General features: G+C 36.7%; 58 protein-coding genes (2 of these 58 only partly in view). 31 read left to right on the top strand and 27 right to left on the bottom strand.

Annotated features, from left to right (window positions below; translation table 11 throughout):
• Nucleotides 1-21: the 5' portion of a ribulose-phosphate 3-epimerase gene (gene rpe, locus GQS55_RS17600; protein WP_159821716.1), read on the bottom strand. It extends 648 nt beyond the left edge of the window; the window shows 21 of its 669 coding nt (coding positions 1-21); its start codon is at nucleotides 19-21; its stop codon lies off the left edge, out of view.
• A gap of 309 nt (nucleotides 22-330) precedes the next feature.
• Here rpe and GQS55_RS17605 point away from each other — a divergent pair, with 309 nt between their 5' ends.
• Together GQS55_RS17605 and GQS55_RS17610 are read left to right on the top strand one after the other, a co-directional pair.
• Nucleotides 331-1,002, top strand: a complete 672-nt coding sequence (locus tag GQS55_RS17605) for a TorF family putative porin (protein WP_159821717.1) — start codon at nucleotides 331-333, stop codon at nucleotides 1,000-1,002.
• A 170-nt stretch (nucleotides 1,003-1,172) separates the two neighbouring features.
• The gene (locus GQS55_RS17610) at nucleotides 1,173-1,373 is read left to right on the top strand and encodes a DUF2970 domain-containing protein (protein WP_236559689.1); all 201 of its coding nucleotides are present in this window, start codon (nucleotides 1,173-1,175) and stop codon (nucleotides 1,371-1,373) included.
• Between the two features lie 60 nt (nucleotides 1,374-1,433).
• On the opposite strand, the gene GQS55_RS17615 is transcribed toward GQS55_RS17610, so the two are convergent.
• The 9 genes from GQS55_RS17615 to GQS55_RS17655 all read right to left on the bottom strand — a co-directional run bounded on the left by GQS55_RS17615 (nucleotide 1,434) and on the right by GQS55_RS17655 (nucleotide 10,744).
• On the bottom strand, nucleotides 1,434-2,243 hold the full coding sequence (locus tag GQS55_RS17615) for a Dam family site-specific DNA-(adenine-N6)-methyltransferase (RefSeq protein WP_159822981.1): 810 nt from the start codon (nucleotides 2,241-2,243) through the stop codon (nucleotides 1,434-1,436).
• Nucleotides 2,244-2,525: 282 nt separating this feature from the next.
• Nucleotides 2,526-3,926 carry an SPOR domain-containing protein gene (locus tag GQS55_RS17620; RefSeq protein WP_159821718.1) on the bottom strand — a complete coding sequence of 467 codons (1,401 nt, stop codon included), beginning with the start codon at nucleotides 3,924-3,926 and terminating at the stop codon, nucleotides 2,526-2,528.
• A 61-nt stretch (nucleotides 3,927-3,987) separates the two neighbouring features.
• Nucleotides 3,988-5,052, bottom strand: coding sequence for a 3-dehydroquinate synthase (gene aroB / locus GQS55_RS17625; RefSeq protein WP_159821719.1), 1,065 nt, complete (start codon nucleotides 5,050-5,052; stop codon nucleotides 3,988-3,990).
• A gap of 84 nt (nucleotides 5,053-5,136) precedes the next feature.
• A complete protein-coding gene (gene aroK, locus GQS55_RS17630) occupies nucleotides 5,137-5,655 on the bottom strand; it encodes a shikimate kinase AroK (RefSeq protein ID WP_159821720.1) in 519 nt (172 codons plus the stop codon).
• Nucleotides 5,656-5,848: 193 nt separating this feature from the next.
• On the bottom strand, nucleotides 5,849-7,957 hold the full coding sequence (locus GQS55_RS17635) for a type IV pilus secretin PilQ (protein ID WP_159821721.1): 2,109 nt from the start codon (nucleotides 7,955-7,957) through the stop codon (nucleotides 5,849-5,851).
• 12 nt (nucleotides 7,958-7,969) lie between these two features.
• Nucleotides 7,970-8,491, bottom strand: coding sequence for a pilus assembly protein PilP (locus tag GQS55_RS17640; protein ID WP_159821722.1), 522 nt, complete (start codon nucleotides 8,489-8,491; stop codon nucleotides 7,970-7,972).
• Between the two features lie 2 nt (nucleotides 8,492-8,493).
• On the bottom strand, nucleotides 8,494-9,096 hold the full coding sequence (locus GQS55_RS17645) for a type 4a pilus biogenesis protein PilO (protein WP_159821723.1): 603 nt from the start codon (nucleotides 9,094-9,096) through the stop codon (nucleotides 8,494-8,496).
• Complete coding sequence (locus GQS55_RS17650; RefSeq protein WP_159821724.1) at nucleotides 9,093-9,677, bottom strand: PilN domain-containing protein; 585 nt, start codon at nucleotides 9,675-9,677, stop codon at nucleotides 9,093-9,095. Before GQS55_RS17650 ends, GQS55_RS17645 begins: the two co-directional genes overlap by 4 nt.
• Complete coding sequence (locus GQS55_RS17655; protein ID WP_159821725.1) at nucleotides 9,665-10,744, bottom strand: pilus assembly protein PilM; 1,080 nt, start codon at nucleotides 10,742-10,744, stop codon at nucleotides 9,665-9,667. Before GQS55_RS17655 ends, GQS55_RS17650 begins: the two co-directional genes overlap by 13 nt.
• Before the next feature lie 126 nt (nucleotides 10,745-10,870).
• On the opposite strand from GQS55_RS17655, the gene GQS55_RS17660 reads away from it, so the two are divergent.
• Nucleotides 10,871-13,507 carry a penicillin-binding protein 1A gene (locus GQS55_RS17660; RefSeq protein WP_236559690.1) on the top strand — a complete coding sequence of 879 codons (2,637 nt, stop codon included), beginning with the start codon at nucleotides 10,871-10,873 and terminating at the stop codon, nucleotides 13,505-13,507.
• A 98-nt stretch (nucleotides 13,508-13,605) separates the two neighbouring features.
• On the opposite strand, the gene GQS55_RS17665 is transcribed toward GQS55_RS17660, so the two are convergent.
• The 7 genes from GQS55_RS17665 to argC all read right to left on the bottom strand — a co-directional run bounded on the left by GQS55_RS17665 (nucleotide 13,606) and on the right by argC (nucleotide 21,608).
• On the bottom strand, nucleotides 13,606-13,929 hold the full coding sequence (locus GQS55_RS17665) for a hypothetical protein (protein ID WP_159821726.1): 324 nt from the start codon (nucleotides 13,927-13,929) through the stop codon (nucleotides 13,606-13,608).
• A gap of 103 nt (nucleotides 13,930-14,032) precedes the next feature.
• Nucleotides 14,033-15,343, bottom strand: a complete 1,311-nt coding sequence (gene argA / locus GQS55_RS17670) for an amino-acid N-acetyltransferase (RefSeq protein WP_159821727.1) — start codon at nucleotides 15,341-15,343, stop codon at nucleotides 14,033-14,035.
• A 77-nt stretch (nucleotides 15,344-15,420) separates the two neighbouring features.
• Nucleotides 15,421-17,349, bottom strand: a complete 1,929-nt coding sequence (gene argH, locus GQS55_RS17675) for an argininosuccinate lyase (protein WP_159821728.1) — start codon at nucleotides 17,347-17,349, stop codon at nucleotides 15,421-15,423.
• A 2-nt stretch (nucleotides 17,350-17,351) separates the two neighbouring features.
• Nucleotides 17,352-18,596: an argininosuccinate synthase gene (locus GQS55_RS17680; RefSeq protein WP_159821729.1), complete on the bottom strand. Its 1,245-nt coding sequence runs from the start codon at nucleotides 18,594-18,596 to the stop codon at nucleotides 17,352-17,354.
• Between the two features lie 54 nt (nucleotides 18,597-18,650).
• Complete coding sequence (locus GQS55_RS17685) at nucleotides 18,651-19,580, bottom strand: ornithine carbamoyltransferase (protein ID WP_201294704.1); 930 nt, start codon at nucleotides 19,578-19,580, stop codon at nucleotides 18,651-18,653.
• Between the two features lie 90 nt (nucleotides 19,581-19,670).
• Entirely contained in the window at nucleotides 19,671-20,450 is a 780-nt protein-coding gene (gene argB, locus GQS55_RS17690; RefSeq protein ID WP_159821731.1) for an acetylglutamate kinase, read from the bottom strand.
• Nucleotides 20,451-20,561: 111 nt separating this feature from the next.
• Entirely contained in the window at nucleotides 20,562-21,608 is a 1,047-nt protein-coding gene (gene argC, locus GQS55_RS17695; RefSeq protein ID WP_159821732.1) for an N-acetyl-gamma-glutamyl-phosphate reductase, read from the bottom strand.
• A 271-nt stretch (nucleotides 21,609-21,879) separates the two neighbouring features.
• Here argC and argE point away from each other — a divergent pair, with 271 nt between their 5' ends.
• From argE to sodX, 5 genes are all read left to right on the top strand, one after another.
• The gene (gene argE / locus GQS55_RS17700; protein ID WP_159821733.1) at nucleotides 21,880-23,043 is read left to right on the top strand and encodes an acetylornithine deacetylase; all 1,164 of its coding nucleotides are present in this window, start codon (nucleotides 21,880-21,882) and stop codon (nucleotides 23,041-23,043) included.
• 328 nt (nucleotides 23,044-23,371) lie between these two features.
• On the top strand, nucleotides 23,372-23,800 hold the full coding sequence (locus GQS55_RS17705) for a hypothetical protein (protein ID WP_159821734.1): 429 nt from the start codon (nucleotides 23,372-23,374) through the stop codon (nucleotides 23,798-23,800).
• 46 nt (nucleotides 23,801-23,846) lie between these two features.
• On the top strand, nucleotides 23,847-24,062 hold the full coding sequence (locus GQS55_RS17710; RefSeq protein WP_159821735.1) for a hypothetical protein: 216 nt from the start codon (nucleotides 23,847-23,849) through the stop codon (nucleotides 24,060-24,062).
• 4 nt (nucleotides 24,063-24,066) lie between these two features.
• Entirely contained in the window at nucleotides 24,067-24,246 is a 180-nt protein-coding gene (locus GQS55_RS17715; protein ID WP_159821736.1) for a hypothetical protein, read from the top strand.
• Complete coding sequence (sodX, locus tag GQS55_RS17720) at nucleotides 24,247-24,564, top strand: nickel-type superoxide dismutase maturation protease (protein WP_268892412.1); 318 nt, start codon at nucleotides 24,247-24,249, stop codon at nucleotides 24,562-24,564. It abuts the gene before it with no gap.
• A gap of 61 nt (nucleotides 24,565-24,625) precedes the next feature.
• Here the strand turns inward: sodX and GQS55_RS17725 are convergent, their stop codons facing one another.
• From GQS55_RS17725 to metB, 3 genes are all read right to left on the bottom strand, one after another.
• The gene (locus GQS55_RS17725; RefSeq protein WP_236559691.1) at nucleotides 24,626-25,936 is read right to left on the bottom strand and encodes a hypothetical protein; all 1,311 of its coding nucleotides are present in this window, start codon (nucleotides 25,934-25,936) and stop codon (nucleotides 24,626-24,628) included.
• A 302-nt stretch (nucleotides 25,937-26,238) separates the two neighbouring features.
• Nucleotides 26,239-28,713, bottom strand: a complete 2,475-nt coding sequence (gene metL / locus GQS55_RS17730; protein WP_159821739.1) for a bifunctional aspartate kinase/homoserine dehydrogenase II — start codon at nucleotides 28,711-28,713, stop codon at nucleotides 26,239-26,241.
• 26 nt (nucleotides 28,714-28,739) lie between these two features.
• Nucleotides 28,740-29,909 carry a cystathionine gamma-synthase gene (gene metB, locus GQS55_RS17735; protein WP_159821740.1) on the bottom strand — a complete coding sequence of 390 codons (1,170 nt, stop codon included), beginning with the start codon at nucleotides 29,907-29,909 and terminating at the stop codon, nucleotides 28,740-28,742.
• A 314-nt stretch (nucleotides 29,910-30,223) separates the two neighbouring features.
• On the opposite strand from metB, the gene metJ reads away from it, so the two are divergent.
• Nucleotides 30,224-30,562 (top strand): met regulon transcriptional regulator MetJ, encoded by a 339-nt coding sequence (metJ, locus tag GQS55_RS17740; RefSeq protein ID WP_159821741.1) that lies wholly within the window; start codon nucleotides 30,224-30,226, stop codon nucleotides 30,560-30,562.
• A gap of 136 nt (nucleotides 30,563-30,698) precedes the next feature.
• On the opposite strand, the gene hemE is transcribed toward metJ, so the two are convergent.
• Nucleotides 30,699-31,766, bottom strand: coding sequence for a uroporphyrinogen decarboxylase (gene hemE / locus GQS55_RS17745; RefSeq protein WP_159822985.1), 1,068 nt, complete (start codon nucleotides 31,764-31,766; stop codon nucleotides 30,699-30,701).
• A 557-nt stretch (nucleotides 31,767-32,323) separates the two neighbouring features.
• On the opposite strand from hemE, the gene GQS55_RS17750 reads away from it, so the two are divergent.
• Together GQS55_RS17750 and GQS55_RS17755 are read left to right on the top strand one after the other, a co-directional pair.
• Nucleotides 32,324-32,800, top strand: a complete 477-nt coding sequence (locus GQS55_RS17750) for an acyl-CoA thioesterase (protein WP_159821742.1) — start codon at nucleotides 32,324-32,326, stop codon at nucleotides 32,798-32,800.
• Between the two features lie 11 nt (nucleotides 32,801-32,811).
• The gene (locus tag GQS55_RS17755) at nucleotides 32,812-33,693 is read left to right on the top strand and encodes a S1/P1 nuclease (protein ID WP_159821743.1); all 882 of its coding nucleotides are present in this window, start codon (nucleotides 32,812-32,814) and stop codon (nucleotides 33,691-33,693) included.
• A 47-nt stretch (nucleotides 33,694-33,740) separates the two neighbouring features.
• Here GQS55_RS17755 and GQS55_RS17760 read toward each other — a convergent pair whose 3' ends face one another.
• Together GQS55_RS17760 and GQS55_RS17765 are read right to left on the bottom strand one after the other, a co-directional pair.
• Nucleotides 33,741-34,973, bottom strand: a complete 1,233-nt coding sequence (locus GQS55_RS17760; RefSeq protein ID WP_159821744.1) for a glycosyltransferase — start codon at nucleotides 34,971-34,973, stop codon at nucleotides 33,741-33,743.
• A gap of 232 nt (nucleotides 34,974-35,205) precedes the next feature.
• Nucleotides 35,206-35,976 (bottom strand): FKBP-type peptidyl-prolyl cis-trans isomerase, encoded by a 771-nt coding sequence (locus GQS55_RS17765; protein WP_159821745.1) that lies wholly within the window; start codon nucleotides 35,974-35,976, stop codon nucleotides 35,206-35,208.
• 158 nt (nucleotides 35,977-36,134) lie between these two features.
• Here GQS55_RS17765 and GQS55_RS17770 point away from each other — a divergent pair, with 158 nt between their 5' ends.
• Together GQS55_RS17770 and GQS55_RS17775 are read left to right on the top strand one after the other, a co-directional pair.
• A complete protein-coding gene (locus GQS55_RS17770) occupies nucleotides 36,135-37,166 on the top strand; it encodes a WD40 repeat domain-containing protein (protein WP_159821746.1) in 1,032 nt (343 codons plus the stop codon).
• Nucleotides 37,167-37,409, top strand: a complete 243-nt coding sequence (locus GQS55_RS17775; protein ID WP_159821747.1) for a SlyX family protein — start codon at nucleotides 37,167-37,169, stop codon at nucleotides 37,407-37,409.
• A gap of 21 nt (nucleotides 37,410-37,430) precedes the next feature.
• On the opposite strand, the gene GQS55_RS17780 is transcribed toward GQS55_RS17775, so the two are convergent.
• Nucleotides 37,431-38,396, bottom strand: a complete 966-nt coding sequence (locus GQS55_RS17780) for an integron integrase (RefSeq protein ID WP_159821748.1) — start codon at nucleotides 38,394-38,396, stop codon at nucleotides 37,431-37,433.
• A gap of 708 nt (nucleotides 38,397-39,104) precedes the next feature.
• On the opposite strand from GQS55_RS17780, the gene GQS55_RS17785 reads away from it, so the two are divergent.
• From GQS55_RS17785 to GQS55_RS17825, 10 genes are all read left to right on the top strand, one after another.
• Nucleotides 39,105-40,127 (top strand): hypothetical protein, encoded by a 1,023-nt coding sequence (locus GQS55_RS17785; RefSeq protein ID WP_201294535.1) that lies wholly within the window; start codon nucleotides 39,105-39,107, stop codon nucleotides 40,125-40,127.
• Nucleotides 40,127-41,056, top strand: coding sequence for a hypothetical protein (locus GQS55_RS17790; protein WP_159821749.1), 930 nt, complete (start codon nucleotides 40,127-40,129; stop codon nucleotides 41,054-41,056). The genes GQS55_RS17785 and GQS55_RS17790 overlap by 1 nt, the downstream gene beginning before the upstream one ends.
• Nucleotides 41,057-41,540: 484 nt before the next feature.
• Nucleotides 41,541-41,885 (top strand): hypothetical protein, encoded by a 345-nt coding sequence (locus GQS55_RS17795; RefSeq protein ID WP_159821750.1) that lies wholly within the window; start codon nucleotides 41,541-41,543, stop codon nucleotides 41,883-41,885.
• Between the two features lie 453 nt (nucleotides 41,886-42,338).
• The gene (locus tag GQS55_RS17800; protein ID WP_159817298.1) at nucleotides 42,339-43,364 is read left to right on the top strand and encodes an IS110 family transposase; all 1,026 of its coding nucleotides are present in this window, start codon (nucleotides 42,339-42,341) and stop codon (nucleotides 43,362-43,364) included.
• Nucleotides 43,365-43,697: 333 nt separating this feature from the next.
• The gene (locus GQS55_RS19915; RefSeq protein WP_201294536.1) at nucleotides 43,698-44,129 is read left to right on the top strand and encodes a hypothetical protein; all 432 of its coding nucleotides are present in this window, start codon (nucleotides 43,698-43,700) and stop codon (nucleotides 44,127-44,129) included.
• A 106-nt stretch (nucleotides 44,130-44,235) separates the two neighbouring features.
• Nucleotides 44,236-44,469: a hypothetical protein gene (locus GQS55_RS17805; RefSeq protein ID WP_159821751.1), complete on the top strand. Its 234-nt coding sequence runs from the start codon at nucleotides 44,236-44,238 to the stop codon at nucleotides 44,467-44,469.
• A 469-nt stretch (nucleotides 44,470-44,938) separates the two neighbouring features.
• Nucleotides 44,939-45,742 (top strand): restriction endonuclease, encoded by an 804-nt coding sequence (locus GQS55_RS17810; RefSeq protein WP_159821752.1) that lies wholly within the window; start codon nucleotides 44,939-44,941, stop codon nucleotides 45,740-45,742.
• A gap of 501 nt (nucleotides 45,743-46,243) precedes the next feature.
• The gene (locus GQS55_RS17815) at nucleotides 46,244-46,882 is read left to right on the top strand and encodes a hypothetical protein (RefSeq protein ID WP_159821753.1); all 639 of its coding nucleotides are present in this window, start codon (nucleotides 46,244-46,246) and stop codon (nucleotides 46,880-46,882) included.
• 109 nt (nucleotides 46,883-46,991) lie between these two features.
• Complete coding sequence (locus GQS55_RS17820) at nucleotides 46,992-47,294, top strand: hypothetical protein (protein WP_159821754.1); 303 nt, start codon at nucleotides 46,992-46,994, stop codon at nucleotides 47,292-47,294.
• A 122-nt stretch (nucleotides 47,295-47,416) separates the two neighbouring features.
• Nucleotides 47,417-48,442, top strand: a complete 1,026-nt coding sequence (locus tag GQS55_RS17825; protein ID WP_159817298.1) for an IS110 family transposase — start codon at nucleotides 47,417-47,419, stop codon at nucleotides 48,440-48,442.
• 680 nt (nucleotides 48,443-49,122) lie between these two features.
• On the opposite strand, the gene GQS55_RS17830 is transcribed toward GQS55_RS17825, so the two are convergent.
• A complete protein-coding gene (locus tag GQS55_RS17830) occupies nucleotides 49,123-50,277 on the bottom strand; it encodes an IS110 family transposase (RefSeq protein WP_159817300.1) in 1,155 nt (384 codons plus the stop codon).
• Between the two features lie 185 nt (nucleotides 50,278-50,462).
• Between GQS55_RS17830 and GQS55_RS17835 the strand changes: the two genes are divergently transcribed.
• From GQS55_RS17835 to GQS55_RS17860, 6 genes are all read left to right on the top strand, one after another.
• Nucleotides 50,463-50,744: a type II toxin-antitoxin system Phd/YefM family antitoxin gene (locus GQS55_RS17835; RefSeq protein WP_159821756.1), complete on the top strand. Its 282-nt coding sequence runs from the start codon at nucleotides 50,463-50,465 to the stop codon at nucleotides 50,742-50,744.
• Nucleotides 50,741-51,034, top strand: a complete 294-nt coding sequence (locus tag GQS55_RS17840; RefSeq protein ID WP_159821758.1) for a type II toxin-antitoxin system RelE/ParE family toxin — start codon at nucleotides 50,741-50,743, stop codon at nucleotides 51,032-51,034. The genes GQS55_RS17835 and GQS55_RS17840 overlap by 4 nt, the downstream gene beginning before the upstream one ends.
• A 112-nt stretch (nucleotides 51,035-51,146) precedes the next feature.
• The gene (locus GQS55_RS17845) at nucleotides 51,147-52,172 is read left to right on the top strand and encodes an IS110 family transposase (RefSeq protein WP_159817298.1); all 1,026 of its coding nucleotides are present in this window, start codon (nucleotides 51,147-51,149) and stop codon (nucleotides 52,170-52,172) included.
• A 395-nt stretch (nucleotides 52,173-52,567) separates the two neighbouring features.
• Entirely contained in the window at nucleotides 52,568-52,885 is a 318-nt protein-coding gene (locus GQS55_RS17850) for a type II toxin-antitoxin system MqsR family toxin (RefSeq protein ID WP_159821760.1), read from the top strand.
• Nucleotides 52,886-52,901: 16 nt separating this feature from the next.
• A complete protein-coding gene (locus GQS55_RS17855) occupies nucleotides 52,902-53,435 on the top strand; it encodes a type II toxin-antitoxin system MqsA family antitoxin (protein WP_159821762.1) in 534 nt (177 codons plus the stop codon).
• The gene (locus GQS55_RS17860) at nucleotides 53,428-53,907 is read left to right on the top strand and encodes a hypothetical protein (protein ID WP_159821764.1); all 480 of its coding nucleotides are present in this window, start codon (nucleotides 53,428-53,430) and stop codon (nucleotides 53,905-53,907) included. The genes GQS55_RS17855 and GQS55_RS17860 overlap by 8 nt, the downstream gene beginning before the upstream one ends.
• 436 nt (nucleotides 53,908-54,343) lie before the next feature.
• On the opposite strand, the gene GQS55_RS17865 is transcribed toward GQS55_RS17860, so the two are convergent.
• Nucleotides 54,344-55,498, bottom strand: a complete 1,155-nt coding sequence (locus GQS55_RS17865) for an IS110 family transposase (protein WP_159817300.1) — start codon at nucleotides 55,496-55,498, stop codon at nucleotides 54,344-54,346.
• Between the two features lie 97 nt (nucleotides 55,499-55,595).
• On the opposite strand from GQS55_RS17865, the gene GQS55_RS17870 reads away from it, so the two are divergent.
• The gene (locus GQS55_RS17870) at nucleotides 55,596-56,144 is read left to right on the top strand and encodes a hypothetical protein (RefSeq protein WP_159821766.1); all 549 of its coding nucleotides are present in this window, start codon (nucleotides 55,596-55,598) and stop codon (nucleotides 56,142-56,144) included.
• A 28-nt stretch (nucleotides 56,145-56,172) separates the two neighbouring features.
• Here the strand turns inward: GQS55_RS17870 and GQS55_RS17875 are convergent, their stop codons facing one another.
• The gene (locus tag GQS55_RS17875) at nucleotides 56,173-57,129 is read right to left on the bottom strand and encodes an IS110 family transposase (RefSeq protein ID WP_159821768.1); all 957 of its coding nucleotides are present in this window, start codon (nucleotides 57,127-57,129) and stop codon (nucleotides 56,173-56,175) included.
• A 334-nt stretch (nucleotides 57,130-57,463) separates the two neighbouring features.
• Here GQS55_RS17875 and GQS55_RS17880 point away from each other — a divergent pair, with 334 nt between their 5' ends.
• Nucleotides 57,464-57,671: the 5' portion of a hypothetical protein gene (locus GQS55_RS17880; RefSeq protein WP_159821770.1), read on the top strand. Its footprint extends 20 nt past the window's final position; the window shows 208 of its 228 coding nt (coding positions 1-208); its start codon is at nucleotides 57,464-57,466; its stop codon lies off the right edge, out of view.

Below are 57,671 nucleotides of genomic sequence, written 5' to 3' on the forward strand. Positions count from 1 at the left end.
TGCAATTAGAAAAGAAGACATAATATATGCTCAATCAGAAAAATTATCAGTATTATACCCAAGCCATTTAAAAATACGAGTATCAACCCTAACGTGAGCTAAATGAAATGATGCACATCATTAGTACAAACAAGCCTGCCGCGCACCAATTTAGTGCACTTATTAAAAGTTAACATATTTAGTAAAACAAAAGAGTAAAATGTAACCAACGGATAAATAAGAATTTTAATAATAAAAACTCACTATTTTTCATACGGGCATCATCTTTGCAAAATAATTAGCAGTTTAAACTTAATAATAATATAAAATATAAAATATAAAGGGATAAATATGAAAAAATCAATTTTAAATATCGCACTCACAACAATTTTAGCTACATCAGCTATGGTTTCTACTTCAGCCTCAGCGGTTGAAGGTTTAAGCGCTAATGTTGCTGCAACCTCGAATTATTTATGGCGTGGTTTAGAGCAAACAAATGGTGATTCAGCTATTTCAGGTGGTATTGATTATGCCGCTGATTCAGGTTTCTATGTTGGTACATGGGCCTCGAATGCTAGCTGGGCTGACGGCATGACTTATGAGCTAGATTTCTATGCTGGTTTTGGCGGCGCGATTTCTGAAGATGTTTCATATGATGTTGGCTTTATTTATTACGCATACCCTGATGAAACTACTGGTGATGCTGACTTTTCTGAAGTATACGGTAGCATTTCATTCCAAGCACTAACCCTTGGTGTTTCAGTATTAACATCTGGCGAAGGCGCTGATGCTGGTGATACTATTTATGCTAGTGCAGATTATGCAATTGCGTTACAAAATGACGCTGAAGTTAATTTACACATTGGTTCATATAGTGGTGATTGGTTAGCTGAAGATTCAATTGACTACGGTGTAAGTATCTCAAAATCAGGCTTCACTTTCGGTGCTTCTGCAACTGATTTAGATGGCGCTGCAGGCGATGTAAAAGTATACGTTGCTTACGCGATTGATATTGATTTATAAGCTTAAAGTTTAAAAAACACTAAGAAACTAAAAAGCGCTAATTGCCTACATAAGCAATTAGCGCTTTTTAGTTATAAAGCTGAGCATTTTCTCATTTATGGAATTTGCTAGATATTGTTGCTTTATTGCACTATAGTTTTATTACTCATTCATTTAACTTCGAGTAATCGATGTCAGATAAAACATCATCAATGAAAAACACCTTTAAAAGTGTAGCTGCGGCATTCTTTGGGGTGCAAAGTAATAAAAATCGAGAAAATGATTTTTCTCAAGGAAAGCTAAGCCACTTTATCATTGTAGGGGTTATTAGCGTTGTGATTTTCATTGCCGCTTTACTGGTGATTGTTAACTTAGTTATGCCAACCAACTAACCAGCATTCTAGCTTGATGATAATGCTATATACCTGCATAAAAGTAGGAAAAATATCAGGTTATTTATATAACGCTAAGATCTCTTGTACCTTAATTCTACCTTGTCCCTTCTGGCTTATTGAACGCTGCACTTGAAACAACTTCTTTTTCGTTGCCCCTTTGTAGAGTTCACGAGTAAAGTCGACATAATGATTTGATATCAATGTGGGAATATTTCTCTTCTGCGCTATTTTAGCGTAATCAACTAACCGTCTTTGATCTTCATCTGTAAATGAATTTCCGGCATAGGCAGTGAAATTTGACGTTGGGTTAATTGGTGAATAAGGAGGATCGCAATAAACTACATCACTCACATTTAGCTGTGTGAATGCTGTTTCGAAGTCACCTTGAATAAATGTTGCTCTTTGGGCTTTTTCAGAAAAGTATTCTAGCTCGGCATTTGGAAAGTATGGATGCTTATATCTGCCAAAAGGAACATTATAACCGCCACTTTTATTGTAACGACATAACCCATTATACCCATGTCTATTTAAGTATAAGAATAATAGTGAACGTTCGTATGGATCAGTAGATTGATTAAATTGGGTTCTTAATTGGTAGTATTTCTCTGAATCATTGTTATCGCCAGTAAAAAAACGCTGCGCATCAGCAATAAATGCCGCTGGTTGATTTTTAATGATATTAAACAAGTTAATCAGATCTTTATTCATATCTATTAGAAGATATTCATCAAAATCTAAGTTCAAGAATACTGACCCGCCGCCCACGAAAGGTTCAACTAGGCGTGTTTTACCTCTTTTAGGTAATAGGCTAGCAATTTCATGTACAACTTTTTTTTTCCCACCAGCCCATTTTAAGGCAGATCGCATTCCAGCTAGTGATTGAGCTTTAGTCACAAAAGAGACCTATGAGTTAATAGTAGCTAGAGCTAACATAGATATTTACCGAGAAGTAGATTGTATATCAGTTTTCAACGTTTTTTAAAATAGAAGTATCGAGTCTACTTTAAAAATGCACAATGTTTGTTGCTCATGCTCGCCTGAATCATATACGTTTGAATAGGCAACCAATAAAAATGAAAGGCAATTGTATCTTGATTTAACCTTTAACGATATTCATTTTTATTTATAATACTGTGATTAAAGTAAAGCTTAACGATTATTAATTTCAGCTTTCACAAGCGCGAGATCTTTAATCCATACCCCTCTATCAATAATCGCTTGTGGTAAAGTACTAATCGCATCACTAGCCTGTACTTTATTTTCAAATATCTTTGTTGTTAACACAATAAATGTCTGACCATTTAGCTTTTTTTGATAGCTAAAGTATTGCAAACTAGTGTGTGCCTTCATAAACCTTTTTAACAATGTTAAGTCAGTAAACCCTACAATTTGCACTACATAACCTGCTGGAGAATTTAAATAATAATTCGGCGTTAACGCCAAAGGTAAAGTAACCTCTGTAGATTTACTCTCAATTTTTTTTGTCACTAACTTAGGTTTTGTTTTAGCTACTGTTGTTTTATCCGAAGCATTTTTTACATTTAAAGGTGCTAGTTTTTCTCCGGTTACGACTTCACCTTTATTGGTAGCTTCAGCTAGATCGAGTGCTTGTAATATATCCCCTGTTTGAGCTGAGCTATTTTCACTTTCAATTGGTGTTAACTGCTGTCCCAACAAAGCGGCCTGTATATCTACAGATGTCGCAAGCGCATCAACTTGTGCAGATACTATAATATTACTATCTATCAGTGCTAGTTGGTTACTCAGTTGCTCTGACGTTGGTATGGTTACTTTATTGTTAGCATTCGTCTTTGGTAATTGAGATAAACTGAAATTATCGTAATTAATGAGTACAAACCAAGATAATCCGATAAGTGCACTAATAACCAGCGTGATTGTTGCTACTTTCAACCAAAACTTATTAGTGAACATTGCATTTTTACTGTTGAACTTAGCATGATCTAGCGGAAATAACTGTCCTGATTTTGCATCAATTATCGCCAATTTATTTTTGAAAATACTTCTATTCGTTGCTACGTTTTGCGCAGCTTGCTCATTGCCAAATAATGCTACATTAATTTTACTTTTGGTTTTATTAGCTATGTCAACTAGTTGGCAAAGTTCGTACTTCATTTGTAAAGATAAAGCGTGCGCATGCTCAACAACAATGGTGATATTTTCTTTACTTTGTTTACTTAACGTTAAAAGGCTAACGGCAAGTGATTTTTCAGGATCAAATAAGATATTAGAAAAAAGCTGCTCAATAAAACGGCAACGCATTTGAATGTCATTTAATTTAGATGAAGCAGAAACAAAAGCAACATTGGTTTCTTGTGGTGATTTATCTTTAGATAGGTTACTTAAAAATTGACGCGCAGCTTGTGAGTATGCCACGGCATCATTATCAACAATCAAAACAGCTTGTTTTGAAAAACGTTGAATATATTCAATACGTGCACTAACACTTATTGACGTTACTGCTGGCTCAGTATTTAATTTCATTGATACTATACTAGCTTCATCTATATTGGTGTGTGCTGCTGCCGACATACTCAACCCTTGCTACAATTACTATACCTAAAACGATGTGGTTTTAGGTACAACTAAAAAATTATAGAATTTGTTGAAGTATCTCTTGCGTAATGTCATCACGAATTTCTGATTTACCTATCGCAGTAGGCACAATAAAACGTAATTTTCCGCCAATATTTTTCTTATCTCGGCGCATATGACGAACAAAATCATTACAAGTCATGGTCTCTGGCGCTTGTAACGGTAAATCAAACGCTTTAATAAGTGATTCTATTCGACAAAGTTCTGACACTTCAAGCAAATTCATTGCTACTGCTAACTTAGCAGCAAGTACCATGCCAGTAGCAACGGCTTCACCATGAAGCCAGTTACCATAACCTTGCTCGGCTTCAATAGCATGACCAAAAGTATGACCTAAGTTGAGTAAAGCACGAATACCCGCTTCAGTTTCATCATTAGCAACAATGTCTGCTTTACACTGACAGCATCTTTCGATCATTTCAGCTAACAATGTTTTATCACCGGCTTTTATTAACGAGATATTGTTTTCTAGCCAAACAAAGAAGTCATAATCACCTAATATACCGTATTTAATTACTTCGGCCATACCTGCATTAAACTCGCGAACAGGTAAGGTAGCTAAACTGTTAATATCAATAATAACGGCTTTTGGTTGATAAAAAGCACCAATCATATTTTTACCCAACGGGTGATTAACCGCTGTTTTGCCACCAACAGATGAATCTACTTGAGATAATACTGTTGTTGGTACTTGGATAAAGTCGACACCACGTTGATAAGATGCTGCGGCAAAGCCGGTAATATCACCGATAACACCACCACCTAAAGCAATTAGGGTAGTATCTCGACCATGTTCATTTTTTAATAGGTGAGACATGATGTGTTCGAAATTTGCTAAACTTTTTTCAGCTTCACCATCAGGTAAAATAATTTCGTCAACATCAAAGTTAGTCAGTTTACTTTTGATTTTTTCAAGATATAAAGGTGCGACAATCGTATTGGTAACAATACAAACTCGTTTCCCTCTAATATGATCTGAAAATAACTTTTCATTTTCAAATAAACCAGAGTCGATATAGATAGGATAGCTTCGAGCACCTAAATCAAGATTAAGAGTGGGCATAGTAGGGTTACCTGATCGTTTTGCTGGGATAAAGCCACCTATCAGTGGCTTTGGCTTTAAAACAGAAAAGAAAAGCTATGTTAACTAAAAGTCTAAACGCTCTATAATTTTATGAGCTACAACTTTAGCACTTTGGTCATCTGTTTTAATGACAACATCGGCTATTTCTTCATATAAAGGATTACGCTCAACAGCCAAGTTTTCTAAGACTGTACGCGGTTCTTCTGATGTTTGCAGTAAAGGACGACGACGATCTCTTTGTGTACGAGCAACTTGTTTATCAATAGTAGTCTCTAGATATACAACAATACCGCGAGCCGATAGACGGTTTCTCACTTGCATGCTGATAACAGATCCACCACCTGTTGCTAAAACAATACCTTGTTTTTCGCTTAAGTCCTCAATAACACCTTCTTCTCTTTTGCGAAATCCTTCTTCGCCTTCAAGATCAAAGACCCAAGCAATATCTGCTCCGGTACGACGTTCAATCTCTTGATCAGAGTCGAAAAATTCAAGATGTAGCCTGTCTGCAAGCTCTCTTCCTATAGTGCTTTTACCTGCACCCATAGGGCCAATAAGGAAAATGTTACGTTTTTCTGCCATTAGATTTACTTAATACTCATTTGTTACAGGTATACCAAAAGGATAATACAGCAGCAGCCATATACCTTTCGATGTCATAGAGGTCTCCCTCGGAAATTTCAAGGGCGTAATTATCGCAATTGTTCGGGTAGGATTGCAAGCAACATTATTAGTAAGTCAGACAAAAAAGCCTAACTTACTCACATTAACATACCTAAAAGTGTTCTGTCACAATGCGTGGCGTCACAAAAATGAGTAATTCTTTTTTCTCATTAAATTGACTAGTATTTCGAAATAACCAACCAAAATAAGGAATATCACCTAATACTGGTACTTTAGAGACTGAGCTTATGATGGATTGTTGGTATATTCCACCCAGTACGATAGTTTCACCGTTATTAACTAATACTTGTGTGCCGATTCGCTGTGTATCAATCGCCGGTGCTGTTCCACTTTGTACCGTAGAGATAGTATCTTGCGTAACCACTAAATCTAAAATAATTTTATTGTCTGGTGTGATATGTGGTGTAACCGTTAAACTTAATACAGCTTTTTTAAATTGTGTTGACGTAGCACCACTAGATGCAGCTTCTTGGTAAGGTATTTCAACACCTTGCTCAATATACGCTTCTTTTTGATTAGCAGTAGTTATACGCGGGCTAGCAATGATTTCACCTTTGCTTTCTTGCTCCATCGCACTCAGCTCAAGATCTAATATCGTTCCATCGGCTAAGCGAGCGACTTGAAATGCTAAAGCGCCGGCAGGGCTCGCTACAGGTAGATTAACATTTAATCTATCGGCTAAGACAGGTACATTACCAACGCCTGTATTAGTGGCAATATTATTAGAAACAGATGTTCCCTCTAATGACCCTGATGTTCCATACTCACCATCAGTATTAGTTACCCCCCAACGTATACCCAGTTCTTCATTAATATTATCTTTAACTGTTACCATGCGTGCTTCAATGATAACTTGACGTACTGGTATATCTAGAATATTTACCATACGCTTAATGTCTTCAATGCTTTTGGTAGTATCTCGAATAAGTAATGTATTAGTACGTTCATCTACTGACACACTACCTCGTTCAGAGAGAATACTGGTATCTTCATTTTTAATTAATTCAGCAAACTCTACTGCTTTTGCATAATTAATTTGTACATATTCAGAATACAAAGGGGCCAACTCTTCTACTTGCTGCTGCGCGAGCAAGTTTTTAGCTTCTCTTTCTGCTAATTCATCATTAGGCGCTACCATCAAGATATTACCTTGCATACGCTTATCTAAGCCTTTTACTTTCAAGATAATATCTAAGGCTTGATCCCAAGGTACACCGTCTAAACGTAGGGTAATATTTCCTGCAACGGTATCACTAGTAATTAGATTGAAGTCATTATAATCAGCAATGATTTGTAATACAGTGCGTACCGGAATATCTTGAAAATTAAGTGAAATTGCTCGGCCTGTAAATTCATCATTATCTGATAGATAACCTAGCGGTTTCTTCTCTTTTTCTTTAATGGATAGTACAAATAGCTTGCCTTGTTGCTTATGCTTAAAAGTAAAATGAGTATCTACATCAATAACTAAACGCGCATTGCGCCCATCTTTAAATGTTTCAATATTTGAAACTACTGTACCAAAGTCAGTAACATCAAGCTTATAAAGCAAGTCTTCAATGATACGAGTATTGTGAAACTCAACATTTACTTTACCTAACTTATCATTAACATCAACGGCGACCATGCTATCTTTTAGGTAGATTAATACTTCAGCAGTTTTATCTTCACCCAAACGGAAATCAAGCGATTCAATTTGATTAATGAATTGCTCTCCCGCAGGGTTAAGTGTTTCAACAATATTTGCTGACTGACCGTAATTAAGTGTTATAGAAAACTCATTACCATTAGAAGCAACATCAAATACTGAGAGCTTATCTAAATTTATTGTTGCTACAACATTTCCAGAAGCGTTATCTAGCGTAATATTAGTAACACCAGCATGATTAATTAACGTCTCTTGTAAGCTGGGATCAAAAGCATCAGCAGAAAATTTAATTTTCACAAAAGCAGGCGTCATTGAGGTCTCAACAACAGGTAAAGAATGGATCTCTGTAGAAAACTCAAATACTAATTCAATTTGGTCACCTTGAATTGTATTGTAAGATATACTTTTTAATTGAGTACCTGTAGCTTCTGCAGCATTGATACTGAAGGATAGAATAACAAATATTAATAAGGTTAAAGAAGCCAACCAGCTATAACTTAAATTAACTAATTTTGCGCAGATTTTATTATTTTTCATTTTATTCGATAGCATTATTATTCCCTACTATTTCGATCCAGGTTGCGCAATTTTAATTATTGTTTCACGCTCTACCCAACAGCCAGCACCATCTGGTGTTAATTCTAATAATTTAACACTTTGATCTGTCACTTCAGTAATACGTCCATCATACAAACCTAAATAATTACCAATGGATACTCTATGTAAAGTAAAATCGGAAGCTTCCATTAAAGCCCAAATCACACCATTATCCCCCATAGTACCGCGCATTTTAAGCACGCCTAAGGCAAAATTTTCTAACGGTTGTTTACGACGTCTAGGATCAGGACTTAGACAACCGGTGATTTGTTGAACTTTTTGTTCCAGTGCTTCAGGCTCTGGTAATGAAAATGGACTTCTTAACTCAAAGGCCGAGTAATCATAATGATTAAATGGCTTCACTTCTGGCATTGGCTCTATGTAACTTGTCGTTGCAGCTTTAACCTCATCCATATGAACACTAAGATCACTGGTGTCATCATAACAACCGCCAAGAATAACTAAAACAATTAAAATTAATATTCTCATTGTTAGTTAACCTCTTGTTCTTGATAGCGATAGGTTTTAGCTTCCATCGTTAAGTTAAGTATGTCCGAATCATTATTTGTTTTAATAATTTCAATTTTAAAATTATGCAAAGTCACAATTCTAGGTAATCCGGCTATTTTACTTACGAAGCTTCCCAATGAATGGTAAGGACCATTGACCTCAATATCGATAGGCAATTCAATATAAATTTCTTTACTGATTTCTGGTTGCCATTCTAATTTAACAAACTCTAAACCGCTTGTTGTTCCTATAAAGGTTATATCGTCTAACAAGCCAGGTATTTCATAACTATTAGGCAAGCTTCTTAATTGATTAGCAAAAATACCTTCTGCTTCAATCATTTGCGCTCTAAACAAGTCTAAATTTGCTGCAACATGATACTTGGCTTGATATGACTGCTTTAACGTTATTTCTTCAGCTTGAACCCGTTTTAGTTGATCTATTTTACCGCTTACTAAACCAATATAGCCTAAAAAGGCCACCATAGATGCTAAAAATATAATCAAGACGAGCTTTGGTGCGAAAGGCCATTGCCCAATATTTTCTAGGTCAAGGTTTTCGAATTGCTCTTTATCAAAATTCACTTACCACCTCCAGCCTGATTACCAAGGGAAGCGTCGTCAACTAAACCTTGAACTTTCACTCTCATTTTAAAGCTGCTCAAGAGTTTTGATGAGTCATCGTCAGAGGTAATAGACTCTGGTGTTGCATCAGTAAATAAGTCTGATAACTCAATCGCTCGAATCATATTGGCTAAGTGATTATTTGATTCACTTTTTCCTATAATCTCTATGCTATTACCTTGTTTATCTAATTGAGTAATATAAATACCATTCGGGATGATTTTTGCTATTTCATCAAGAATTTGTGTTCCAACATTTCTGCTGCGTTGTAACTGTTCAATAACATCAATACGCTTTTTTAGTGCTGCTTTTTTGTCATTTAATGTTCTAATTTCAGCAATTTGTATATCTAGCTGTTGAATCTCATTTTTTAAAAACTGATTACGTGTTATTTGACCATCGACACGAGCTTGAAAATATAAATTAACAATAAATATTAATGCAAATGCAAATAATGCGACGGCAGCTAATAGTGTGAAGAATTCTTTTTGCTTTGCTTTAAGCGCTTCTTCTCGCCAAGGAAGGAGATTTATATATGCCATGGTGTAAAACTCCTTAGCGCTAAGCCAGTAGCTACTGTTAATTGCGGTGCTATTTTAACAAGCTTTTCTTGATCTATCGATTGCCCTAGTGTCATTTCATGAAAAGGATTAGCAATGATAGTATGTACACCAAGCTCTTCAGTTAGGAGACTTTCTATCCCCTCGATAGACGCGGTTCCACCGGAAACAAGTAAGTAATCAACTTTTTTTATGCCACTTGACGTTAAAAACATTTGAATTGCCCGACGTATTTGTTGCATAAGTATTGTTTGAAAAGGGGCTAATACTTCAAAAGTATAACTAGGTGGTAGCTCATTCTTTATTTTTGCGTCTTCAGCTTCTTCGAAAGTTTTGTTGTAATAGGAAACTATGGAACGTGTATATTGTTCGCCACCAAACTTTTGATCGCGGCTATAAAGGTGCTTACCTGCTTTAGTCACTGAAAATAGCGTCATGGTAGCGCCTATATCCACTATCGCAACCGTTTTATCTAAGGCATCTTCTGGCAATTGTGATATGCATAAATCTTGAGAGCGACTTATGGCATATGACTCAACATCAATCACTTTAGCGAAAAAGCCTCCTACTTCTAATGCCTCGACTCTTGCTTCAATAGACTCTGTACGTGCAGCACTTAGTAGTACATTAACTTTACTGGGATCTGACTCATTTACTTCTAACGTTTCAAAATCTAAACTAACTTCATCTAAAGGATAAGGAATTAAGCTATCCGCTTCTATTTCAATTTGACTAGCGAGTTCTTCTTCATTAAGTGATACATCCATATAAATAATTTTAGTAATCACTGTTTGACCTGAAACAGCAGCTGCCGCTTCTTTTGCTTTCATTGGTATGCTTTGTCGTATTTTCGCAATAACATTACCAACAGCTTCAATATCTTGAATTTCACGATCAACTACTGAACCACGTGCCATAGGCTCTATAGCAAAATCTTCTAAAATATAGCCTTCACTACCCTGGCTGAGTAAAACAGCTTTAACAGCATGAGATCCAATATCAATCCCCACCATCATCGTTGTTTTCTTTTTCCATAGATTATCTAGCATAACAACCCGTTATATTCTTTATTGAAATTATTTTAGACATATTTTCACATAAATACATTTATTACATGGTTTTACAAGATATACTAGTATTATCTGACAATTTTTACCATAAATAGAGTGATTGTAGTGTTTTCTGTATCTAAAATTATTAAATCAGTTTTAGCTTTGTTCTTTATCGGTATTTTAAGTATCGTTATATTGTATTTAACCTTACGAAGTGAATTACCTGACATCAATTATCTAGAGGATGTGCAATGGCAAACGCCAATGCAGATCTATAGTAATGATGGATTATTGATTTCACAATTTGGTGAAAAGAAACGCATACCTTTAACATTTGATGAAATCCCTCAGCAATTAATTGATGCCCTACTAGCAACTGAAGATGACAGATTTTACTTTCATTTTGGCGTTGACCCGATAGGCATGGGACGTGCAATATTAGGCAAGCTTACAGGTAATGATAAAGGCGGCGCGAGTACAATAACGATGCAAGTCGCTCGTAACTTTTTCCTCACCCGAGAAGTTACTTATACTCGTAAAATTAGAGAAATATTTTTATCTTTTCATATTGAAAGTTTATTAACTAAAAATGAAATATTAACCTTATACGTTAACAAAATCCCTTTAGGTCATCGATCTTTTGGTTTTGGTGCCGCGGCTCAAGTCTATTATGGTAAAGAGCTAAATCAACTTAGCTTAGCGCAAATAGCTGTTTTAGCCGGCTTACCTAAAGCTCCTTCAAATTATAACCCTATCAGTCGACCTGATCGTGCCCAAATTCGCCGTACTACCGTATTACAGCGAATGTTAGTTAGTGGATATATAACAGATGAAGAATATCAACAAGCTAAATCAGCACCAATAACAGGTAAACCTCATGGTGCGGAAATAGAACTAAATGCACCTTATGTTGCTGAAATGGCTCATAAAGAAATGATAGAAAGGTATGGTAAAGAACAAGCTTATACCAGTGGTTTTAAAGTTTTTACTACCGTTACCAACAAATTACAAGCAGCTGCTCATAAAGCGGTAATCGATAATTTATTAAGTTATGACCAACGACACGGTTATCGTGGCGCTATTAACTCTCTGCGACCTAACTTAGCTGAAAATACAACGAGTAATAAAAGTAAATCTTCACAAAAGATTGTTCCTTTAACTGACAACGAAATATCAACTGCACTTGACAGTATTCACTATTATCAAGCACTCGTTCCTGCTGTTGTCACTAAAGTAGATGATTTAGAAGTTAGTATTACTTTACGCAATAATCAGCAAGCAATTATTCCTTGGGCAGGTATGGCTTGGGCACGTCCATTTATTAATGATCAAAAACAAGGTATTCCCCCAAAAAATGCACATGAAATTTTTCAATATGGTGATATTATATTAGTAACCGCGCTTTCAGGGAATGAATATAGACTGAGTCAATTACCGATTGCCAGTGCCGCTATGATTTCAATATCTCCAGATAACGGCGCAATAAAAGCGGCCGTGGGCGGTTTTAGCTATAAGCAAAGCCAATTTAATCGAGTTACCCAAGCGAAACGTCAAGTTGGTTCAAATATTAAACCTTTTATTTATTCTGCTGCTTTGGAAAAAGGTTTTACGCTTGCTTCACTCATTAATGATGCCCCGATTAATCAATGGGATAGAAGTACCGGCGTTGTTTGGCGTCCGAAAAATTCACCTGAAACCTATGTTGGCCCGATAAGAATGCGATTAGCATTAGCTCAATCAAAGAATGTTATTGCCGTGAGGTTATTAAAAAGTATCGGCTTAGATGATGCTATAAACCATCTTTCTTCTTTCGGCTTTGCTCCTGATGACTTACCCCGTAATGAATCATTAGCGTTAGGCTCTGCTTCATTAACTCCGATAGAAGTGGTTACTGGTTTTGCTACATTTGCCAATGGTGGCTATTTAATTGAGCCTTATTTAATAGATCGTATTGAAACAGCAGATGGCGAAGTTATTTTTCAAGCTAACCCTGTTTTAGCCTGTGATCCTTGTGAGTTAAACAATACTCTTCCTGAATTAAATGAAGACTATTTAGAAAATACTGAGATAGCAGGCGACAATATTGCGAATGATGATGACTTTATGTCTTTAAATTCACTAGATGCGCTTGAAGAGGATGCTTTAGATAATGCAACTATGCCACCTCAAATAATATCAGCTCCTCGCGCTATTTCAGAACAAAATGCCTTTTTGATCACAGAAGCGCTTAATAGTGGTATTTGGGGAGCTGATTGGTCAGCTGAGAACCCTTGGCAAGGAACAGGCTGGCGTGCTAGAACATTAAAACGCAAAGACATTGCCGGTAAAACAGGTACTACGAACGAAGGTAAAGATGCTTGGTTTTCTGGATTTTCGCGACGCTTAGTTACAACATCTTGGATAGGCTTTGATGATCCAAGCCGTAACTTAGGTAGATCAGTATACAATAGCAACTTAGGTAAGAACCAAATAACAGGTACTGAAGCGGGTGCTAAATCAGCACAACCAGCTTGGATAAACTTCATGAAGGTAGCGTTAGACGATATTGATTTTGAACCTTTTGAACCGCCTGCTGGTATTGTTTCTGTTCGCATTGATAAAGCAACAGGTAAACTCAGTAGTAATACGAGTAAAAGTAGTTTATTTGAATATTTTCAAGTAGGTACTGTGCCAACTGAATATGTCAGTGAAGATAATAGTATTGATATTTTTCAGAATAATGACGTTATAAAAAAAGAAGAAGCTGAAGAGCTATTTTAAATAGAGATTAACAACAAGGTAAGCTTGTTGTTAATCTATTGAAGCTGAGCTAAGTCATTGTCTTAATGGCCTTAATGGCTTAGCTCAGAATATAGTAGTTACTTACGCTTACCATACTTATTTTTTGTACGTGTTAGCATGCGTGCTATTTCAAGTATATCGGGAGAAATATCGTCCGCCCCATCTTTTATTAATTTACTTACATCACCTGATGAAAATAATGAGCCTCGTTCAGACTTTACTCCTAACGATCTAACGTAATCTTTTGTTTTACCTGTACTTCCCGTATCAATATACTTAAAGACAACTTGTTCATTAAAGTTTTGAGGTTCTTTTTTTAGGGTAGCAACTTGTTCTGTTAAAGCGACTATTTCCGCCTCTAACGTGTTAATTAATTCAGCGATATTTGAAGATGATGTCATGGGTTATGTAACTCTTTTAAAGATTAACTGAGCAGATGTGGGTATTGTACAATGAATAGGAGTAGGTATATAGCTTATACCTACTTTTCAAAACGAGGTGAAATTAAATCTCTTTAATGAAGACTTTAGATTTACGCTGAAAGTTATATAGTTTTTGTTTACCTTCAGGTAATTTATCCATAGGTTGCTCAATAAAACCTTGCTCTTGAAACCAATGACCACTGACCGTTGTTAAGACAAAAATAGAAGAGAGTTCTTGTTGTTTAGCCTCTTCTTCTAAAGCCGTAATTAAACGCCCACCCCGATTTCCTTTACGATAATCTGGATGAATAGCAACACAAGCAACTTCACCCATTTTTGCATCTGGATAAGGGTATAGCGCGGCACAAGCAATAATCATGTCTTCTTTTTTAAGCACTATAAATTGGTTTATTTCAACTTCAAGTAATTCACGAGAACGTTTAACCAACACCCCTTCAGCTTCAAGTGGAGCCAATAGATCTAATATTCCCGCGACATCATCAATGGTAGCTGTCGATAATTCTTCTTTGTGATCTTTGGCAATAAGAGTGCCTGCACCGTCACGCGTAAATAACTCTTGTAGCAACGCAGTATCACTTTGATAGCTAACGCAATGACAACGTTCAACACCATTTTCTCCGCTTTGAATAATTGCGCGAAGTAATAACTGACGAACATGGCAATCTTTATCATCAAGTAAGGTTTTAACACGACGTACACTACAGCTTTTAATCAAGATCCCAAACTCATCGAGCAAGCCTTCATCTTCTGTTAGTGTAATCAATTTATCAGCATTTAAGTTAATTGCCGTTTGTGCAGCAACATCTTCTAAGGCTAAATTAAAGACTTCACCTGTGGGTGAATAACCGATAGGTGATAACAGTACAATAGAACCATAATCTAACTGCATATTTATGCCGTCAGAGTCTATTCTACGCACCGAACCAGTGTATTTATAGTCAACACCATCACGAACACCCATAGGCTTAGCAATAACAAAATTACCGGTACTTACTCTAATTTGAGAGCCATGCATTGGTGAATTCGCAAGGCCTGTGGTGAGTAAGGCTTCTATATGCAAACGTAACGAACCAGTAGCATCTTTTACTGCGCTAAGCGTATCAGCATCAGTAACACGAATATTATTTTCCATAATTCGTTCGATATTACGTTGAGCCATACGCTCTTCAATTTGTGGCCGCGCTCCATGCACAACAACAAGTTTGACACCTAAACTTCTCAGTAATGAAATATCATGAATAATATTTGCAAAATTAGGGTGTAAAACAGCTTCACCACCAAACATTAATACGACAGTTTTGCCACGGTGAGCATTAATATAAGGTGCCGCATTTCTAAACCATTTAACGTAATTTTGATCGCTATTATTCATGTTTCATTCTTTAATTTTATATGTAAGTGCTTCAAGTAAACTCGAAGCACTGATAGTTCAAGCATGGCAGAGTCTAACTACTTACCCTGACCAAGAACATATTCCATCGCGATTTCATCAGCAGGATCTTTATCTGGTGATGGTTCACTATCTTCAATAATATTCTCAGCTAACGAGCTCTTATCAATGGCACTAAAACCTAACTTGGTGAAATAGTCAGGAATGTAAGTTAGTACAATAATTTGTTTTAATTCCATTTGATAAGCAAATTCAAGTAAGTATTGAACTAACGCTTCACCTTGTCCTTGATTTTTAGCTGGTTCATCAACTACTACAGAACGAATTTCAGCAAGACCCGTTTGATAAATATAAAGCGATGCACAACCAACAACAACACCATCAAGCTCTGCTACAACAAAGTTTTGAACATCATGAATAATGTTATCTAGCGTTCGTGGCAATATTTCGCCTTTATCCGCTTGCACATTCACTAATTGATGTATTTTATCTACATCTGACATTCGCGCTCTACGTACTGACATTGCTGCAGCTCGTTGAGCATTCAAACGTTGTTTCACTTGCTTAAGCGCTACTTTAATTTGCTGCTTACCCGGCGCACCAACAACTTGTTCATTTAAGATTTTTTCATTACCAGTCGCTAACGCTTTTTCAACTTGAGAACGTGAGGTACCACCCAGTGCTTCGCGTTTATCTAGCGTTGATTCTATTGATAAATGTTGATAAACATCTTGTTCAATTTTATCACTGAATTCTTGTAGTTGAGAAATGGTTAAATCTTCTAACGGACAACCTTCTTCAATAGCAGCCAAAACAACTTCACCAACAATATGATGCGCTTCACGGAATGGAATGTCTTTACCTACTAAGTAATCAGCAAGTTCAGTGGCATTAGCGTAACCTTGCTGAGCAGCAGCTAAAGTACGGCTTCTATTTACTTTTAAACCGTCAGCAACTAACACAGCCATTTCCATACATTCTTGCCATGTATCAAGCGCGTCAAAAAGACCTTCTTTGTCTTCTTGCATATCTTTATTGTAAGCAAGAGCCAACGCTTTCATTGTTGTTAACATACCTGTTAATGAACCAAAAACACGGCCGGCTTTACCACGAATTAATTCACATGCATCAGGGTTTTTCTTTTGTGGCATTAACGATGAGCCAGAGCTCACTAAGTCGCTCATTTCTACAAAACCTGCTTCGCCTGAGTTATAGAAAACTAAATCTTCAGCAAAACGAGATAAATGCATCATTGAAATACTAGCAGCAGCTAATAACTCAATAACGTGATCACGATCTGAAACTGCATCCAAACTATTCATCGTTGCTGTTCTAAAGCCTAAGCGGCTAGCTAGAGCATTACGATCAATTGGGTAAGCAGTGCCCGCTAATGCACCTGAGCCTAATGGCGAAACATCTAAACGATATAAAGCATCTTTTAAACGACCAATATCACGGTTAAACATTTCAACGTAAGCTAAACACCAATGACCAAAAGTTACCGGCTGAGCGCGCTGTAAATGCGTATAACCAGGTAATACGGTATCTTTTTCACGTTCAGCTAAATTCATCATCGCTTGTTGTAAATTAACAAGGGCAAATAATAATTCGCCGCCCGTCTCTTTACACCAAAGTTTTAAATCGGTAGCAACTTGGTCATTACGACTACGACCTGTATGGAGCTTCTTACCTAGATCACCTGTTTTTTCAATAAGTTGAATTTCAACCCAGCTATGAATATCTTCAGCATCTGAAAGTAAAATCTGTTTAGGATTTTCTTCCACTGATTCTTTTAATTCATTTAACGCAGCAACTAAGCGTGTTAATTCACCATCATTTAACACACCTACTTCATGAATAGCCTGTGCCCAAGCAATTGAACCGACAATATCTTGTACTGCCATGCGATAATCAACAGGTAACGAGTCGTTAAATTTTTTAAATTGTACACTCGCTTTTTCTTTAAAGCGTCCACCCCATAAGGCCATTACTACTTCTCCTGATTTTTTTTGCTTAACGCAGTAATTCTGCTTGATAAGCTAAATAAACGAATAAAACCTTCTGCATGTTTTTGGTCATAAACGTCATCAGCACCAAATGTTGCAAATTCTTCAGAATATAAAGAGTTAGGAGAACGACGTTGAGTAACTTGTGCCATCCCTTTATACATTTTAACGACTACATCACCCGTTACTTGCTCAGCAAAAGAAGCCGCTGACGCTAATTGCGCTTTAGCAAGTGGCGTAAACCAACGACCATCATAAATTACATGAGAGAATTCATGACCTACAGATTCACGATACTTAAGTGACTCTTTATCTAGAATTAATGTTTCTAAGCCTTTGTAAGCTGCCATTAATACCGTGCCACCCGGAGTTTCATAACAACCACGTGACTTCATGCCAACTAAACGGTTCTCAACGATATCAATACGGCCCACACCATGTGCTGCTGCTTTATCATTTAAGTAGACTAACGCTTCATAAGCACCAGCACCTGTTGGAGAGAAATCTTTACCATCTACAGCAACTAATTCACCTTTATCAAAACTTAAGGTTACCCGACCTGGTTCATCTGGAGCATCCATTGGATCAACAGTCATCGTCCAAACTTCTTTTGACGGCTCACACCATGGGTCTTCTAATTCACCACCTTCGTGAGAAATGTGCCATGCGTTTGCATCACGGCTATAAATTTTAGTTAATGAGGCTGCACAAGGAATATTACGTTCAGCTAGGTAATCAAGTAAGTCTTCACGAGAAACCATGTCCCACTCACGCCATGGCGCAATAACAGTAAGCTCTGGTGCTAAGGCAGCAAAACAAGCTTCAAAACGTACTTGGTCATTACCTTTACCAGTACAACCGTGACATACAGCGTCAGCACCTACTTTTAAAGCAACTTCAATATGTGCTTTAGCAATAATAGGACGTGCCATTGACGTACCTAATAAATATTGACCTTCGTATACCGCACCCGTTTTAAGAATTGGATAAATATAATCTTTAACGTATTCTTCTTTAAGATCGGCTACGTAACATTCTGAAGCGCCAGAGGCGATAGCTTTTTCTTTAATGCCTTCTAACTCTTCTGCGCCTTGACCAACATCAGCACAAAAAGCAATAACTTCACAGTTATCATAGTTTTCTTTCAACCATGGAATGATTGCTGATGTGTCTAAACCACCTGAATACGCTAATACTACTTTTTTGATTTTTTTCTTTTGAATACTCATTTGTTTGTTCTCTAAATTTGGTTAAATAGTTTGTTAATTATTTTTTCAATAACGTTAGTTAGTAAATAGGTTTACTAAAACAGCATTTTGAGCCCACATTCTATTTTCAGCTTGCTGAAAAACTACCGACATTTCACTATCAAATAGCGCTGTTGTAATTTCTTCTTCTAAATGTGCTGGCTGACAATGCATCACAATATTTGCATCGCTATTTTTCATTAAAGCATGATTGACTTGGTAAGGAGCAAAATGCGCTAATAGCTTTGCTTTTTTACTTTCATCTTCATCACCCATAGAAATCCACGTGTCCGTATAAATAACATCTTGCGGACCAATATTGTTCACATCTGTTGTGATAGTTAATTTTGCGCCAGACTCACTGGTAAGCACTCGCGCTTTTTCAATAATATCTGCCTGTGCCTCGTAGCCTACAGGAGTAACTAAAGTAAAATCTACACCTAATATAGCAGCCATTATCATTAATGAATTAGAAACATTATTACCATCGCCTACGTAGGCTAATTTAACGTTGCTTAAATCAGCAACATTCTCATTAGCAAAGAGCTCAGTCAACGTAACAAAGTCCGCTAAAGCCTGACATGGGTGGTACAGATCACATAGCGCATTAATAACAGGAACCGTTGCATGCTCGGCTAAGCCTTGAATAGAGTCATGGCTAAAAACACGTGCAACAATGGCATCAGCAAAACATGATAAGTTTTTCGCGTAATCACTTACTCGCTCGCGCTCACCTAATTTACCGTTTTGTTGCCCTAAGTAAAGTGCATGACCACCTAACTTATTAATGCCCATATCAAAACTAACATGCGTTCTTAATGACGGCTTTTCAAAAATCATGGCAACAGATTTACCAGCCAAGACTTGATTGTAATCTTCAGGATTCTTTTTAATATGAATTGCTAGCTCAATTAAGGCTAACAATTGTTGCTTATTTAACTGATCGTCAGCTAAAAAATTCGAAATTTGTAGTGACTTGCTTTGTTGTAACATAAGTTTTTCTCGATTCAATTAATCTAATACTTGCTCTACTAATATAGCGTTAATAAGTCTGCACTAATCTGCCAATATTTGCGTACCCATCCCCTGGCCACTTAACAGGCTAGGAATTTTCTCTGGCGATTGCCAACTAGCAACCGTAATACTTCGTCGTAATTGATTAGCGGCTTGTAGTGCTGCATTCACTTTTGCTGTCATACCACCAGCAATAACGCCTTGTTCAATAAGATCATTGGCTTGTGTACTGTTTAGTGATGGTAAGTATTCTCCATCACTACCTTTTACACCATTAACATCTGTTAATAGTAGTAGTTCAGCATTCAGTAACTGACAAATAGCGACAGCAGCATCATCCGCATTAACATTCACCAAATCACCATTAGCTAAACATCCAATAGATGAAACTACAGGTAGAAAATGACTGTTAAGCAGCGAATCTAATAACAAACTAGACTTAGGTATTGGTACACCTACTTCTCCTAAATCTAATTCAGATTTAGTACAAGCGATCATATCGCCATCAGCTAAAGATAGCCCAACTGCCGGTAAGTTCATGCTGCTTGCTGTGGCAACAATTGATTTATTTACAGTACCCGCTAAAGCACCACTGATTAAACCAATTTGCTCTTTTGGGGTAACACGTAAACCATGCTTTTTAACAGTAGTAAAACCAGCTTGGGCTAGCATTTCATCAACGACACAACCACCACCGTGAACTAATACCACTTTAGCCTCAGTTTTAAGGTTTACAATCACTGCTAATAACGCATCTAACGCACCAGATTTCTCCAGAATAGCTCCGCCAATTTTTATCACTAAAGGGTTGTGGTTGCTCATGTTTTAATTCTCTTATCTTTTTAATTATCGTATGCTATTTTCAATACCAAAACATTCAAAATGAACAGTGTCGTTGTGTTGGTTAAGTTATTATTAACCAATAACTGTGACCTAGTAACTACGACCTAACAAACTATATTCACTTGGTAATCCAAGCTGAATATTAAAACATTGTATAGCCTGTGAAGAAGCCCCTTTAAGTAGGTTGTCAATAGCACAACTCACCACAACAACATGCTTTTCTTGGTCAACTTGCCAATGAAGATCAGCAAAAGGTGTATGTGCTACATTACCTATTTGAGGCCAGGCATCAACAATTCTAACCAATGGTTTGTCGTTATAAGCTTGTTCGAATGCTGCATCAACTTGTTCAGCAGTAATACCCGGTTTTAGCTGCAGGGTAACAGTGGCTAGCAAACCTCTTTTATAAGGGGCTAAATGTGGATTAAAAATAACGTCCGCATTTGCTTCTTGAGAAATTTCTGGCTGATGTCTATGCTGTAAAATATTATAAGGTTTTAAACTGATTTCATTAAAGTTTGTCGCTAATGAAGCATTTCTACCTGCACCACTAACACCACTAATGCCATTCACTACAATTAATGAATTTTCAATATGAAAGTGATTGCTTGTGATAGGTTTTAAAGAAAGTAAACTTGCCGTTGGATAGCAACCAGGTACAGCAACTAAGTTGGTGTTAACAATATCATCATGTTGCCATTCAGCTAGACCATATTTAGCTTGAGATAAAGCGCTAATATTGGCATGTTCAAAGCCGTAGAATTTTGGATAGTCTTCAGCGTTTTTTAATCTAAAACCACCAGAAAGATCAAAAACCTTCACACCTGCATCAACAAATGCTTGAGCCCAATCAGCACTAAACTCATGCGGGGTGGCAAAAAATACAGCATCTAATTTTTTAGCCGTATTTACAATATTATCGTCAAACCATTGCTGAGAAAAAGACTCCAGAGGTACATCACATATCCCCTGCCAGCGACCATGTAATTCGCTAAAAAGTTTTCCACAGGAAGTAGAGTTTTCTGACACAACGAGATGTTGTATTGAAACTTTATCGTGTTGGCCTAATAAACCAACTAATTCAGCACCGGCGTAACCACTAGCGCCAATAACAGCAACCTTTTGAACTTCTGACACAATGTAAACCTTTTTATTCAGAAAACTAATAACGATATGGATTTTAATAAAATAACCATTCTCTTATAACTAAAGTATCCAAGAGATATTAAAATAATTCTCTATCGTCGTCGTATTTCTTGGACAATTAGCATTTTAAGTGGCCTTATTACAGCAGGTTATTTACACTATAAAAAGCAATTTAACAGCTCATGGGTAGTTATGCAACGATTAAGCATAACTATTTGGGCTTTTATTCAAATTATTCTTTTTATAGTGCGGATCCTTTTATATGACACAATTACCTAACTTCACCCAATCTTTGACTCAATTGATTGCTTGCTCTTCAATTAGCTCAACTCAACCAAGTTGGGATCAAGGAAATCTGGAAGTAATTCAATTACTTGCCACATGGTTTGAACAGTTAGGTTTTGATATAAATATTCAAAAAGTTCCTAACACAACAAATAAGTATAATTTATTAGCCAAACTTGGCAGTGGTGAAGGTGGTTTATTACTAGCGGGTCATAGCGATACAGTTCCTTTTGATGAAAGTCGCTGGCAGAGCGATCCTATGAATGTGATTGACAAAGATGAAAAGTTTTATGGTTTAGGTACCTGTGATATGAAAGGGTTCTTTGCTTTTATTTTACAAGTTTGCAAAAGTGTTGACGTTAAGAAATTAAAAAAACCACTCTACGTTTTAGCAACTGCAGATGAAGAAACCACCATGGCTGGTGCACGTTTTTTTGGACAAACCCAAGACATAAAACCTGATGTTGCCATCATAGGAGAGCCGACTAATTTAGTACCTGTAGTAATGCATAAAGGTCATATGTCACATCGTATCAGTGTTGAAGGTCAATCAGGCCATTCAAGCAAACCGTCACTAGGCGTTAATGCCATAGAAATAATGTATGAAGTTATTGGTGCATTAATTGATTTAAAGAAAAAGTTTAACCTTAACTTTAAAAATGAAGCATTTGATGTACCTGCACCTACATTAAACATGGGAGCAATTAAAGGCGGTGACAACGCAAATCGTATATGCGGACATTGTGATTTAGATATTGATTTACGCTCGTTGCCTGGCATGAGTGATGATGAATTACTGCAATGGTTAAGCGACGCGTTAAAACCATTAGCTGAAAAATACCCAGCGCGCATCAGTTTTGATGAATTACACCCTAGTTCACCTAGTTTTGAACAGAATAAATATCCAACTGATGACAACTGTATTGTATCTATTGCCGAAGAAATAAGTGGTCACACATGCTGTGCCGTAAATTACGCTACCGAAGCGCCTTATATACAACAACTTGGCTGTCAAACCATTGTGTTAGGCCCTGGCTCGATAAACCAAGCACATCAACCTAATGAGTTTTTAGCCCATAGTGAAATAGACAAAACAGATAAGTTATTGATATCAATGATCCAGCATTATTGCCTGAGCTAGCACTATTGCTTTAGCTAGCACTTTATTTCACGATAATTTCCATCACTCATTAAAACCTGTATTAATGATTAAGCTTCAGCCAGAAGCTTAATCATTATATTTTATTTGTTTAACTTCCCTCCTTCAATGTAAAACCTGCAATAGCACTTATACCCTAGATTAGCCCAATATTACCCTTTGCAAAGCTCACTTTATTTTAAATAAACGATGATTAAAATCACATAATTACGTATGTAATAATGAATAAAACCCTTGCAAATACAAACGAGAATGATTACTATTTGATTATTGTTTTTTATCAATATGGCAGAAATATAAAGGAGTTACTATGCCTCAATGGCAAGGCCTATTACACGAAGGTAACGATTGCTTTCATGCTAAAAAATGGAAACAAGCAGAGTATTGCTATAAAGAAGCGGCATTCCATCTAGACTCTTTATGGTCTGCTAATACAAAAGATGTAGAGTTATTAATGGCATGGATTTGTGCTGTTCATAATTTATCGAGTTTATTTGAAGTTCAGAACAATGCAGATTTATCGCTTGAGTATTTAAAAATTCCTCACCAAAGGATGTTATCGATTTATCAGTGCAATGAATATTGTGAAGACACTAAACTTATCGCTCAGAATGCCCTTAAAATAACATTCATGCCTATTTTAATGTTTTCTAAAAGACACCCTATTTGCGATACATGTATAAAGTCGTTAGCTGAATTTAAAGCTAAAATAGAATTAAACCAGCAAATTATTCATTAACTAATTTGCGCAAGTAAATTTAACAATCAAGGAAAGGGACAATAAAATGAAAGCACATATTTTAAGTCTATTTTGTCTTAGCTTATTAATGTCTTTTCCTGTTTTTGCTCACGCAGGACATGATCATTCATCCATATTCGCTAATATTATTCATTTACTATGGTTAGCACCGATTTTTGTTACGTTAGCGATTATATACACCAAATTTTTAACAAAAAATTATCAAATGAAGCCACAGAAAAAACAACTAAAGGAGGAATAAATATATGTATTACCAACTACTTAATAAGCTAGACGAAAAATTTAACTTTTCTACTGTTTCAGCCCAATGCGATATTCCTTTTAAAAGTGATAAACCTATCAGCGGTAAACAAAACTCACATTTAAAAATTAATCATGTGCCGATAACACCTCAAGTAAACAGTGATATGCCTAGTACTCAATAGATGACTTTCTTTGGCTTAAAATTCTGGAAAGTGACCGGACACAGCATGTTCCCTCGTATCCCACAAAATAGTTATGTACTTGTGGGTGAATGGCGTATCTTTAAAAAGATAAGAAATAATCAAGCAGTCCTGATCAATCATCCAAAATATGGCTTAATAATAAAAACTGTCGCGATTATTGATAAAAACAATTTAATTTGGTGTAAAGGTGAGAATGCGACAAGTATGTCAGTGGAGAAACTAGGCCCGGTGAGTAAAAAACAGATCATTGGCCGAGTTATTAAAGTATTTAGTAAGCCCCAAAGCAGTTCTAACTAGAAAAATAATATCAGTAAAAACAGAAATAAAGCCTTTCTGATAAGTTAACTACCCATGTATATTAAGGCACAATGAAAGATCTATTTTCTTCTTTATTCCATAACTTTTGATTAGTTTTAACAGAAAAGTATTCACCTGCATGCCAACATCGTGGCAATAAATCAAGCTGTTGTCTTTCGTGGTAGTTAGATGATAATAGCTCAAGAATCTCATTAAGACGTTCTTTACTTAAGGTCGCGATTTTTTTGGCCATCATTGGGAAGTATAAATTATTACTTTTTCTAACCGTTATATTATGCCCGTAACCAATAAAAGTTAGGTGTCGTGTTGCGATACGGCATAAGGGATTTTCTGGGTTTTCAGGATAAAGTCTATTAACAATAGCATACTCATAGCAATCGCCTAGGTGACCCATTTCATCTTCTGGCATATAAACAATACCATAACCTTGAGGGAACATACCTGTAATTTTATAAAGCGCATCAACAACTTTTTGAGAACAGCTACCTAATTCAGCATTTTTATTCAATACCTGAAAAACTTGAGGTAACACTTTATAATTGTAGGTCTCTTTCGTTGATAGAATAATAGAAACATATATTTGAGGTACTTTTAATAAGTTGCCAATCCCTTGCTCAGCCTTAAAACTACTTTTAATTAATTTCTTTATAAATTGATGTTTAAGCTGTTCATCAATAACAAATTGATCACGTAATTCTTTTGAATTCCCCGTATACTTCAAAACACCAATGGCATTAGAAATATAAGAAAGCGTTTCTTTATAGTTAATTTTTAATAATTGTCTTCTATCGGTAATATCTAAGATACGAAAATGATTTTTTTTACCATCTTCCCCATAAAGAATTACTTTCGCCTCCGGATGATGATGACCAATATTTTGTAATAAAGCCGCCATAAGAAGTGGCATTTTAACAAGTTCAGTAAAGCGCCGATGCTCTATTTCATCTAGCTCAGCAAAAGATTTCCCGCCAAATTCAGCTAATACTTTAAGAATATAGGGATCTTTTAATTCATTATCAAGAAGTAATCTATCGAGTAAGCGTAAGGATAAAATAGCTTTATAAAGCATTTTACATTGCTCATTACTCACAGCAACTTTATTACCTTCTGTTGGGCTAATTAATTGAATAGTCCCTAATAATCGAGCTGTTTTTCGGTTGCTTTCCCGTAAAGTCTCACCTTCTGCTAACTCAATTATTTCACAACAAATAGATTGTAAATGGTTATGACGTTCTATTTTTTCTAATTTTTCTAACGTGTCGGTTTCAGCGGTAGTTGTCGAGTTTGATTCTACAAATTCATTACTCTCAAAATAGTGAATTGCCCGTTCAAGTAAAGAATCATTTAGCATACTTCGCCCATAAAGTTTACCGATTAAAAGGTGAACTTGACGAGTATAGTGTGTCTGATGATTGGAAGCTTTAGCCATTAAGGTGTTATTTAGTTATTGAATCTATATATGATAGCTAATAATGCTAGAAAATACATAACTAAGCAACCAGAAGAAAGGCAAAAACAGTAAAGTTCAGGAACTAACTCTTATACCTATTGCTGCATATTTATTAAGTATTCCTATTAACCTGCACCTTATGTATGGCATAGGTTAATGTTGATCCATTTAAGACTCCGCTTGTCTTAAACAGTAATAATCTATTAGTTTATTCCCTTTATTTTTACTAGGTGTTGTTTATGCGTTAATTGCTGACAAATATTAACGAGATCAGAATGTAAACCGCCAGCAGTAACATCTCGTCCAGCGCCTGGGCCACGGATAATTAAGGGGTTTTCTTGATACCAATGACTACTAATTTGAAAAATATTGTCGCACGGTGTCAAATTAGCAAAAGCATCTGTTTGTGGTAAGACTTCTAAGCTTACTTTCGCTTGAATATTCCCCGTCTCATCAACGTTCAAGCGTGCCACATAACGAATACAACTCGCTTTCTTGTTAGCATCAGTTAACGCATTAGCAAAATAATCATCTAACTCATTAACCCTTGCTAAAAATTCTTCTCGACTGATATTTTGTAAATTTTCAGGTACTAGATTGGTGCAATCAATATCATCAAGTGACAGCTCAAAACCAGCCATACGAGCTAGAATTAGTAACTTACGCTGTACATCACGTCCTGATAAATCTTCACGTGGATCTGGCTCTGTGATCCCCTGATTAAGTGCATTAATAAGTAACGTTGAAAAAGCAGTAGAACCGTCATAAGTTTCAAATAACCATGAAAGCGTACCCGAAAAAATACCGGCAATTGCTGTAATAGTATCGCCGCTGTTATTTAAATCTGCAATAGCATAATTGATAGGTAATCCAGCCCCAACGGTAGTATTACCTAACCACAGGCTGTTATTCTTATCGGCGGTATTGACCAACGTATTGTAGTGCTCAGTACCTGATGAAGCTGCCCACTTATTCGCACCAATAACGTGAATACCGCGCGTAAAAAAGTCTTGATAAAGCAAACTAAAATCTTCGCTTGGCGTAATATCTACCACAATTAATTCGTCATAAGGATGATTACTTAACCAGGCCAGTAATTCGTCGTTGTTATACGGTTTAGCTTCTTGCTTAAATAATGACAATGCTTGATTCACGTCAATGCCATCGTTATTGATTAAGGCTTTTTTCGACGATAATAATCCGACAAGGTGAGTATTTTCTAAGGCATATATTCTATTTAACTGTGCAGGTAATAGCTCAAGGAAACGCTCACCAATATTACCTAAACCCGCAATAACCAACCCTATATGGCGAGAATCTTTAGTCATATCGTGATGAACTTTATTCAATAATTCTGTGCTACAAGGCTCGGCCAATACGGCAATAACACTATGATTATTTTTACTGCTCACTAAAAATAGAGGCTGAGCACTCTTTAAAGATCGTTTAAAGCGCGCTTTAATATCGCCGCGTTGTGCAACGTTATGTCCAACCGTTGCAATAATAGCAGTAGGAATAAAAGTAACTTCGACGTCGTGACTGGCTAACCATTGGCTTAACGCTTTTTGCTGATATTGATTGATAACAATAAAGCCTTGCTCGCCATCAGAACAAATAGGCGAAAATTCAACTAACGCTTTTTTAAATAAACTAGCTCTTGAGCTCCCCGCTACGTCATCGGCCAAATCAGCAATAAAGCTTGCTGATTTCGCTAATATCAGATCATTCAAATAGGTAACTGAGAGCTCTTGTTTTGCAATATTGCCAAAAGTACCTATTTCTGTACCGGCAACTTGTGAATCAAAACTGCTTGCTACATGTAAGTGACAGTGGTGAGATAAATTTTCATTAACCAATGGCATTAACGTTTTGGCATGTAAAACAGGATTACCTAAACGTCCTAGCTCTTTTGCCACACCATTAGGTAAACGATGTAGTTTTCTCGCATTAGGTACAACGCGTGGGTCGGCGCTATAAATACCATCGACATCGGTCCATAAGGTTACATTATTAGCGCCGACTAAAGACGCAACAATAGTTGCTGAATAGTCACTACCATTACGGCCTAGCGTGCAAGTTTTACCGCGACTATCACGGCTAATATACCCTGTAATTACAGCTAATTTTCCAAACTGCAATCGAGTTTTAAATTGTGCACTACTTAAGGCATGATCAACCACACAATTTTGTTCGTTGTCTATCACGAGAAAATCACGGGCATCAACCGAGTTACTTGGGCAAATTTTTTCATTTAATAAAGCTGATAATAAACGTGCAGACCACAATTCACCGTAAGCTAAAATATCATTTCTGTGCTGAATGATATCATTCGACAACCACGTTCTTAGCTGAACTATATCGGTAGATAATAGCGGTGTTAGTTGCTTTGAACTTTTCTCGTTTAACAATGCATTGATAAGTAAAAGTTGTTGTTGCTCTAATTCGCTCAACGCTGCTGTTAGGTCAGAGCTTTCTGTTTGCGCTAATATGGCAAACAAACTATCGGTGGTTTTACCGTTAGCAGAAACAACAACAATGTCATTGAGTTGGCAATTTTGTCGGATAATATCAACAACGCGCTCTATGCACTGCGCATTAGCTAAAGAGCTACCACCAAACTTATGCACGTTAACCGCATGTTTAGCTAATTTATTTTGAGGTCTTTGTGATTCTGTCATTTATTCTTCTGCAAAATTATTGTTTATTAACGCGTTTGGCTTTGTTCTAACCCATGCGCTAAATCGGCCAAAATATCATTAATATCTTCAATACCGACTGAAACTCTCACTAAAGAGTCTGTAATGCCAGCCGCTAGTCTTGCTGTTTCGGCCATACCAGCATGAGTCATTGTTGGCGGATGACAAATTAAACTTTCTACTCCACCTAGTGATTGCGCTAAAGTAAACAGCTCTAAATTAGCAAATAACCTTTTCACCGACTCAACGCCACCTTTAACATCAAAACTTAGCATAGCGCCAAAGCCTGCTTGTTGCTTTTTAGCAATTTCATGTCCTGGATGGTCTTCAAAGCCTGGATAATAAACCGACTCTATCGCAGGATGATTTTTTAGAAACGCAGCAACTTGCTCTGCATTTTCTTGATGTTGTTTCATACGAATTGGTAAGGTTTTCAGGCCTCGTACCGCCAGAAAACTATCAAATGCACTGCCAGTAATACCAATACAATTTGCCCACCAAGCTAACTCATCACCTAAAGCCTGCTCTTTAGTCACTAAAACACCACCCACAACATCGCTGTGTCCGTTGATATATTTAGTGGTAGAGTGAAAAACGATGTCTGCACCCAATGTTAATGGTTGTTGTAAAGCAGGAGATAAGAAGGTGTTATCTACAGCAACTAAGGCACCTACTTCATGACTAGCGTTAGCTACTTCTTCAATATCAACTAACCGTAATAGCGGATTACTCGGGCTTTCAATTAACACTAATTTAGGTTTTTGTGCTAATGCTTCGGCTAGTGCCGGTTTGTTATTTTGATCAACAACAATGAGTTTGAATTGACCACGTTTGGCTAAATGGGTAAATAAGCGAAAGCTTCCCCCATAACAGTCATGAGGAATAACAACGAGATCATCAACGGATAGTAACTGACAAATCAATAATACTGACGACATACCGGTGCTTGTAGCAATACCAACTTGGCCTTGCTCTAATTTAGCAATCGTTTTAGCGAAAGTTGCTCGGGTCGGATTACCTGTTCGAGAATAATCAAATTCACGTTTTTCATTAAAGCTCTTTAATGAATAAGTGCTAGATAAATGAATAGGAGCGACAACCGCACCATGTTGTTTATCAGTGTTAATACCCGCCTGAACTGCCGAAGTAGTAATGCTTTTCATTTTAGTATTCGACATTTTTATTCCTTATTTTCATTAACTAACACCACAAACTTATATATTTAATATTTTGGATGTTTGGACGTCTATAACTCTAAAGGTTTTGACTATTTAGGTCAAGAATTTTTAGACATCTAAACTTCTACTTGACTGGATTTCTGCAACCAGTAGAATTGCATGATTAAGAAGAAATAAGTATATGCTTCTCTGTTCCAATGAAGCTTAATTGATATTTAATTCAACTTTAATTAAATAATACCTTTAAATGAGTTTTTATAATCATATAAAAATAATAATTAACCATTTACATTAATAGCTACAGAGGAATTTACATGGCTGAGTGGAATGACGAGTATATTAATCCCTATGCCGAACATGGTAAAAAGAGTGAGCAAGTAAAAAAAATTACTGTCTCAATTCCTTTGCGTGTCTTAAAAGTATTAACTGACGAACGAACTAGGCGCCAAGTAAATAATTTACGCCATGCAACTAATAGCGAATTATTGTGCGAAGCATTCTTACATGCGTTTACCGGCCAACCTTTACCAGATGATGAAGATCTCGCTAAAGATAATGATGAAAAGTTACCTGCTAGTGTTCGCCGTATTTTAGAAGAAAAAGGGATTACTGATTTTAGTGCTTATGAAATAGATGATGACGAATTGGTTTAAGTCCGACTTTATCAATAGCTTAAAATAACTAACCTCAAATAAAAAAAGTAGCAACCTCTATAGAGTTTGCTACTTTTTTTGTTTTTAATATCAGATTTAGCCAATAATATAGCTACAAGATTTGCTACAAGATAATTTACCCGTGATATGGCTTACTTAAACGATGCACTGACTCAATAAAGTGTCCTGCATGATCTGGATTCACATCAGGGTGAATACCATGGCCTAAGTTAAATACATGCCCTGTACCACCTTCACCAAAACCGGCTAATATTTTAGATACTTCCTGTTCTATACGCGGTAATGGTGCATACAACATAGAAGGGTCCATATTGCCTTGCAACGCAACTTTATCGCCAACACGTGCTTTAGCGTTTTCTATATCAATAGTCCAATCAAGTCCTACAGCATCACAGCCTGTGGCAGCAATATCTTCTAACCACATGCCGCCATTTTTAGTAAATAAAGTTACTGGCACTTGGCGACCATCATTATAACGCGTTAAACCGTCAACGATTTTATGCATATATTGCAATGAAAATTCTTTGTAATCACGTGGTGACAATACGCCGCCCCAGGTATCAAACACCATCACTGATTGCGCACCAGCAGCAATTTGTGCATTCAAGTATGAAATTACAGAGTCAGCTAGCTTATCAAGTAATAAATGAAGTGTTTGTGGATCAGAAAACATCATTTTTTTGATTTTAGTAAAAGCTTTTGAACTGCTACCTTCAATCATGTAAGTTGCCAACGTCCACGGACTACCTGAAAAACCAATCAACGGCACGCTACCATTAAGTTCTTTTTTAATAGTACGAACAGCGTTCATTACGTATTGCAATTCGCCTTCAGGATCAGGAATGCCAATTTTTTCAACATCGGCCTTACACGTAATAGGACGTTCAAATTTAGGACCTTCGCCCGTTTCGAAATATAAGCCCAACCCCATAGCATCAGGAATTGTTAATATGTCGCTGAATAAAATAGCTGCATCAAGCGGAAAACGACGCAACGGCTGAATAGTAACTTCACAAGCTAAGTCAGCATCACGACAAACTGACATAAAATCGCCAGCATCTTTGCGTACTGCTCTATATTCAGGTAAATAACGTCCTGCTTGTCTCATCATCCAAACAGGTGTGTAATCTACTGGCTGCTTTAAAAGCGCACGTAAATAATTATCATTTTTTAATTCAGTCACCAATAAACCCTCTAATTTATTCATTATTTACTTACTTGAACTTCCAGAAATAGGATTAACAAGCAAATTATGCGCGTATTCTAGCACTCGTGGTATTTTGAATCTATGCGCCAAATCAATTCATTTACGCCGAACATTCATCTTATGAAAAATATTTCAATTTAGTTACATTTAGCTAGACATTATCAATTCACCTAACAATCAACTACTTAATCCACAATAGGCATGGGGTAGGCTTTATACGAAATTCATCGTCGAGTTTATGCTCTATTAAAGTTGTTGCAGTGTTGAAAATGCTTTGCTATAAAATACCTGCGCAAACAAAGAAGCACTGATTAATAATAAAAATACTTCTGAGCATAATGAATAAGAAGCTTGTTTAACAAGACCATAATGCGAGCATTTCAAGCCTTTCTCTTCGAGAAAGGCTTTTTTATTTGTGCTTAAAAATTTATAGCTGAAAATTTATAACTCAAATAATTATTCATTATCCCTTTCAATAGTATAAAATCGCCTTCATAGCACTTTCCTTTAATTTATAAAACTAGAGAAGAATAATGAATAGCCCACAACGCGATATAACTTTAAGATTTTTAGCTGAGCCACAGGATGTAAATTTTGGCGGTAAAGTCCATGGTGGTGCGGTAATGAAGTGGATTGATTTAGCAGCCTACGCTTGTGCAGCAGGTTGGAGTGGTCGTTATTGTGTTACTGCTTATGCCGGTGGCATTCGCTTTATTTCACCAATACATGTAGGTAGCTTGGTAGAAGTAGAAGCTAAAGTTATATACACAGGTAATTCATCTATGCATATTGCCTTAGAGGTAAATGCCTGTGATCCTAAATCGTTAAACCGACACTTAACGACCAATTGTATTGTTATTATGGTTGCCGTTGATCAAAATGGACAATCAGAAACTGTACCACAGTGGATTCCTAAAACAGAAGAAGATAAAAAACAGCATAGTACAGCAATAAAATTAATGGATATGCGCAAACAGATAGGCAGTGAAATGCAAATCTTTGCTGAGTAAAAGAATACTTAATGATGACCAAATATTTAGCATTAACTGTAATTATTCTTACAATTTCATTCAGTAAGCCAAGCTTTGCTTTAGGTAAGCTTGGTCATCAACTTGTTTGCCAATTAGCATTTGAACATTTACCAGAAAAGCAACAAAACAAAATAACTGACCTACTCAGTACTATTCCTGATCAACATAAAAAACTCATCAATCATTTTAATAATCAAAAAGACAACAGTACCATAACGTTTGCTCGCGCTTGTACTTGGGCTGATACAATTAGACATTTAAAAGACTTTAAAAACTATAATGCTTGGCATTATATGAATGTCCCTCGCTCACAAAGTAAAGTTAATACAAACGAATGTCAGCAAAATTGCCTACCCCAAGCTATTTTACAACATCAACAAACATTAGCGCAGGCTCAAAGCCCTTACACATGGCAGCAAGCACAAACTTTATTATTTTTAGGGCATTGGTTAGGTGATATCCATCAACCTTTACATATTAGTTTCAAGGATGATCTAGGTGGTAACAAAATCGCTTTTGCTGATACTGAAGCTAAATGCAATAACCTGCATGGCTATTGGGACCATTGTATTTTATATAAGGGAAAAGAAAGTGAAACAAAATGGCTGACCTCATTAAGAAGTCAATGGAGCCAAAGCCCTCAACCAAATTGGCAAAAAGAACAAGTTTGGCAATGGGCTGACGAATCTTTTCAAATAACAACAAAGTCGACTTTTAACTATTGCCATAAAGATAACCAAAGCGTATGTCAAAAACCTCAGGGTAAAATAACCTTACCGCCTGATTATCTCACTCAGTATCAACCAGTTATAGCACAAAGGTTACTACAAGCCGCACAACGCTTAACAAACGTATTAGCGGCTTCATTATAGTTGCTTATAGTTGCTTAATAGTTGCTTATAGTTGCTTTTTTCTTTGTTTATTGAGGCCTATTCTTTTCTTCAATCCATTGAGACATGTACTTAGTGCTTTTGTGATGATGATGATTAAGCATGCTACCAATAAAGTTGCGTTGTCGGTGTTGCTCTAAGTTTTGTAGCAAGTTAGTTAAGCAAGCTGAAAATGCTGAAAAATGCTGTTCTTGCTCAAACAACAATTGCGCATTTTGTTTACCTAATTCACTCGCACATTGCCAAGCGTTTGCTTCTTGATAAAGTTTTACCGCAGCGTCAGCAATACTTTGTGCGTCGTTAGCAACCTCTCCTGCCCAAGGTAACTGAGTTTCCATTCCTTCAATACCAATATTAGTGGTAACTGAAGGCGTTGAACACAACATAGCTTCAGCTAACTTACCTTTAATACCTGCACCAAAGCGTAAAGGCGCTAAACAGACCTTCGCTGATTGCATAGATTTTATCGCGTCATCAACCCAACCTTTAACCAAAAAACCGGTTTTAACGTCATGTAAATCAGTTGCTTTAGGCGGGGGATAAGCGCCACATATATGAAGTTCCGCCTTAGGTAGTTGTTTGCGAATCAACGGCCATATTTGCTGTTTTAACCAAAGTACTGAATCCCAATTAGGTGGATGACGAAAGTTCCCGATAGAAATAAACCCTTGTCGTTGTTCATAGCTTGGGTTGATTTGCATAAATTGATCATCACTAAACACAAAAGGTACGTAGTGCAATAAACGCTTGTCTACCTTGAATAAGTCCCCTAACAATTCAATTTCTTTCGGTGAAATCATTAAGGTAACATCACTACGAAAAATAGCCGCAACTTCTCGCTTAGCCATATCAGATGTTAATAAGTCAGCTTCTGTCATCTCACAATTTTTTTTATGCGAATCATGTCTTGCATGACGTAGGCAAAAGAGATCTTCCGTGTCTAAAATTCTTAATGCCTGCGGACATTGTTCGATAACACGCCAGCCGAACTGCTCTTCCATCATAAAACGGTCGAACATCACTACATCAGGCGCAAGTGAGCCAATGAAATCATCAAAGCTCGCACAGTTAAGCTTAATATCAACACACTCAACATTAAGTGCCATGAGATCAACCATATGCTCGGTACGTTGTGCAGGGCTTGCAAATACAACTTGATAGCCTTGCTGCTGAAAAAATAAGATAAGTTGCAGCATACGACTACCCGCTGCAGAAGAGTTTGGCTCAGGCCAAACGTAACCAATAATAAGAAGTGTGCTCATGTAAATCTAGGCGGTTTAAATAAAAAGGAGTATACACGCAGTTTAACACCGATGGCAGCTTGATATTATCTCCTTTCAAACATAAAGCCTCTCTCGAACATAAACTTTATTCGAACATAAAAAAAGCCACCGACCATTAATTAATGGTTGGTGGCTATTTATTCAATAATAGTTATGCTGGTTACTGCTACCTTAAGCTATGCCTGTAACCATAGAAACTAACATTTATTTTCTATTTATCAGCAGGAGCTGTGCCTACTTGTGGTGCTGGCTCACTTTTTTGAATTTCTAACAATTCAATTTCAAACTCTAATACTGAGTTACCAGGAATGCGTGGTGGATTACCGTTCGGGCCGTAAGCTAAATCAGAAGGAATAGTAAATTTGAATTTAGAACCAACTGACATTAATTGTACGCCTTCAGTCCAACCTCTAATAACACGGTTCAAAGGGAATACAGCAGGTTCGCCACGGTCATAAGAACTATCAAACGTTTCACCATTTAAGAAAGTACCTTTGTAGTGTACTTTAACTGTATCTGTAGCGGCAGGCTTATCACCTTCCCCTTCAGTTAGCACAACATATTGAATACCTGATTCTGTTACCATAACGCCTTCTTTTTTAGCGTTATCTTCTAAGAATTTTTGGCCTGTCGCTAAACTTGATTCAGATTCTTGAACAGCGATTTCTTGCTGCTTAGCTTTCATTGTTTCATCTAACTTAGTCAATAATGCTGTAATTTCTTCTTGTTCCATTACTGATTTATCATTAATGCTATCAACAAAACCTCTAACGATTAATTCTTTTTCTAAAGCTAAACCTAGTCTCTCATGCTCTTCTAGGTTACGTTGCATATACATGCCGATTGACGCACCTAAACCGTAGGCTTGTTTTTGAACTTCTGCTTCTAATACAGGTGCTTTAGCTTCTTCTTTAGCGCCTTCTTGACAACCAGCTACAGCTAATAATGCAACAGCAACTAAAGTGGGTTTAAAAAATTTCATTTATTTCTCCGTAAAAACATCACAATTGGAGAATCCCCCAATCCATCTATTGTCTTTTGTTTATACCATCTATTGAAGAATTAAATCCAAGATAAGGTTAAACAATTTTAAAAAACGCCTTATACTAACGAGAAATGCGCCAATAAAAAAGTATTAATATGTTGCTTAACTTTTCAAAGAATATAAAACATCGCTTAACAACTATAAAAGTATTGGTTATATGCTTATTTTCTCTGCTATTTTTACAAGCTTGTACCCCTTCTATAGATAAGCCGATAGCCCGATATCAACACTCTGTTGAAGGTAGTTATGCGGCTGATATTTCTAATGACGGCAAGTGGAGTGTAACCTCATCAATTCATCATGGTATTAGTGTTTGGGATTTAGAAAAAAACGCCCTGACCTACCAATGGTCACAACAACAAGACAGTAGTGACAATTTAGTCCTAACCATTGATATTAGTAACAATAACAGCCATGCACTAACCGCAAGTAGAGAAAACTTTGCCCTGTGGAATATAAAAGCAGGCCAGTCTGAAGGCTATTGGAAAGTAAGAGAGTCTACTATTCGTGATATTAGCATTAGTAATAATGGCGATTATATACTTATAGGTAAAGGCAATGGCACAGTTCTTCATGTTACTGTTGATACAGGCAGGCGATTAGAATTTTTAGGCCATAAAGAAAAAATAAACTCCGTAGATATGACACCTAACGGAAGAATAGCCATGTCTGGCGGTAATGATTTTACTGCTTACATTTGGGATACAGTATCAGGGCAAGTAATTTATCAATTCAACCATACATCGCGAGTATCGAAAGTAGCATTAGACCCACAAGGTCGTTTTGCTTTTTCTGCCGACAGTATGAAATCAGCCCATATTTGGGATTTAAAAACAGGTAAATTGATATCAACACTCAAAGGCACTAAACGCCAAGAAGTTTTTAGCTCTATACAATTTTCTCCTGACGGAAACACCTTAGTGACAGGCGCAGCCAGCAGTAAGGTAAGCGTTTGGAATATTGCAACAGGAGAGCGCACAGCTGCATGGCACGTTACGCCAAAAGAAGCAAAAATACCGACAGGAGCTGTTGTTTATAGCCTCGCATTTAGCGATAATAACACCTTATTAACCGAAAGCTCCTCAGGCTATGCTGAGCTTTGGCAACTCCCTAAAGAAAGCAATTAAATGACAGCTAACAAATCAGAAGAAAATGCTATTCAAGTTCTTGAAGAACGGATCATTGCGCTTGAAACTCGTAACCTTTTTCAAGACGATGTTATTGAACAACTAAGCGCCGAATTAACCGTTCATCAAACACAAATTTCTGAGCTAAGAGAGCAAATTCAATTAGTTGCTAATCGACTAAAAGATTCAGGTAGCCTTTCTTCTTCTAAAGATGAAATTGAGCCGCCACCACCGCATTATTAAAAATAACACTGAGATATTACACTACATAATATCTGATAAAGGACTACGTACACCATTAGCGCCTTGCTCAAGTACATGAGTATAAATTTGGGTAGTACGTATATCAGTATGCCCTAGTTGTTCTTGTACTGTTCTAATATCAGCACCCCGTTGTAATAAATGTGTAGCGAAAGAATGACGTAACGTATGGCACGTTACGTTCTTTTCAATTTCTGCGTTTTTTGCCGCCATTTTCACCGCTTTTCGTAACGTTGTTTCATCTATATGATGCCGACGTAACAAGCTACTTTCAGGGTCGATACTTAAACGTTTAGAAGGAAAAAGGTAATGCCATTTTACGTCATTACTTGCACTAGGGTACTTTCTTGCTAAAGCGTAAGGTAGCCAAACCCCTTTATAATTAGGATTGAATTGATCTTGTTTATAAATTGACTGTACTATCGTTATTTGACTTTGTAGATATCGACACAATTCTTTTGCAAGCGTCACGCGTCTATTTTTCCCCCCTTTCCCTTGCCATACTTGAATTGAATGATAATCAAAGTCAATATCTTGTACTCTTAAGCGAACGACTTCCATCAACCGTAAACCACTACCGTACATTAATTGACACGGTAAACTATACTGATTAGAAATTTGAGCTAACAATGCACTTACTTCTATTTGAGTTAATACCACGGGCAATTTAGTTGCTTGTTTAGACTTATTAAAATTCAACTCAAGTGTTAATGGTTTTTCTAGAATGCTTCTGTATAAAAAAACTAACGCATTCAAAGCCACACCTTGTGTTCTTGGCGCAACATTTCTCTGATTAGTTAAGTACGATAAAAAACGCTCAACCTCTGCGTCATGACATTTTAGAGGGTGGCGATGTCCATTAAAATTTATGAACGCTTTAATCCAGTACAAATAACTTTCTATCGTTCTTTTAGCATAACGCTTTAAACGCATTTGCTCAGCAACAAGTTGTAAAAATGGCGATGACATAAATAACCTCAACACAAGACTGTATATAAATACAGCTTAGTATAATTCCTCCTTTCTACAAGAAAGAAGGCAAAATGCCTTCTTTCACACATCAACCAGTCAAGTGGTATGTTTTTAACTAATTGATTTGCTGATAACAATCAAGTAATGTGAATATATTATAAAATTATGGACGATTAATACTCTCTTGTAGAAAGAAGGTATGTTGCCTCATAATAAACTGTTAGTTGCCGCAACTTGTTCTTGCAAATAGCGGTGTTTATCTCAAAATTTGGCACTTGTTTCAGTTCTTTTTTGTGGTAATTTTTAGCGCAGTAAAATTTGTTCGTGTTTTTGGTTACGCAGTTTTCGCCTAAGTTTTTAAGTGTGAATAATTAGCAAAAGTGTCAACGGCTCAAATTCACGGCAAGTGGTAAAGTTGCGGCGGGGTATTTTTTGGCTCTTCCGCAAAACCAGTAAATATTTTTATAAATGGTTGTTTTAGTAATTACAGTTACAAAACAACTAACAAGGTAATTCAAAGCGGACACGCAACAGTTGGCCATCGCTTCGCGATTATAGCCAACGTTGCTTAGCCGTTTAATATAAGCGTTATACGTCGGTCGGAATTTTGTATTTAAATCTACTATGGTGAAAGCCTGTAATATCAAAAAAATACAACTTAAGGTATTATATTAAAAAGAGAAACAAATTTTTAAGGGGAAAAAATTGAGTATAACCATTTTTGATAAAGCAAACGACGGAGTTATTAATAGTGTTGTAGCTACAGGTAAAACAACTTATCAGTACGCTATAGATAATCTATTCCCTCTAATTAATAGGTTTTCAGCGCAAAGAAAGTCTCAAGATAAAAAGTTTTACGCACGACTTGAAAGGGATATTCTTGATCATTGTTTAATGCCCCCTATAACAATTGCTTTTGTAGAGCAAAATTTTGAAGCAAACAATGAAGTAGAAATAGCTGAATATATAACAAATAACATCCAATCCGGATATATTCTTGATGGAATTCAAAGGCTCAATACATTGAGTAGAGCTAGTGGCAATGAAAGGTTTGATGGTTCTCAGTCCCTTTATATAAATGTGATTATATCGCCAACAGAAGATAAATTACTTTATAGAATGATAACACTGAACAATGGTCAGAAACCGATGACCCCTAGACACCAAATCGAGATTTTAACGCAAGAGCTTTTTGATTTTACTGATATTGAAATTACAATACAGTCAGAAAAAGAGCGAGCTGAGAATGTCATTAAAGGTTCATTTGACTTAGGTGATGTATCTAAAGCTTATCTCGCATTTTTGACTGGTGCTGTAAATAACGATAATAATAAAATTATCGGCGAAAAAATGGATCAGATAATCGTTGGTAGAATAATGGATAAACAGCCTAGTGATGATGATATCGAATTTAAAGAAGTAATAACCGAAATTGATCGCTTATGTTCTAATTCAGAAGTAAAAAAGTGGCTTAAAATAGGTAATAATTTAATTGGTTTTTCTGTGGGAATAAAATCATCACATCAAACAATTAAAAATACTAATTCAGATGATTTTTCCGATGCTATTGAATTATTCGAATCCGCTTTCAAAGCAATAAACCCATCTAAAGTAAACCTGGGTAAATATAGACGTGAATTGTCTCAGAAATTTATCGAAAATTACGAGCAGTATTCAGGTTTTGATGAAATGGAGCTCATTGAGGAATTCTCAGAGCTTACTTCTTAATGGCACAGTATGTAACCTTTAGTTATTCCGATAATTTACCTCAGCGTATATTAAGTCAAGTTCCTGAACGGTTAAAAATCTCAGGAACAAGAGACCCTGAGATTTTATTGATACTGCGTCTATTATCTGGGAATGTGGAATTATCGCATCACTACTCTTCTAAACAAGTAAAAAGCAGAGTGAATTACTTCTCAAGTGATTTTTCTGGTTTTTCAAATTGGAAAAGAGAGTTTCCTAATCTACTGTCTTCAGATGTAACTGCAGAAGACTTAGCAGTATTTATAGAGAATACTAAATACAGTAATAAAGCATTTTACTCTGGTATTTTATCTGAAGTATCTCACTTCTTATTGCATAATAAAAAAGGCTCACATACGTCAGCTTTTATATATATTTACAGGATATTGGAAAAAATATCATATGCCTTCCCTTTGATATATGCATCTAAATCCCAAGATTTTTTAAAATCTTTCAATCAGCTAAAAGATTTAATGATTGGCGACAAAGAAAAGAAAGAATTAGGTTTCTTTAAAGTTTTTGTAAAAAAACTTTATGAGGGAGATAGTATTGCTGATACATCTATAGATGTATTTTTAAATACAAGTAATGCCCAGGTTCAAGAGCAAATGTATAAAACGTTAAAAGAAGTATCTGGCAACTCAATACTTCATGAAGACTCAACAGAATTTGATAAACTTTCTATAAAATATTGTGAGATGGGTAGCTTCCTTATTAATGTCCGCAATCGGTTTTTTCATAATTTAAATGGCGGTTCTTCTAATATAGAAAGTAACAGGATTGTTGATGCAGACGAACTCTTTAGCTTTATTAATCCCGCTGCTTTATATTGGATTTCGATGGTATTTCTAGAAATAACTACTTATAGCCTTTCTGAGTTTCAATCACACAGATCGAATGCCGACGTATAACAAGTCGTTTAAACGGAATAAAAACAGTTGGCCATCGCTTCGCGATTATAGCCAACCATTTTTATCCGCTTAACGAGGCGTTATGCGGCAGTACGAATTCGATTAAAAGTATTTTCAAACTTGTGTGTTTTACAAAGTTTATTGCATTTGTTTCGTTTTCTTTAGCTTGGTAATTTACGTGTAAATAAATCTGTTTCAGTTTTTTGGTAAACAGTTTTTCGCCAAAATAGGGCGGTTATAAATGTCACTTTTAATAAGTGGCTCAAAATTCAAAGTTTGGTGGGTCGTACTGCGGCGTTTTTTAAAGCAGTTATTGTCGCCACGAAATCTAATGTAAATTGCGTTGTTTGTGGTAATCGCAACCAGCGCCTAACAAGGCAATCAAACGGACACGCAACAGTTGGCTGCGCTTCGTGCCTCGCACATTATAGCCAACTATTACTTAGCCGCTTATTGTGGCGTTATAAGTTACAAGGAGAGTTCGGTGGTAAAATTCGATCATATATCCGGTCATTTCAATTTAGTTTCTGATGAACTAAAAAATAGACTTTCTTCGTATCAGAGAGGTAAGGAAAAATTTAAAGTTGGTATTTCTGTTGATCCTGAAACTCGATGGATTAAGCATAGTAGAAGCCAACATCAATGGAATAAAATGGTTGTGCTTTACGAATCATCATCCCATAGCATAATAAGCCAAGCAGAGACTGAACTCATTAAGTATTCACAAGATAGATTCCCTGATTCATGTCAGAACAAAGTCAGTGGTGGCGGCGGTATAAACGTGCCCTATCTTTACGAAAAATTTTACCTGTACTTATTGCTAAAGTAACTTATAACAAGTCACTCAAAAGGACAAATAACAGTTGGTTTTTGCTCCTTCGTCGCTTATTTTAACCAACTATTATTTGCCTCTTAGTGAGGCGTTAGCAGGCAACACTTGTTCAAGAAAAATTACTGGTTAGCTTTGTACTTCACATCAAAGGATTGGTGTTTTATTCCTTCATTTATTGTGTCAAATCAAAGTATTTAAATTAATCGGTAAGCATTCTATGTTAGTGTTTATCAATCAAGTTTAGTGGCTAAGTGTTGCTGTATTTATTACTTCTCACTCCCATTAAATTATTTTTAGCGTTAGTGGTAAGTTCGGTGTTTTTAAAAGTCTACTGCTAACAAGTTGCTCAAGCAGGACAAAATACAGTTGGTTTTTTGCTCAATGGTATGGACTCCTCACCTTTGACCAAATAGGTTAAGGTGAAGACGCGAATCATTAGGAGCCCAAACCATGAAAAATTCTACCACTATCAGTATCGATTTAGCTAAAACTGTTTTCCAAGTTGCCTTATTTAATAAATATGGCGTAATGAAATCTAATAATAAAATGAGCCAAGCTAAAATGGTTCAGTTTATCGCCCAGCACCCAGAAGCAACTATTTGCATGGAAGCATGCGGAACCGCTCATTATTGGGGGCGTCGTTTTCAACAAAGTGGTCATAAAGTATTACTTGTTCCTGCACATATTGCCGCAAAATACCGCACAGGTAATAAAAATGATGCTAACGATGCGTTAGCTATTTATGAGTCAATTAATCGTCCTAAAACTTATTTTGTCCAAGTAAAAAACCTTGATCAGCAAGACTTGGCAAGTTTACTTAAGCTACGACAAGGCTATGTAAAACAACGCACTCAAACAGCAAATAGAATAAGGGGCTTAGGCCTAGAATATGGGGTTAAAATTCCTAAAGGTATTGCTAAAATACGCAAAGATTTACCATGTTTCCTGGAAGATGCAGAGAATGAGTTGACGACGTCTAGTCGATTTATTTTAAGGGATCTACTCGATCAACTTTTGTTGCTGGATGGTCAAATTGATGAATCAACGAATAGATTAGTTGCTAGAGCTAAGGAAGTACCTGTTTGTATACGATTGATTGCGTTGCCAGGTGTTGCTTGGATAATTGCCAGTGCGCTTTATGCAAGATTGGGAGATGGCTCAGCGTATAAGTGTGGTCGTGATGCCAGCGCAAGCGTTGGTGTAGTTCCTGCTCATTCAGGAACGGGTGGAAATAATAAGTTATTAGGGATAACGAAACGAGGTGATAGGTGTTTACGCTCATTACTTGTTCATGGAGCACGTTCAGTTGTTAGTCGAATTAAAGACAAGCAAGATGGGTTGAGTTGTTGGATAAGAGAGCAACTATCAAAGAATCATTTAAACAAAACTGCGGTTGCTTACGCCAATAAGCTAGTCAGAATGGCATGGGCTATTTTGAAGAGTGGTGAAGAATATCGAACACCTTTAGCTCAGTAGTGTTTGATAAACCTTGAAAAAGTAACTAAGTTAACCGAGTATAAGCAGTCGTAAAATAATAATGTAAAGTGTATCAACGCACGCAAGGCAAAACCTGTGAGGCACGACGGTATTCAAATACCTCTTACTCGTTAAGGAGCTTTGTAAGTGGATTAAGCCATTAAGGTTCGGGGTAGCTCCCCATCAGAAACCGAATATACGTGAACTTGCTACATACATTTAAATTTATTACGATTAACGGCTTGCTATGCAAGAGGAGTCCATATACGTGCCTCGCTTATTTTAACCAACTATATTTTGCCTCTTAGCAAGGCGTTAGGCTTTTATCAAACTATGCAATTAATTAAACGACGTGATTTACTCTTAGAACACTTGATAAAAAAAGAAACTGTCGAAGACTTGTTTAAATCTGCTGGCTATGCCGTAACATGCAGTGCTATTTTTAGATTTACTTCTATGGCATCTAAACAGCAAGAAACTCTTTCCGTGATAATGTTGCTTATAACCTTTTTTATTTTAATTACTGTTTCTATTATTTATTTTGCAAAGCATGTTGCAATGCCAATGGGGGAAGCCATAAACCCTCAATATATAGATTGGAAAAATAGATATAAAAAATATACAGGTATCAAAAAATATATAGAGTTATTTAAGCAAAAACTATTAATTGAAAAACATGGGTTTTATCTGCTTATAACTACGTGGTACTTTGGGTTTGGCAATGTGATCGGTGAAGTATTAGTTAATGCGGTATTAAAAGCCTAACAAGTTGCTCAAAAGGACAAAAAACAGTTGGCTGTTTTCGTTCCTCAACATTTTAGCCAACAATTTTTTGCCTCTTAGCAAGGCGTTATATGCAAAAGGAATACGCATGAAATTTACTCCAATTCTGTTAATTGTCTTTTTATCGAGTTGTTCTTCATCAACTTTTAAGAAAGAGTTTACTGAAAAAACTATGGGGGCTGTGACAAGTGCTGTTACAGGAACTGACGTTAGTTATAGAGAAAATCAGTGCCCTCGAGTAAAGCGAAATTGTGGTGTTAATGGTGATTACCAAGAGTGGTATCAAGAAAATGGGAAGTTAGCTTGTGCTTGCAATAAGTAATTGCATATAACAAGCTGTTAAACAAGGACAAAAAACAGTTGGTTTTGCTCCTTCGTCGCTAAGTTTAACCAACTATTTTTTGCCTGTTAACAGGGCGTTAGCAGGCACTACTTGTTCTTTTTATAATTGTGTTTGGCTTAATTTATAATTCACATCAAAGGATTGGTATTTTCTGCTTTCCTTCCTTTTTTGTAATTAAATTCAGTATTTTATTGATTGGTATGCATCTTTTGATATTGTTTATCAATCACGGTTAGTGGCTAAGTAGTGCAGCAGTATTTATTGCTTCTCACATCCACTAATTGAATTTTTACGTTGTTGGTGGTTTAAGTCCTTTTAATAAACCTTGCTGCTAACAAGCAAATCAATCAGGACAAAAAACAGTTGGCCGCGCTCGTGCCTCGCACAGTTAGCCAACTATTTATTTGCCTATTATTTGGGCGTTAGCTCGCAAACGGAGTTTTGAGTCATGTGGACATTCGACGGAGATATTTCTTCAAAATGCAATAATTGCAGTGAAATACATGTTGTTCCTGTATCTGATTTTAATATTGAATGTTACGGTGGCGATTATAGTGAAAACGGGATGGGTCAACAAAATAACTATGAGTTATTGTATGAGTTCAATTGTTCGAATTGTAATTCTGAGATAGAGCTTAACTTTGACGCAACAGAGTACCCTGTAGATGTTTTAAGTTACGTGATTAACAATACTAAAGGTGCTACTTGCTCCAATAAACCCTTTATTACTTATCTTCCTGAGTATGAAGAGATTTACTTATTCCCTGAACCTCAGATTATCGTACCTGATAACCGGATTATCACAGACCTTAATTTAATAAATGCGAACATCCCGGCTCTCATAAAATTCCTTAGCGAAAACCCAGATCACCTTCACAAAATTGAACCTAGAGAGTTTGAAGAAATTATTGCTGAGATATTTAGGAGTAAGGGATTTGAGGTGGAATTAACAAAGAGTACTCGTGACGGAGGTAAAGATATTATCGCCATCCAAAGAAATGATTTAGGCTTTGAAACAAAATACTTTATCGAGTGCAAAAGGTATGCTCCAACCAATAAAGTGGGAGTAGAATTGATTCGAGCACTCCATGGGGTTAAAAACACTCGGAATGGACCTAATAAGGTAATCTTAGCTACAACTTCGACTTTCACTAGAGGTGCCATTGATTTCGCTACCAATCAAGCTCCAAGTGAATGGGATATATCACTTAAAGATTACGACGACATTCTTAAATGGGTAAGGTCATACTAAAAGCGAGCTAACAAGTCGCTCAAAAGGACAAAAAATAGTTGGTTTTTGCTCCTGCGTCGCTTATTTTAACCAACTATTTTTTGCCTCTTAGCGAGGCGTTAGTTGCCGCAACTTGTTCTTGCAAATAGCGGTGTTTATCTCAAAATTTGGCACTTGTTTCAGTTCTTTTTTGTGGTAATTTTTAGCGCAGTAAAATTTGTTCGTGTTTTTGGTTACGCAGTTTTCGCCTAAGTTTTTAAGTGTGAATAATTAGCAAAAGTGTCAACGGCTCAAATTCACGGCAAGTGGTAAAGTTGCGGCGGGGTATTTTTTGGCTCTTCCGCAAAACCAGTAAATATTTTTATAAATGGTTGTTTTAGTAATTACAGTTACAAAACAACTAACAAGGTAATTCAAAGCGGACACGCAACAGTTGGCCATCGCTTCGCGATTATAGCCAACGTTGCTTAGCCGTTTAATATAAGCGTTATGCGTCAGTGTCGAAATTAACTAAGGAGTAGTATGCAAAAGGGTGAATCATACATTTTATTGGATGAAAGGTGGAAGTTAGAGGACTTTTCAATTCTGACCAAAGAATATATGCAATTATATTCATTTTTCTACTCTTTACGCTTAGTTGAAAACGATGCATTTTCTCAATTAGAGTTTGAGAGAATGCCTTGGCTCGGAGGTGGTAGTGTTGTTGGTTTTTTTAGTATCATGGGTAAATTAATTCATCCTGATAACAAACCTGAAGTGAAAAGAATTCAATATGCATCTCCAGGATTTATTGAATTAACGCTAATAGTAGAAGTTGCAAAAGATATTGGAATAATAGTAACCGCTCTATCGGGTGCTGTTGCAAGTGTTGCTGGAACTTATAATTTAATACACTCGCAATATCAAAAGAGAAAATTAACTCAATTAAAAATTAAAGACCTTGAAGCGCAACAGTTAATAAATGAAATTAAGTTTGTTAAAGACTCTGTCAAAGAGTTACAAGAGAAATACAAATTATCTACTAACCAAGTCCAATCTCTGCACAAAATCTCTAGAGGTGATGAGTTGGTTCAGTTAAAAATGTTACTCGCTCTTTACCGTAGAGCTAAACCGATAGCAGCGTTACAAGTAAATAACAAAGCTAACTTTAAGAACGCATAACAAGCACTTAAAACGGAACAAAAACAGTTGGTTAGGTTCCGCTTTGCTTCACATTTTAACCAACTGTTTTTGTCCGCTTAAGTGGGCGTTAGCAGTATCGAAGGTTTAGATGACTAATCATGCTCAAGATATAAAATTATCTCTCAGCACTTTTGAGTTCAGTTTTATTATTGATTATCAGCTTGCGAATAAAGATCTACTTAAAAAGCTGCTCTCAATTCAAAAGGAGTTAATGATTACGCGACCTAACTTTAAAAGAGTTACGTTTTGTTTAAATTTATCAATGCTAGACAAGCTGATTGCCAATATTTCAAATGAGGCAAATAAATTAAGTAATTCTGCGGATAAACAATTATTACTTGATAGTTTATTTGGTAAATTAGCGAGTAAATATAACAACTTGGCTTATTAGTAAATACTGCTAACAAGTCATTCAAAAGGACAAAAAACAGTTGGCCGTGCTCAATGGTATGGACTCCTCACCTTTGACCAAATAGGTTAAGGTGAAGACGCGAATCATTAGGAGCCCAAACCATGAAAAATTCTACCACTATCAGTATCGATTTAGCTAAAACTGTTTTCCAAGTTGCCTTATTTAATAAATATGGCGTAATGAAATCTAATAATAAAATGAGCCAAGCTAAAATGGTTCAGTTTATCGCCCAGCACCCAGAAGCAACTATTTGCATGGAAGCATGCGGAACCGCTCATTATTGGGGGCGTCGTTTTCAACAAAGTGGTCATAAAGTATTACTTGTTCCTGCACATATTGCCGCAAAATACCGCACAGGTAATAAAAATGATGCTAACGATGCGTTAGCTATTTATGAGTCAATTAATCGTCCTAAAACTTATTTTGTCCAAGTAAAAAACCTTGATCAGCAAGACTTGGCAAGTTTACTTAAGCTACGACAAGGCTATGTAAAACAACGCACTCAAACAGCAAATAGAATAAGGGGCTTAGGCCTAGAATATGGGGTTAAAATTCCTAAAGGTATTGCTAAAATACGCAAAGATTTACCATGTTTCCTGGAAGATGCAGAGAATGAGTTGACGACGTCTAGTCGATTTATTTTAAGGGATCTACTCGATCAACTTTTGTTGCTGGATGGTCAAATTGATGAATCAACGAATAGATTAGTTGCTAGAGCTAAGGAAGTACCTGTTTGTATACGATTGATTGCGTTGCCAGGTGTTGCTTGGATAATTGCCAGTGCGCTTTATGCAAGATTGGGAGATGGCTCAGCGTATAAGTGTGGTCGTGATGCCAGCGCAAGCGTTGGTGTAGTTCCTGCTCATTCAGGAACGGGTGGAAATAATAAGTTATTAGGGATAACGAAACGAGGTGATAGGTGTTTACGCTCATTACTTGTTCATGGAGCACGTTCAGTTGTTAGTCGAATTAAAGACAAGCAAGATGGGTTGAGTTGTTGGATAAGAGAGCAACTATCAAAGAATCATTTAAACAAAACTGCGGTTGCTTACGCCAATAAGCTAGTCAGAATGGCATGGGCTATTTTGAAGAGTGGTGAAGAATATCGAACACCTTTAGCTCAGTAGTGTTTGATAAACCTTGAAAAAGTAACTAAGTTAACCGAGTATAAGCAGTCGTAAAATAATAATGTAAAGTGTATCAACGCACGCAAGGCAAAACCTGTGAGGCACGACGGTATTCAAATACCTCTTACTCGTTAAGGAGCTTTGTAAGTGGATTAAGCCATTAAGGTTCGGGGTAGCTCCCCATCAGAAACCGAATATACGTGAACTTGCTACATACATTTAAATTTATTACGATTAACGGCTTGCTATGCAAGAGGAGTCCATATACGTGCCTCGCTTATTTTAACCAACTATATTTTGCCTCTTAGCAAGGCGTTGGTATGACTCCCCACGTCAAGTTAAACCGTAAAACATCCTGCTTTTTTTTGAGCCATGATTTTTCTCTTTTCAAGTTGAGTGAGTTAACGCATAGAATGAAGCAAGTAATTTCGTCGGTTATCATGCTGATATTCGTGGATTATTAACCTATTGGCTAACAGCGCCTACCTTACTTTTTCCGTCGTGACACCTAATTTCAGTCTATGCTCGTGGTTCAATGGCCGTTAGGCTATTGCCATCCTAACGCCCTCGGTGGTTGTGCCACATCCGATGCTTGACTCCATGCGCTAACTCAAAACTTTTTCTCATTTAATCTTTTCTCTTTTTCATGTTGTTTTCTTTATTTACGACTCACTTTTTGATTATGCTGGTACCCTTGAAATACGCGTACTTGGGTCAACAGGCACTAATATTACTTCTCGTGATATCGCCCAAATATATGCGAGCATTTCACGGGCAATGGCAGCGACAACAATATTACGATGCTTACCGCGTTGCATCAGGTGTTTGTATCGTCGGCAAAGCCTTAGTTGGGCTTTCCAAGCAATATCAATAACGACCTTAGGCAGTGTTTCTTGCCGCTTTTGTAGCTCGGTTGACACGTTTGCGTTGTGCTTATAGGTTTGAGCCCCTTCAATTAATAATCGACGTGCTCGGCCATTACCACATTTAGTGATGCCGCCTAGCTTTCGATTATCCCCACTTGAGTTTTCTTTGGGAACTAATCCTAAGTAAGCCATTAGCTTTCTCGGGTGGTCAAAGCGTCTTAAATCACCTAACTCAGCAATGGTACCTACAGCGACTAAAAAACGAATACCTCGCATCGCTTGCAATGCTTGAACGACGGGATAATAGCGCCATAGTTTTGCTTGATGTGCTAATTCATTAACTAATCGTTCAACGCGCTTAATACGTTCGGTAATGGTTTGTATCATTTCTTGCAGCACAATTTGTTGGCTTGGATGCGGCAAAACTAACTCAGTTAGCCAACGTAAATGTTGATTTGACCAATTGTCATTCACTTTGCAGGTGATGTTGTTGCGCAGAAATAAACCTTTAAGTTGGAATTTAGCATCTTTTAAGTCTTTCATAGCGGTTTCTCTTGCCCTGGATAAATCACGTATTGCTTCGTCTTCAGGCTCGGGGACATAAATCGGGGTTAGCTCCTCGTCTTTAAGGAGTTTGGCCAACTTCATTGCATCACGTTTATCGGTTTTGACTTTATCTCCTGGTTTTTTAGGGATAAGCGATGGCGCAACGACATAACAGCAATGACCTAAACTTGTCAGTAGACGGTAAATCCAATAGCCACATGGACCTGCTTCATAAACAAAATGCAATGTCGCATTAGGGTATTTAGATTGATATTGCCGAGCAAGTTTAGTGATTGCTGCTTTGGTTGTTTTAATTTTTCCTTGATGAACAGTTTTTGCGCCACGTTGGTCTTCAATGTGTGCAACTTCAGTAGATACTTTATGGGTATCTAAGCCAATGAAAAGTATGTTATGTTTATTCATGCTAGCCTCTATTTTATATTGTTGATAAATATATTATGGCTCTGGTTTGTAAAACTAACCCACGAATTTAGAGGCTAGCACTTTGTGGGGAGTCATTATGTCTATAACTCAAATTCAAAGTCTTGTACTCAAGTCTACTTTTAACTATAATTTGTACCACAAACAGTACAACTAAAGGTATTATTATGAGTAGACTTCATTTTGATCAAGATATTCAACCGCTTTCAGATTTTAGAGCTGGAGCCGCTTCATTTATACGTCAAGTTAACGAAACTAGAAGACCAATTGTTATAACGCAGAGGGGCAAAGGTGTAGCTGTAGTTTTAGATGTCGCAGAATATGAATCTATGCAAGAAAAAATAGAACTATTAGAAGAAGTACAAAAGGCTGAAGCTCAAATTTCGGCTGGTTTAGGGATATCAAATTCTGATGCTCGCGCCCAAGTCTTAAAGAGTATTAGGTCTTGAAAGTAGTTTGGTCACCTTTAGCATTAGATAAATTAGAAACTACTGCCCAATTTATTGCTCTTGATAAACCATCGGCGGCTGACAAATGGGTTAATGATATTTTTGATCGTACCGAGTTACTTGGTTCTCAACCTGAATTAGGGCGAGAGGTTCCTGAGTTGTTAGGTTCTCACTATCGTGAATTAATATTTGGTAATTATCGTATTATCTATAAAGTTGGAAACGAGATTAAAATCCTAACTTTACGTAATAGTCGTCAATTACTTAGTTTAGGTGATATTGAGTTATAACAAGTTGCTCAAGCAGGACAAAATACAGTTGGTTTTTTGCTCAATGGTATGGACTCCTCACCTTTGACCAAATAGGTTAAGGTGAAGACGCGAATCATTAGGAGCCCAAACCATGAAAAATTCTACCACTATCAGTATCGATTTAGCTAAAACTGTTTTCCAAGTTGCCTTATTTAATAAATATGGCGTAATGAAATCTAATAATAAAATGAGCCAAGCTAAAATGGTTCAGTTTATCGCCCAGCACCCAGAAGCAACTATTTGCATGGAAGCATGCGGAACCGCTCATTATTGGGGGCGTCGTTTTCAACAAAGTGGTCATAAAGTATTACTTGTTCCTGCACATATTGCCGCAAAATACCGCACAGGTAATAAAAATGATGCTAACGATGCGTTAGCTATTTATGAGTCAATTAATCGTCCTAAAACTTATTTTGTCCAAGTAAAAAACCTTGATCAGCAAGACTTGGCAAGTTTACTTAAGCTACGACAAGGCTATGTAAAACAACGCACTCAAACAGCAAATAGAATAAGGGGCTTAGGCCTAGAATATGGGGTTAAAATTCCTAAAGGTATTGCTAAAATACGCAAAGATTTACCATGTTTCCTGGAAGATGCAGAGAATGAGTTGACGACGTCTAGTCGATTTATTTTAAGGGATCTACTCGATCAACTTTTGTTGCTGGATGGTCAAATTGATGAATCAACGAATAGATTAGTTGCTAGAGCTAAGGAAGTACCTGTTTGTATACGATTGATTGCGTTGCCAGGTGTTGCTTGGATAATTGCCAGTGCGCTTTATGCAAGATTGGGAGATGGCTCAGCGTATAAGTGTGGTCGTGATGCCAGCGCAAGCGTTGGTGTAGTTCCTGCTCATTCAGGAACGGGTGGAAATAATAAGTTATTAGGGATAACGAAACGAGGTGATAGGTGTTTACGCTCATTACTTGTTCATGGAGCACGTTCAGTTGTTAGTCGAATTAAAGACAAGCAAGATGGGTTGAGTTGTTGGATAAGAGAGCAACTATCAAAGAATCATTTAAACAAAACTGCGGTTGCTTACGCCAATAAGCTAGTCAGAATGGCATGGGCTATTTTGAAGAGTGGTGAAGAATATCGAACACCTTTAGCTCAGTAGTGTTTGATAAACCTTGAAAAAGTAACTAAGTTAACCGAGTATAAGCAGTCGTAAAATAATAATGTAAAGTGTATCAACGCACGCAAGGCAAAACCTGTGAGGCACGACGGTATTCAAATACCTCTTACTCGTTAAGGAGCTTTGTAAGTGGATTAAGCCATTAAGGTTCGGGGTAGCTCCCCATCAGAAACCGAATATACGTGAACTTGCTACATACATTTAAATTTATTACGATTAACGGCTTGCTATGCAAGAGGAGTCCATATACGTGCCTCGCTATTTTAACCAACTATTTTTTGCCTCTTAATGGGGCGTTAGGCATTTAATGCTATTCCAATCCCGAGCAATTATGTTAATATCATCTAAACTAACCATTATGGTTACATGAAGAGTGTGTGGCTGAATACGATTTAGAACAGGTAAAAGCAGCAGCTCAAAGTCTAGATATTGAATATAGAGGCAGAAAAGTTAGTAGGGATATAGCTAACTTGGGATACGACATAAATGATGTATCCTCTTGTCTATGTCAACTCAGATCAAGTGATTTTCGCAAGACACACTCTTATGGAAATCAACCACCTGATGATGAGTATATCTGTCGCTATAAGAAAGACCCAGAAGAAGATGAATGTGATGAGTTATATGTCAAGTTTTGTCTTATTGATGGATATCTAGTTATTGATTTAGCTTCTTTTCATTTACCTCAGTATTAACTTGGGGAGAGTTTATATGACCAATTGCAAAATATGTAAATCAGAAAGTATTAGACAATTAGATGATCTAGAGAGTATTTCCTATAAAGGATCAGTGTTATCGATCTCAATGGAATATTCCATATGTAATGAATGTGAAAGAGAATTTGTTTCGAAACAACAAATTTTAAATAATGATTCTCGTATTAGAGATGCAAAGAAAAGTGTAGACGGACTTTTAACTTCTACAGAAATCTATCATGCACGTACTTCAATGGAGTTAACTCAAGAGCAAGCCTCTCTTGTATTTGGAGGAGGTAAAAATGCTTTTTCAAAATACGAACGAGCTGAAGTTTCTCAAAGTGTGGCTATGGATAAGTTAATACGTATTTGCTTAAAGCACTCTTCTGTTTTACAAGAACTTCTAATTGGAGCAGGTATTAAAAGAGAGTTAACTCAAGTAACTTATGAAAATAATGTAATACCGTATCCTAAATTTAAAGCTGCTAATCAATCTCAGTTTAAAACTGTAAGATCAATTGATTTAACAAAGGATGTATTTTATGGATAAAGAATTAATCGGTGAAGCAATTAAGTCATTAGAGTTAATTGATATTCATTTATATTCAACTTCAATTACACGCTTTGAAGAGATAAGTTCTGATAATTACCCTGAAGAAATGGGGCAACAAAACAAAGTATCCATTAAAGCTGAGTTCCTAGAGCAGGAAGGTGACTCTGATGGTTCTAGGTTAATCCACGCAAAGGTTGAATTCGGACTGAGGTTTATAGAAGAAAATGAAGAAAGTGAAATAAAAACTCTTGCTGAGATTGAAGCGTGTTTTATTGTAAAGTATCACCAACTGCAGGAAGTTTCAGAAGAAGCTATAGATGAATTCATGCAATTTAATGTTGTCCACAACGCATGGCCATTTTGGAGAGAGCATGCATTTAGATCTGCAGCACAAGCTAAATTACCAACGCCAATGATCTCCTTATTTAAGCCTGCCTCAGAAAAAATGCCTAACAAGAAAATCAACTAGGACAAAAAACAGTTGGCTTTGCTCCTTCGTCGCTTATTTTAGCCAACTATTTTTTGCCTCTTAGCAAGGCGTTGGTATGACTCCCCACGTCAAGTTAAACCGTAAAACATCCTGCTTTTTTTTGAGCCATGATTTTTCTCTTTTCAAGTTGAGTGAGTTAACGCATAGAATGAAGCAAGTAATTTCGTCGGTTATCATGCTGATATTCGTGGATTATTAACCTATTGGCTAACAGCGCCTACCTTACTTTTTCCGTCGTGACACCTAATTTCAGTCTATGCTCGTGGTTCAATGGCCGTTAGGCTATTGCCATCCTAACGCCCTCGGTGGTTGTGCCACATCCGATGCTTGACTCCATGCGCTAACTCAAAACTTTTTCTCATTTAATCTTTTCTCTTTTTCATGTTGTTTTCTTTATTTACGACTCACTTTTTGATTATGCTGGTACCCTTGAAATACGCGTACTTGGGTCAACAGGCACTAATATTACTTCTCGTGATATCGCCCAAATATATGCGAGCATTTCACGGGCAATGGCAGCGACAACAATATTACGATGCTTACCGCGTTGCATCAGGTGTTTGTATCGTCGGCAAAGCCTTAGTTGGGCTTTCCAAGCAATATCAATAACGACCTTAGGCAGTGTTTCTTGCCGCTTTTGTAGCTCGGTTGACACGTTTGCGTTGTGCTTATAGGTTTGAGCCCCTTCAATTAATAATCGACGTGCTCGGCCATTACCACATTTAGTGATGCCGCCTAGCTTTCGATTATCCCCACTTGAGTTTTCTTTGGGAACTAATCCTAAGTAAGCCATTAGCTTTCTCGGGTGGTCAAAGCGTCTTAAATCACCTAACTCAGCAATGGTACCTACAGCGACTAAAAAACGAATACCTCGCATCGCTTGCAATGCTTGAACGACGGGATAATAGCGCCATAGTTTTGCTTGATGTGCTAATTCATTAACTAATCGTTCAACGCGCTTAATACGTTCGGTAATGGTTTGTATCATTTCTTGCAGCACAATTTGTTGGCTTGGATGCGGCAAAACTAACTCAGTTAGCCAACGTAAATGTTGATTTGACCAATTGTCATTCACTTTGCAGGTGATGTTGTTGCGCAGAAATAAACCTTTAAGTTGGAATTTAGCATCTTTTAAGTCTTTCATAGCGGTTTCTCTTGCCCTGGATAAATCACGTATTGCTTCGTCTTCAGGCTCGGGGACATAAATCGGGGTTAGCTCCTCGTCTTTAAGGAGTTTGGCCAACTTCATTGCATCACGTTTATCGGTTTTGACTTTATCTCCTGGTTTTTTAGGGATAAGCGATGGCGCAACGACATAACAGCAATGACCTAAACTTGTCAGTAGACGGTAAATCCAATAGCCACATGGACCTGCTTCATAAACAAAATGCAATGTCGCATTAGGGTATTTAGATTGATATTGCCGAGCAAGTTTAGTGATTGCTGCTTTGGTTGTTTTAATTTTTCCTTGATGAACAGTTTTTGCGCCACGTTGGTCTTCAATGTGTGCAACTTCAGTAGATACTTTATGGGTATCTAAGCCAATGAAAAGTATGTTATGTTTATTCATGCTAGCCTCTATTTTATATTGTTGATAAATATATTATGGCTCTGGTTTGTAAAACTAACCCACGAATTTAGAGGCTAGCACTTTGTGGGGAGTCATTATGTCTAGGGTTACCTCGAGTATGATTTACGAGTCTCACTATTGGAAAGAGCCACTTCTGGCAGCTGCAAGGTGGTTAAGCGGACTAAGGCTTAGCGAAAATACTCGAGAAAGTACTTATGTTAAGTTAGAAAAAGAGCTAATGTTGGGCTTTTACTCGGTCAGAAAATTAATTGAAACTATTAAAATATCTGACTCCACTAAAAAAATTAAATTTGATATCCTGTGGTATAAAAACACAAAAAGAGTTAATTGGTTAAATCATGCTTTTATAGATGAAAACTATGATTTAACTAAATCTCATAGCGAGCAAAGGGATATTGAGTTTATCTGTAATTTATTTGTTCATAGCTATGTTTTTGTTGTTTCAGGCGATGGAAAACTGGAAGGTGTATATGTTTCTACTGATAGGCAAAAAAATCAAAAAGTATACTTTGTACCTCTAGAAGTAATATTAAAGATATTTCGAATTGTTGGTAGAGACTACCCGAGTAGCTCAACATTCACTAGAAAACAAAATGGGGACTTAGTTGCTACGGTTGGTAAGTAACCCTAACAAGAGACTATGGCGTCAATAGTTAATTTTGCACTTTTGGCGCTTCCCACATTACCCCATCTCTTAACATAGAATTTAAGATCACAATCATCTTTCTAATACAGGCTATAATGACTACTTTCTTAGGTTTACCTGCAGCTAATAATCGCTGATATGTTGCCTTGAAAACAGGGTTAGATTGCATCGCTGACATCATTGCCATGTATAATACTGTCCTCACCTGAGGCCTGCCGCCTTGTATTTTTCGCTGGCCTTTATATCGCCCACTATCTCGATTCATTGGCGCTACTCCAATTAAAGCACTGGCCTGTTTGCTGTTAATATAACCTAACTCTGGCAGGTTGCTGATGATTGAGGCCGCGGCTATTTTGCCAATGCCTTTCATACTTTGTAATATCATATCTTTGGCTTGATATTCAGGGCAACTTTCGATGAGTTTTGCGATTTTATCTTCAACCTTGGTGATGAGGTTTTTAAAGAGTGTTAACACGGGTTTAATCGTCATAACGAGTTCTTTAGGCATGATTTGTAATCGATTTTTTTCCATCGTTTGCAGAGTGAGTAATTGATTTCTACGTGAGACTAAATCACTCATGGCTTGCATTTTCTCTGGCTTTAGACGCGATAATTTTGGTTGTATGGCTTCGCTATAATGTGCAATCAACTGTGCATCTAACTTATCTGTTTTTGCACGTTGGCCAAGCGCTCCTGCAAACCTTTTAATATGGACAGGGTTAGCAATCGTAAACGGTAAGTTGGCTTTTGCACAAGCAAGGATAAAGGGCATTTCTAGCCGTCCTGTTGCTTCGATGACAATACGATTGGGGTTATATTTTTTGATTTTTTTTACCGCTTCTTTAATACCTTTATCATTGTTTTCTACGGTGAAGTAGATATCTAAAGGGCGGATATAAATGTCGAGTTGGTATTTACCTGTATCAACGCCAACGTTAATGTTTTGATTTGTTTTCATATTCATAATAAGCTAACTCTTACTTGCAAAATGCGGGTTCGAGACCCAGTAGACTATTCGAGTGTGGTGCTTGGAGTCCTTTGTCGCGTTCGTTCTTGTTATCGGTCTCTCAACAGAGGAGCCTTCATTCAATCGAACTACGACAAGGAAAGCTTAAGTTGCTGCTTAAGCCTGGGTCTCACATTACCCGAAAAGGGTTTAAAATAGTAATTTAGATGGGTGTATTATCCATACAAGAACTTCAAACGGAAAAAATACAGTTGGCTGTTTTCACTCCGTTCAACATTTTAGCCAACTATATTTTTCCGCTTAAGTAGGCGTTAGCATGCAGGGATAGCATATGTTTGAATCTAATGAAAAAAATCGAGTATCTGAACTAGCCAATACTATGGCTTTTATTTTTGCATATTTAACATCAGAATTTATGTTTTCTAAATTAGATTTTACTTACGCTATATTTACAGAATCATTTGATCTTCTTTCTTTTCTAATCAAACTTGTTACGCTTTTTTGTTTTTATCATGTCTGGCTTAAGTTTTTTAAGTGGC

The sequence above is a fragment of the Colwellia sp. 20A7 genome (assembly GCF_009832865.1).
Classification (GTDB): domain Bacteria; phylum Pseudomonadota; class Gammaproteobacteria; order Enterobacterales; family Alteromonadaceae; genus Colwellia.

Excerpts from the sequence above, each read along its gene's own strand:
- GQS55_RS17640 (WP_159821722.1), bottom strand. The coding sequence starts at position 8,491 with ATGAGAATATTAATTTTAATTGTTTTAGTTATTCTTGGCGGTTGTTAT.
- GQS55_RS17635 (WP_159821721.1), bottom strand. The coding sequence starts at position 7,957 with ATGCTATCGAATAAAATGAAAAATAATAAAATCTGCGCAAAATTAGTT.
- GQS55_RS17775 (WP_159821747.1), top strand. The coding sequence starts at position 37,167 with ATGACAGCTAACAAATCAGAAGAAAATGCTATTCAAGTTCTTGAAGAA.
- GQS55_RS17655 (WP_159821725.1), bottom strand. The coding sequence starts at position 10,744 with ATGCTAGATAATCTATGGAAAAAGAAAACAACGATGATGGTGGGGATT.
- GQS55_RS17855 (WP_159821762.1), top strand. The coding sequence starts at position 52,902 with ATGACCAATTGCAAAATATGTAAATCAGAAAGTATTAGACAATTAGAT.
- GQS55_RS17865 (WP_159817300.1), bottom strand. The coding sequence starts at position 55,498 with ATGAATAAACATAACATACTTTTCATTGGCTTAGATACCCATAAAGTA.
- GQS55_RS17760 (WP_159821744.1), bottom strand. The coding sequence starts at position 34,973 with ATGAGCACACTTCTTATTATTGGTTACGTTTGGCCTGAGCCAAACTCT.
- GQS55_RS17620 (WP_159821718.1), bottom strand. The coding sequence starts at position 3,926 with ATGTCGGCAGCAGCACACACCAATATAGATGAAGCTAGTATAGTATCA.
- GQS55_RS17800 (WP_159817298.1), top strand. The coding sequence starts at position 42,339 with ATGAAAAATTCTACCACTATCAGTATCGATTTAGCTAAAACTGTTTTC.
- GQS55_RS17835 (WP_159821756.1), top strand. The coding sequence starts at position 50,463 with ATGAGTAGACTTCATTTTGATCAAGATATTCAACCGCTTTCAGATTTT.
- argB (WP_159821731.1), bottom strand. The coding sequence starts at position 20,450 with ATGAGCAACCACAACCCTTTAGTGATAAAAATTGGCGGAGCTATTCTG.
- argH (WP_159821728.1), bottom strand. The coding sequence starts at position 17,349 with ATGGCCTTATGGGGTGGACGCTTTAAAGAAAAAGCGAGTGTACAATTT.
- GQS55_RS17815 (WP_159821753.1), top strand. The coding sequence starts at position 46,244 with ATGCAAAAGGGTGAATCATACATTTTATTGGATGAAAGGTGGAAGTTA.
- GQS55_RS17765 (WP_159821745.1), bottom strand. The coding sequence starts at position 35,976 with ATGAAATTTTTTAAACCCACTTTAGTTGCTGTTGCATTATTAGCTGTA.
- argE (WP_159821733.1), top strand. The coding sequence starts at position 21,880 with ATGACACAATTACCTAACTTCACCCAATCTTTGACTCAATTGATTGCT.
- GQS55_RS19915 (WP_201294536.1), top strand. The coding sequence starts at position 43,698 with ATGCAATTAATTAAACGACGTGATTTACTCTTAGAACACTTGATAAAA.
- GQS55_RS17725 (WP_236559691.1), bottom strand. The coding sequence starts at position 25,936 with ATGCTAAATGATTCTTTACTTGAACGGGCAATTCACTATTTTGAGAGT.
- GQS55_RS17780 (WP_159821748.1), bottom strand. The coding sequence starts at position 38,396 with ATGTCATCGCCATTTTTACAACTTGTTGCTGAGCAAATGCGTTTAAAG.
- GQS55_RS17875 (WP_159821768.1), bottom strand. The coding sequence starts at position 57,129 with ATGAATATGAAAACAAATCAAAACATTAACGTTGGCGTTGATACAGGT.
- GQS55_RS17615 (WP_159822981.1), bottom strand. The coding sequence starts at position 2,243 with ATGCGATCTGCCTTAAAATGGGCTGGTGGGAAAAAAAAAGTTGTACAT.
- GQS55_RS17610 (WP_236559689.1), top strand. The coding sequence starts at position 1,173 with ATGTCAGATAAAACATCATCAATGAAAAACACCTTTAAAAGTGTAGCT.
- GQS55_RS17805 (WP_159821751.1), top strand. The coding sequence starts at position 44,236 with ATGAAATTTACTCCAATTCTGTTAATTGTCTTTTTATCGAGTTGTTCT.
- GQS55_RS17820 (WP_159821754.1), top strand. The coding sequence starts at position 46,992 with ATGACTAATCATGCTCAAGATATAAAATTATCTCTCAGCACTTTTGAG.
- GQS55_RS17705 (WP_159821734.1), top strand. The coding sequence starts at position 23,372 with ATGCCTCAATGGCAAGGCCTATTACACGAAGGTAACGATTGCTTTCAT.
- aroB (WP_159821719.1), bottom strand. The coding sequence starts at position 5,052 with ATGCCCACTCTTAATCTTGATTTAGGTGCTCGAAGCTATCCTATCTAT.
- argA (WP_159821727.1), bottom strand. The coding sequence starts at position 15,343 with ATGAATAATAGCGATCAAAATTACGTTAAATGGTTTAGAAATGCGGCA.
- GQS55_RS17680 (WP_159821729.1), bottom strand. The coding sequence starts at position 18,596 with ATGAGTATTCAAAAGAAAAAAATCAAAAAAGTAGTATTAGCGTATTCA.
- metJ (WP_159821741.1), top strand. The coding sequence starts at position 30,224 with ATGGCTGAGTGGAATGACGAGTATATTAATCCCTATGCCGAACATGGT.
- GQS55_RS17755 (WP_159821743.1), top strand. The coding sequence starts at position 32,812 with ATGATGACCAAATATTTAGCATTAACTGTAATTATTCTTACAATTTCA.
- GQS55_RS17845 (WP_159817298.1), top strand. The coding sequence starts at position 51,147 with ATGAAAAATTCTACCACTATCAGTATCGATTTAGCTAAAACTGTTTTC.
- metL (WP_159821739.1), bottom strand. The coding sequence starts at position 28,713 with ATGACAGAATCACAAAGACCTCAAAATAAATTAGCTAAACATGCGGTT.
- aroK (WP_159821720.1), bottom strand. The coding sequence starts at position 5,655 with ATGGCAGAAAAACGTAACATTTTCCTTATTGGCCCTATGGGTGCAGGT.
- GQS55_RS17825 (WP_159817298.1), top strand. The coding sequence starts at position 47,417 with ATGAAAAATTCTACCACTATCAGTATCGATTTAGCTAAAACTGTTTTC.
- metB (WP_159821740.1), bottom strand. The coding sequence starts at position 29,909 with ATGTCGAATACTAAAATGAAAAGCATTACTACTTCGGCAGTTCAGGCG.
- GQS55_RS17830 (WP_159817300.1), bottom strand. The coding sequence starts at position 50,277 with ATGAATAAACATAACATACTTTTCATTGGCTTAGATACCCATAAAGTA.
- GQS55_RS17770 (WP_159821746.1), top strand. The coding sequence starts at position 36,135 with ATGTTGCTTAACTTTTCAAAGAATATAAAACATCGCTTAACAACTATA.
- GQS55_RS17715 (WP_159821736.1), top strand. The coding sequence starts at position 24,067 with ATGTATTACCAACTACTTAATAAGCTAGACGAAAAATTTAACTTTTCT.
- GQS55_RS17870 (WP_159821766.1), top strand. The coding sequence starts at position 55,596 with ATGTCTAGGGTTACCTCGAGTATGATTTACGAGTCTCACTATTGGAAA.
- GQS55_RS17750 (WP_159821742.1), top strand. The coding sequence starts at position 32,324 with ATGAATAGCCCACAACGCGATATAACTTTAAGATTTTTAGCTGAGCCA.
- GQS55_RS17810 (WP_159821752.1), top strand. The coding sequence starts at position 44,939 with ATGTGGACATTCGACGGAGATATTTCTTCAAAATGCAATAATTGCAGT.
- GQS55_RS17605 (WP_159821717.1), top strand. The coding sequence starts at position 331 with ATGAAAAAATCAATTTTAAATATCGCACTCACAACAATTTTAGCTACA.
- GQS55_RS17650 (WP_159821724.1), bottom strand. The coding sequence starts at position 9,677 with ATGGCATATATAAATCTCCTTCCTTGGCGAGAAGAAGCGCTTAAAGCA.
- GQS55_RS17790 (WP_159821749.1), top strand. The coding sequence starts at position 40,127 with ATGGCACAGTATGTAACCTTTAGTTATTCCGATAATTTACCTCAGCGT.
- GQS55_RS17860 (WP_159821764.1), top strand. The coding sequence starts at position 53,428 with ATGGATAAAGAATTAATCGGTGAAGCAATTAAGTCATTAGAGTTAATT.
- sodX (WP_268892412.1), top strand. The coding sequence starts at position 24,247 with ATGACTTTCTTTGGCTTAAAATTCTGGAAAGTGACCGGACACAGCATG.
- GQS55_RS17710 (WP_159821735.1), top strand. The coding sequence starts at position 23,847 with ATGAAAGCACATATTTTAAGTCTATTTTGTCTTAGCTTATTAATGTCT.
- GQS55_RS17665 (WP_159821726.1), bottom strand. The coding sequence starts at position 13,929 with ATGACATCATCTTCAAATATCGCTGAATTAATTAACACGTTAGAGGCG.